54 protein-coding genes (2 of these 54 only partly in view) are annotated in these 57671 nt (G+C 43.2%); 29 read left to right on the plus strand and 25 right to left on the minus strand.

Annotated elements, in window-relative coordinates; genetic code table 11:
* On the plus strand, positions 1-967 hold the 3' portion of the coding sequence (locus tag AQUSIP_RS02930) for a hypothetical protein (RefSeq protein ID WP_114833594.1). Its footprint begins 422 nt before the window's first position; 967 of the gene's 1389 nt are visible here — the last part of the coding sequence; its start codon lies beyond the left edge, outside the window; it ends in the stop codon at positions 965-967.
* A 47-nt stretch (positions 968-1014) separates the two neighbouring features.
* On the opposite strand, the gene AQUSIP_RS02935 is transcribed toward AQUSIP_RS02930, so the two are convergent.
* Complete coding sequence (locus AQUSIP_RS02935; RefSeq protein ID WP_114833593.1) at positions 1015-2157, minus strand: glycosyltransferase family 4 protein; 1143 nt, start codon at positions 2155-2157, stop codon at positions 1015-1017.
* A 3-nt stretch (positions 2158-2160) separates the two neighbouring features.
* Entirely contained in the window at positions 2161-3285 is a 1125-nt protein-coding gene (locus AQUSIP_RS02940; protein ID WP_114833592.1) for a glycosyltransferase, read from the minus strand.
* Between the two features lie 510 nt (positions 3286-3795).
* On the opposite strand from AQUSIP_RS02940, the gene galU reads away from it, so the two are divergent.
* Genes galU through AQUSIP_RS02955 form a run of 3 tightly spaced genes read left to right on the plus strand, consistent with a single transcriptional unit; the run spans position 3796 to position 7580 of the window.
* Positions 3796-4668 (plus strand): UTP--glucose-1-phosphate uridylyltransferase GalU, encoded by an 873-nt coding sequence (galU, locus tag AQUSIP_RS02945; protein ID WP_114833647.1) that lies wholly within the window; start codon positions 3796-3798, stop codon positions 4666-4668.
* Entirely contained in the window at positions 4665-6197 is a 1533-nt protein-coding gene (locus tag AQUSIP_RS02950; RefSeq protein ID WP_114833591.1) for a hypothetical protein, read from the plus strand. The genes galU and AQUSIP_RS02950 overlap by 4 nt, the downstream gene beginning before the upstream one ends.
* Before the next feature lie 12 nt (positions 6198-6209).
* Entirely contained in the window at positions 6210-7580 is a 1371-nt protein-coding gene (locus AQUSIP_RS02955) for a UDP-glucose dehydrogenase family protein (RefSeq protein WP_114833590.1), read from the plus strand.
* A gap of 23 nt (positions 7581-7603) precedes the next feature.
* On the opposite strand, the gene AQUSIP_RS02960 is transcribed toward AQUSIP_RS02955, so the two are convergent.
* The 3 genes from AQUSIP_RS02960 to AQUSIP_RS02970 all read right to left on the minus strand — a co-directional run bounded on the left by AQUSIP_RS02960 (position 7604) and on the right by AQUSIP_RS02970 (position 11967).
* Complete coding sequence (locus AQUSIP_RS02960; RefSeq protein ID WP_114833589.1) at positions 7604-8224, minus strand: U-box domain-containing protein; 621 nt, start codon at positions 8222-8224, stop codon at positions 7604-7606.
* Complete coding sequence (locus AQUSIP_RS02965) at positions 8217-8939, minus strand: thiamine diphosphokinase (protein ID WP_114833588.1); 723 nt, start codon at positions 8937-8939, stop codon at positions 8217-8219. The genes AQUSIP_RS02960 and AQUSIP_RS02965 overlap by 8 nt, the downstream gene beginning before the upstream one ends.
* A gap of 106 nt (positions 8940-9045) precedes the next feature.
* Positions 9046-11967, minus strand: coding sequence for a hypothetical protein (locus AQUSIP_RS02970; RefSeq protein WP_114833587.1), 2922 nt, complete (start codon positions 11965-11967; stop codon positions 9046-9048).
* 302 nt (positions 11968-12269) lie between these two features.
* Between AQUSIP_RS02970 and AQUSIP_RS02975 the strand changes: the two genes are divergently transcribed.
* The 8 genes from AQUSIP_RS02975 (at position 12270) to rlmKL (ending at position 19251) form a co-directional block, all read left to right on the plus strand.
* Complete coding sequence (locus AQUSIP_RS02975; RefSeq protein ID WP_114833586.1) at positions 12270-13010, plus strand: hypothetical protein; 741 nt, start codon at positions 12270-12272, stop codon at positions 13008-13010.
* A complete protein-coding gene (locus AQUSIP_RS02980; protein WP_332066535.1) occupies positions 12941-14161 on the plus strand; it encodes a protein kinase family protein in 1221 nt (406 codons plus the stop codon). The genes AQUSIP_RS02975 and AQUSIP_RS02980 overlap by 70 nt, the downstream gene beginning before the upstream one ends.
* Before the next feature lie 160 nt (positions 14162-14321).
* On the plus strand, positions 14322-15041 hold the full coding sequence (locus tag AQUSIP_RS02985) for a DUF2520 domain-containing protein (protein WP_114833584.1): 720 nt from the start codon (positions 14322-14324) through the stop codon (positions 15039-15041).
* Positions 15038-15829, plus strand: coding sequence for a 3-methyl-2-oxobutanoate hydroxymethyltransferase (gene panB / locus AQUSIP_RS02990; RefSeq protein ID WP_114833583.1), 792 nt, complete (start codon positions 15038-15040; stop codon positions 15827-15829). The genes AQUSIP_RS02985 and panB overlap by 4 nt, the downstream gene beginning before the upstream one ends.
* On the plus strand, positions 15807-16568 hold the full coding sequence (gene panC / locus AQUSIP_RS02995; RefSeq protein WP_114833582.1) for a pantoate--beta-alanine ligase: 762 nt from the start codon (positions 15807-15809) through the stop codon (positions 16566-16568). Before panB ends, panC begins: the two co-directional genes overlap by 23 nt.
* Positions 16569-16583: 15 nt before the next feature.
* Positions 16584-16910, plus strand: a complete 327-nt coding sequence (gene panD / locus AQUSIP_RS03000; protein WP_114833581.1) for an aspartate 1-decarboxylase — start codon at positions 16584-16586, stop codon at positions 16908-16910.
* Between the two features lie 10 nt (positions 16911-16920).
* Positions 16921-17706, plus strand: coding sequence for a type III pantothenate kinase (locus AQUSIP_RS03005; protein WP_114833580.1), 786 nt, complete (start codon positions 16921-16923; stop codon positions 17704-17706).
* Positions 17707-19251 carry a bifunctional 23S rRNA (guanine(2069)-N(7))-methyltransferase RlmK/23S rRNA (guanine(2445)-N(2))-methyltransferase RlmL gene (gene rlmKL / locus AQUSIP_RS03010; protein WP_114833579.1) on the plus strand — a complete coding sequence of 515 codons (1545 nt, stop codon included), beginning with the start codon at positions 17707-17709 and terminating at the stop codon, positions 19249-19251. It abuts the gene before it with no gap.
* Positions 19252-19268: 17 nt separating this feature from the next.
* Here the strand turns inward: rlmKL and AQUSIP_RS03015 are convergent, their stop codons facing one another.
* The 6 genes from AQUSIP_RS03015 to AQUSIP_RS03040 all read right to left on the minus strand — a co-directional run bounded on the left by AQUSIP_RS03015 (position 19269) and on the right by AQUSIP_RS03040 (position 24665).
* Positions 19269-19613 (minus strand): DMT family protein, encoded by a 345-nt coding sequence (locus AQUSIP_RS03015; RefSeq protein WP_114833578.1) that lies wholly within the window; start codon positions 19611-19613, stop codon positions 19269-19271.
* A gap of 183 nt (positions 19614-19796) precedes the next feature.
* Positions 19797-20282: a TIGR03067 domain-containing protein gene (locus AQUSIP_RS03020; protein ID WP_114833577.1), complete on the minus strand. Its 486-nt coding sequence runs from the start codon at positions 20280-20282 to the stop codon at positions 19797-19799.
* Between the two features lie 144 nt (positions 20283-20426).
* Positions 20427-20942, minus strand: a complete 516-nt coding sequence (locus tag AQUSIP_RS03025) for a DUF302 domain-containing protein (RefSeq protein ID WP_114833576.1) — start codon at positions 20940-20942, stop codon at positions 20427-20429.
* Between the two features lie 65 nt (positions 20943-21007).
* Positions 21008-23008: a serine/threonine-protein kinase gene (locus AQUSIP_RS03030; RefSeq protein WP_114833575.1), complete on the minus strand. Its 2001-nt coding sequence runs from the start codon at positions 23006-23008 to the stop codon at positions 21008-21010.
* 72 nt (positions 23009-23080) lie between these two features.
* Positions 23081-23398, minus strand: coding sequence for a hypothetical protein (locus tag AQUSIP_RS03035; RefSeq protein WP_114833574.1), 318 nt, complete (start codon positions 23396-23398; stop codon positions 23081-23083).
* Between the two features lie 61 nt (positions 23399-23459).
* The gene (locus AQUSIP_RS03040) at positions 23460-24665 is read right to left on the minus strand and encodes a serine hydrolase domain-containing protein (RefSeq protein WP_114833573.1); all 1206 of its coding nucleotides are present in this window, start codon (positions 24663-24665) and stop codon (positions 23460-23462) included.
* Positions 24666-24834: 169 nt separating this feature from the next.
* Here AQUSIP_RS03040 and AQUSIP_RS03045 point away from each other — a divergent pair, with 169 nt between their 5' ends.
* Positions 24835-25317: an FKBP-type peptidyl-prolyl cis-trans isomerase gene (locus AQUSIP_RS03045; RefSeq protein WP_267896342.1), complete on the plus strand. Its 483-nt coding sequence runs from the start codon at positions 24835-24837 to the stop codon at positions 25315-25317.
* Positions 25318-25379: 62 nt separating this feature from the next.
* Here AQUSIP_RS03045 and AQUSIP_RS03050 read toward each other — a convergent pair whose 3' ends face one another.
* Positions 25380-25697, minus strand: a complete 318-nt coding sequence (locus AQUSIP_RS03050; protein WP_114833571.1) for a BON domain-containing protein — start codon at positions 25695-25697, stop codon at positions 25380-25382.
* A gap of 26 nt (positions 25698-25723) precedes the next feature.
* Positions 25724-26278, minus strand: coding sequence for a L,D-transpeptidase (locus AQUSIP_RS03055; RefSeq protein WP_114833570.1), 555 nt, complete (start codon positions 26276-26278; stop codon positions 25724-25726).
* Positions 26279-26494: 216 nt separating this feature from the next.
* Between AQUSIP_RS03055 and AQUSIP_RS03060 the strand changes: the two genes are divergently transcribed.
* From AQUSIP_RS03060 to AQUSIP_RS03070, 3 genes are all read left to right on the plus strand, one after another.
* Positions 26495-26815 carry a hypothetical protein gene (locus AQUSIP_RS03060; protein ID WP_114833569.1) on the plus strand — a complete coding sequence of 107 codons (321 nt, stop codon included), beginning with the start codon at positions 26495-26497 and terminating at the stop codon, positions 26813-26815.
* A gap of 115 nt (positions 26816-26930) precedes the next feature.
* Entirely contained in the window at positions 26931-28526 is a 1596-nt protein-coding gene (locus tag AQUSIP_RS03065; protein ID WP_114833568.1) for a hypothetical protein, read from the plus strand.
* A 162-nt stretch (positions 28527-28688) separates the two neighbouring features.
* Positions 28689-29819, plus strand: a complete 1131-nt coding sequence (locus tag AQUSIP_RS03070) for an outer membrane beta-barrel protein (RefSeq protein WP_170131738.1) — start codon at positions 28689-28691, stop codon at positions 29817-29819.
* On the opposite strand, the gene AQUSIP_RS03075 is transcribed toward AQUSIP_RS03070, so the two are convergent.
* Complete coding sequence (locus AQUSIP_RS03075) at positions 29810-32272, minus strand: cation:proton antiporter (protein WP_170131737.1); 2463 nt, start codon at positions 32270-32272, stop codon at positions 29810-29812. The two genes, AQUSIP_RS03070 and AQUSIP_RS03075, sit on opposite strands and share 10 nt — an antisense overlap.
* Before the next feature lie 138 nt (positions 32273-32410).
* On the opposite strand from AQUSIP_RS03075, the gene AQUSIP_RS03080 reads away from it, so the two are divergent.
* The 7 genes from AQUSIP_RS03080 (at position 32411) to AQUSIP_RS03110 (ending at position 38314) form a co-directional block, all read left to right on the plus strand.
* Entirely contained in the window at positions 32411-33370 is a 960-nt protein-coding gene (locus tag AQUSIP_RS03080; protein ID WP_114833565.1) for a hypothetical protein, read from the plus strand.
* Positions 33371-33376: 6 nt separating this feature from the next.
* Entirely contained in the window at positions 33377-33802 is a 426-nt protein-coding gene (arfB, locus tag AQUSIP_RS03085; protein WP_114833564.1) for an alternative ribosome rescue aminoacyl-tRNA hydrolase ArfB, read from the plus strand.
* Between the two features lie 154 nt (positions 33803-33956).
* Entirely contained in the window at positions 33957-34547 is a 591-nt protein-coding gene (locus tag AQUSIP_RS03090; protein WP_114833563.1) for a hypothetical protein, read from the plus strand.
* A gap of 162 nt (positions 34548-34709) precedes the next feature.
* Positions 34710-35273, plus strand: a complete 564-nt coding sequence (locus AQUSIP_RS03095; RefSeq protein ID WP_114833562.1) for a L,D-transpeptidase — start codon at positions 34710-34712, stop codon at positions 35271-35273.
* A gap of 73 nt (positions 35274-35346) precedes the next feature.
* Positions 35347-35931, plus strand: a complete 585-nt coding sequence (locus AQUSIP_RS03100) for a YceI family protein (RefSeq protein WP_114833561.1) — start codon at positions 35347-35349, stop codon at positions 35929-35931.
* Positions 35932-36182: 251 nt separating this feature from the next.
* A complete protein-coding gene (locus AQUSIP_RS03105) occupies positions 36183-36749 on the plus strand; it encodes a L,D-transpeptidase (protein WP_114833560.1) in 567 nt (188 codons plus the stop codon).
* Positions 36750-36955: 206 nt separating this feature from the next.
* Complete coding sequence (locus AQUSIP_RS03110) at positions 36956-38314, plus strand: hypothetical protein (protein ID WP_114833559.1); 1359 nt, start codon at positions 36956-36958, stop codon at positions 38312-38314.
* A 6-nt stretch (positions 38315-38320) separates the two neighbouring features.
* On the opposite strand, the gene AQUSIP_RS03115 is transcribed toward AQUSIP_RS03110, so the two are convergent.
* From AQUSIP_RS03115 to AQUSIP_RS03125, 3 genes are all read right to left on the minus strand, one after another.
* A complete protein-coding gene (locus AQUSIP_RS03115; RefSeq protein WP_114833558.1) occupies positions 38321-38704 on the minus strand; it encodes a DoxX family protein in 384 nt (127 codons plus the stop codon).
* Between the two features lie 202 nt (positions 38705-38906).
* Positions 38907-39251 (minus strand): cupin domain-containing protein, encoded by a 345-nt coding sequence (locus AQUSIP_RS03120; RefSeq protein ID WP_114833557.1) that lies wholly within the window; start codon positions 39249-39251, stop codon positions 38907-38909.
* A gap of 24 nt (positions 39252-39275) precedes the next feature.
* Positions 39276-39965, minus strand: a complete 690-nt coding sequence (locus tag AQUSIP_RS03125; protein ID WP_114833556.1) for an energy transducer TonB — start codon at positions 39963-39965, stop codon at positions 39276-39278.
* A gap of 230 nt (positions 39966-40195) precedes the next feature.
* On the opposite strand from AQUSIP_RS03125, the gene AQUSIP_RS03130 reads away from it, so the two are divergent.
* Together AQUSIP_RS03130 and AQUSIP_RS03135 are read left to right on the plus strand one after the other, a co-directional pair.
* The gene (locus AQUSIP_RS03130; RefSeq protein WP_114833555.1) at positions 40196-40483 is read left to right on the plus strand and encodes a hypothetical protein; all 288 of its coding nucleotides are present in this window, start codon (positions 40196-40198) and stop codon (positions 40481-40483) included.
* Positions 40484-40692: 209 nt separating this feature from the next.
* Positions 40693-42942 (plus strand): ankyrin repeat domain-containing protein, encoded by a 2250-nt coding sequence (locus tag AQUSIP_RS03135; RefSeq protein WP_114833554.1) that lies wholly within the window; start codon positions 40693-40695, stop codon positions 42940-42942.
* On the opposite strand, the gene AQUSIP_RS03140 is transcribed toward AQUSIP_RS03135, so the two are convergent.
* A complete protein-coding gene (locus AQUSIP_RS03140; protein ID WP_114833553.1) occupies positions 42935-43735 on the minus strand; it encodes a hypothetical protein in 801 nt (266 codons plus the stop codon). The two genes, AQUSIP_RS03135 and AQUSIP_RS03140, sit on opposite strands and share 8 nt — an antisense overlap.
* A gap of 87 nt (positions 43736-43822) precedes the next feature.
* Positions 43823-45946 carry an alpha/beta hydrolase gene (locus AQUSIP_RS03145; RefSeq protein ID WP_114833552.1) on the minus strand — a complete coding sequence of 708 codons (2124 nt, stop codon included), beginning with the start codon at positions 45944-45946 and terminating at the stop codon, positions 43823-43825.
* A 199-nt stretch (positions 45947-46145) separates the two neighbouring features.
* Here AQUSIP_RS03145 and AQUSIP_RS03150 point away from each other — a divergent pair, with 199 nt between their 5' ends.
* Positions 46146-46706, plus strand: a complete 561-nt coding sequence (locus tag AQUSIP_RS03150; RefSeq protein ID WP_114833551.1) for a DUF2845 domain-containing protein — start codon at positions 46146-46148, stop codon at positions 46704-46706.
* Between the two features lie 4 nt (positions 46707-46710).
* Here AQUSIP_RS03150 and AQUSIP_RS03155 read toward each other — a convergent pair whose 3' ends face one another.
* Entirely contained in the window at positions 46711-48924 is a 2214-nt protein-coding gene (locus AQUSIP_RS03155) for a cation:proton antiporter (RefSeq protein ID WP_114833550.1), read from the minus strand.
* Between the two features lie 720 nt (positions 48925-49644).
* Here AQUSIP_RS03155 and AQUSIP_RS03160 point away from each other — a divergent pair.
* A complete protein-coding gene (locus AQUSIP_RS03160) occupies positions 49645-51033 on the plus strand; it encodes a hypothetical protein (RefSeq protein ID WP_114833549.1) in 1389 nt (462 codons plus the stop codon).
* Here the strand turns inward: AQUSIP_RS03160 and AQUSIP_RS03165 are convergent.
* From AQUSIP_RS03165 to AQUSIP_RS03175, 3 genes are read right to left on the minus strand one after another with little or no spacing between them, the layout of a single operon-like run.
* A complete protein-coding gene (locus AQUSIP_RS03165; protein ID WP_114833548.1) occupies positions 50935-52221 on the minus strand; it encodes an MFS transporter in 1287 nt (428 codons plus the stop codon). The two genes, AQUSIP_RS03160 and AQUSIP_RS03165, sit on opposite strands and share 99 nt — an antisense overlap.
* A gap of 18 nt (positions 52222-52239) precedes the next feature.
* Positions 52240-53013, minus strand: a complete 774-nt coding sequence (locus tag AQUSIP_RS03170; RefSeq protein ID WP_114833547.1) for an SAM-dependent methyltransferase — start codon at positions 53011-53013, stop codon at positions 52240-52242.
* 3 nt (positions 53014-53016) lie between these two features.
* Positions 53017-53220, minus strand: coding sequence for a hypothetical protein (locus AQUSIP_RS03175; RefSeq protein WP_114833546.1), 204 nt, complete (start codon positions 53218-53220; stop codon positions 53017-53019).
* 353 nt (positions 53221-53573) lie between these two features.
* Here AQUSIP_RS03175 and AQUSIP_RS03180 point away from each other — a divergent pair, with 353 nt between their 5' ends.
* Together AQUSIP_RS03180 and recQ are read left to right on the plus strand one after the other, a co-directional pair.
* Entirely contained in the window at positions 53574-54008 is a 435-nt protein-coding gene (locus tag AQUSIP_RS03180) for a hypothetical protein (protein WP_147277457.1), read from the plus strand.
* Positions 54009-54168: 160 nt separating this feature from the next.
* Positions 54169-56028, plus strand: coding sequence for a DNA helicase RecQ (recQ, locus tag AQUSIP_RS03185; RefSeq protein WP_114833544.1), 1860 nt, complete (start codon positions 54169-54171; stop codon positions 56026-56028).
* Here recQ and AQUSIP_RS03190 read toward each other — a convergent pair.
* Together AQUSIP_RS03190 and AQUSIP_RS03195 are read right to left on the minus strand one after the other, a co-directional pair.
* Positions 56025-56510: an F-box protein gene (locus tag AQUSIP_RS03190; RefSeq protein WP_114833543.1), complete on the minus strand. Its 486-nt coding sequence runs from the start codon at positions 56508-56510 to the stop codon at positions 56025-56027. The two genes, recQ and AQUSIP_RS03190, sit on opposite strands and share 4 nt — an antisense overlap.
* A gap of 107 nt (positions 56511-56617) precedes the next feature.
* A protein-coding gene (locus AQUSIP_RS03195; RefSeq protein ID WP_114833542.1) for a hypothetical protein crosses the window boundary here: on the minus strand, positions 56618-57671 show its 3' end. 1103 nt of this gene lie beyond the right edge of the window; the window shows 1054 of its 2157 coding nt (coding positions 1104-2157); its start codon lies off the right edge, out of view — the gene reads right to left on this strand; the stop codon is at positions 56618-56620.

Raw genomic sequence — 57671 nt, forward strand, 5'->3', positions numbered from 1 at the left:
AGGTAATAAACCTGGCGCAACATTTGATGAGGTTTCAAAAACATATCTGGGCCATACATTGTTGGATCCTGATAAGTCCAGAGAAACATTAACACAATCTTTAAAAATTACCGATTCATCACCCAGCGATTATACCGATGAGGAAAAGGGACTGCTGATTTATACACAAATGCACCATGCCAAAAAAAAATACGGAAAAAATAGGGAAGTAGAGTTCGACTTTGCAGATGACAGGGCGGATATTCTTGAGAAACTTGCCCAAATGTATGGTAAAGGAAACGAGCATCTTGTTCCCGTAAGATTAATGCTGTCTCAGTTTATACCTCCCGATAGAGAAAAACTGAGTGGCGAAAAAGAATTTAGTAGCCAGCCGATTGATCCACAAAATAAAGAACATAATGTTGATCCGGCACCCTTTCTGACTTATCTCGGCCTGCTGGCTAACTGTAGAGAGAAAGTGCGTACGGGTGCTCATATGATGCTCGATTTATATGACGAAGATAATTATGTCAAGGGCGATATAACATTCGGGAATTTAGGGAAAACAGTTGAGGAACATAGATTCAAGCATAATCAACAGTATAATCAGCAAAATTTCATCCGCGAGGTGATCAATCTGTTAAATCAAGTAGAAAAAAAATCAAAAGGCATTGTGGAAATGAAAGAACTGCTTGCGGGTGTGAAAGAGGAATATAAGTACAAGACGCCGGCAGATAAAATTAAGGGCTTACAGGCTATTGCCACAAAGAGGCTGAGCAAGCTTCATATGGGCAGTCAATCAGAGAAAGATAAAGGGAAGTTTAAGCTTTTTAATTTTAAGAAATCGAGGGATGAATTTAATGAAAAGTTGTATGACATACTGAAAAATATGGATGTTAACAATCCGGATGTAACACTAATATTGAAATTACAAGATGAATTACAAAAGCGATTGGAAGGAAGTCCTCGGCCAGATAAAAGGCAATAACTTGGCGCTAAGAAAGTTTGTGCAATCACTCCGTCAACAATGTGTGGTTACATGGCTTCCTGAATCAGTTTTTTCACTTCATTTGCAGCCGTTTTCCAGTTTAATCGTGTCACATATTCGTTATACGCAGACAGGGAAAGCGCTTCATATCGCATACGATCACGCATCAAGTCTACAATGTAATCACAGTAAGTTGAAACAGGCGCGTCCAGCCCAAAAGTCATGCCATTAATATTGTCTTTTACAATGGTGCCAATGCCGCCCACATAAGTGGTAAGACAAGGAACACCAAACGCATTGGCTTCGCAGAATACAATTCCGTAGGCTTCTGCACGTGAAGGCACAAAAAGAAAATGTGTTTCGGACAGCAGTGTTTGAATTTTTTGTTTTCCTTCTGGTGTGTGCTTGGAAATAAATCCCAGACATTTTACATAGGAAGGAACGGGGTTCAGGTTGGGAGGCTGATAACCTACAATGGTCAGCTCAACGGCATGCCCTGCTTCATGCAAAGCCTTTGCGACAGCGAGCACCACGTCGCCGCCTTTGCGCTCCCAGCTTTTAGCAAGAAACAGCAATTTGATTTTATCTGCAGCCCGCTTTTTTATACTTTCGCGTATTTCATCAAGATCAGGACAAGTATCTATATTCGCGCCAAAGGGAACAACTTTCACTTTTTCACGACTGATGCCATAGAGTTCTACGGCACTGCGTGCAGCCCAGTCAGATGAAAAAAGCGCGAGGCGGGCACGTGACAGGCATGCTTGTGTGATTGCGTTGCCTTGCATAATGGTATTTGCAGAATGATAGGAAAACGGCGGATAAAATCCGAGTAGTGCTGCATACACGGCATCAGTCCAGAGAATGATAGGCTGTTTGCAATCGAGATATGCAATGGGGTTAATGAGCGGCGAGACAACGGCGTCAACGCTCAGCTTTTCCAGTTGCCTTGCCACTTGTTCAGAATAATGTTTCGCTGCCACGGTATTAAAACGCGGGCTTTCCCGCTGGTCACAGACAAATTTGTTCCATGCTTGTTTGAGCTTAAACAAGGGCGGCAACTTGCGTGAGAGCGATCCAATAAAATCCACTTCGATATCGGCATTGGACAGTGCTTTTGACATGAAGCTCGGTGTGCCAGACCAGTTATGGACATCACGGGCATCAAACGTAGTGGCATAGGCAATACGCATGCTTTACTCCTTAACAGGCTGCACCAAAGGCAATTGCCAGAATTGTTTATAAAACGCAGGAATGGAAAAATTGTCGCTGACATGCTGATAGGCTTTTTCACCCAGCATGTTACGCTCCTCTTCGGAAGCGATGTAAATCTGTTTCATGGCTTCAGCAAAGGCAACAGGATCTCGGGGTTTGATTAGCGTGCCGGCATGACCAACCACTTCAGGAATGCCATGAACGCGGGTGGCAATGATCGGTAATCGTGCGACCATCGCTTCGATTAAGACACGGCCAAATGCTTCCTGCACGGAAGACAGCGCAAAACAGTCAAAGGCTTTCATGTAACGGAAGCCACCGGAGAGAAACCCTGTGAAAATGATGTCATTCTGAAGGCCATAGCTTTTGGCCTGATCTTTAAGGCGGGATTCCAATTCACCGTCCCCGATAATCACCAGCTTTGCTTTTGGCGTATAGGGTTTGATTAACGAGAAAGCGTGGATAAGGCTTTCCTGATCCTTGTTGGGTGCCAGCCGCGCGATGTTGCCGAACACAAATGCCTCATCCGGTAGTTGGAGCGCCTTTCGGGCTTCTTCACGTGACAGCAGGTTGGGTTCCGTCAACTCCATATCAATGACATTGTATAATGTCTGAATACGTTCTTTGGGCACGCTCCATAAATTTTTGCGCATATCGTCGCGCACAGCATTGGATACGCCTGCAAACAGCATGTTTTGACGTGAAAGCGAAGCAACGAGCAGTTGCCGACCCAAGGATGACATTGTTCTTAATTCATGCATGACAAAAATCATCGCAGGGATTTTGCAAAACTGTGCGACCCACATCATGACATACGTGGGCTTGTAGCGATGGCAGATGACGATTTCAAATTTTCTTTCACGACAAAAGGCGAGTAATTTTTTAATGGCGCTGATTTTTAAGGTGCGAATTTCCTTTTTGGAGAGATTGAAAAAGACAACTTCTTCTGCAATGGTCCTGTTCTTCACTTCTTCATCTGGCTTGCCAGTCAAATAAGCGACAGTGACTTGATATTTGCTTTTATCAAAGAGCCGCGTGTACTGGTTATAAATATCAATAAACTGCGTGGCATAGTTATGGCCAAGAATAAGGATGTTTTTGCGCATCAGGCGTTTTTCTCTCCGTTGGGTGTGACATTTATAGCAAGTTACGCAAAAGAGGACAAGCCGCTTGCGATTCTTGCGCCTGACTCGCCTGTGCCATTTTTATTTGTTAGGTGAATCCCTCACCCGCAGCCTCTCATCGGCATTGCGTTTGCCTCCTTGCGAGCATAGCGAAGCAATCCAGGTTTTTCGGTGCTAGTTGGACTTTGGCCATTTTACAAAATGCTCGATAATGCTGTCATCCTGAGCGAAGCGAAGGATCTCCCGATGTACAAAAGGAGATCCTTCGCTTCGCTCAGGATGACAGCTTTGTGAACGCTTTTTCTTATTTTTTTGCGGTTTATATCGAAGGAGGTCTGGATTGCTTCGCTATGCTCGCAATGACAGGTGCAGTTTCATCAGCGAATTACCTAACCTTTACAGCAACGAGGGCGAGGATAGCCATGTTTTCTAGCCTTTTATTATGATAAGATGCTGCCCACTATTTGTTTACCCAATACACCGATAATCTCTATGATGAAGATTAGTAAAGCAATTTTTCCTGTTGCGGGGCTAGGCACCCGGTTCTTGCCCGCGACTAAGGCAAACCCAAAAGAAATGCTGCCGATTGTGGATAAACCGCTTATCCAATATGCGGTGGAAGAAGCGGTAGCTGCCGGTATCACCGAGCTGATTTTTGTGACAAACAGCAGCAAGCGGGCGATCGAAGACCACTTTGATTCCAACTTCGAACTGGAAGCGACGCTGCAAGAGCGCGGCAAGCAAGAATTACTCGATATTGTGCGGGGAATTTTGCCGGAGGGAGTATCCTGCGCTTATATTCGCCAGAAATCGCCGCAAGGGCTTGGGCATGCGGTTTTATGTGCCAAGCAATTGGTGATGAACGAACCTTTTGCTGTGCTGCTGGCCGATGACTTGATCGATGGCGGATCGGTCCCTTGTCTTAAACAGATGGTAGAGCTATTCGCCGAAAAGCAGGCCAGCGTTATTGCGGTTCAAAAAATTGAACCGGAAGAAACGCGCAAGTACGGTATTGTGGACGTCGCTGCTTCAGAAGGCATGCTGATTGCCATTCAGGGCATTGTAGAAAAACCCCATCCGCAGCAAGCTCCTTCCGATCTGGGTGTAGTGGGTCGATATATTTTGACTCCCCGGATCTTTACGCTGCTTGAGAATACCAGCAAAGGCTCAGGTGGAGAAATTCAACTGACCGATGCTATTGCTGAGCTGCTTAACAATGAATCGGTTTATGCCTATCGTTTCCAGGGCAAGCGATATGATTGTGGCAGCAAGTTGGGCTATCTGGAGGCGACAGTCGCTTATGCATTAAAACATCCTGAGCTCGCGCTTGATTTCAAGCGTTCACTGGAGGCGATTATTGCATGAAACAGCTCCCGGCATTTGAGCGGCACGATGCGTTACTGTATGTTTTTGCAATTGCTGCGAGCATTTTATTGTCCAGCTGGATAGGCCATCGTGAAACCGTTATTAACACCGATGCAATCTGCTACTTACTCAGCGCCCAAATAATGGCTGAATCCGGCATCAAAGGCGCCATGCAGCTTTGCGGGCAGGCGCATTGGCCTTTTTATTCCGCATTAATTTATGGGTTTGTGCGACTCAGTCACTTGACGTATACCAGTGCGGCGCTAGTGTTAAATGGTTTCTTTTCACTGATCTCTGTCACTGCGTTTATTTTTATTGTGAAGGCATTAGGTGGATCCCGGCGAGTCATGTGGTTTGCCGCGTTTGTGATTTTATTGGCGCATGAATTCAACAGCGTGCGCGAATACATTGTACGCGACCATGGATTTTGGGCCTTTTATCTTGCTTCGATATGGCTTCTGATACATTGCTTTCGTCAGCCGCAATGGAAACGTGCGCTGACTTTTAGCATGAGCCTGTTGGTTGCGACACTGTTTCGCATTGAAGGCGCAGTTTTTCTTGTGTTGCTGCCCTTTTTAGCTTTCTTTTGTGTGCATCTTTCTTTGCGAGCGCGAGTGAGATTATTTTTCATGCTCAATGTACCGCTGCTTGCTATTTGCTTTTTATTATCCGCCTGGCTGCTATTGCACCCGCAGCAGAGCCTGGATCAGCTGGGCCGGGTCGCAGAAGTGCCTGCTCAGTTCAGACATGGGCTTACCATGATTATCGAGAAATTCGACACATCGAGAATATCACTGGCGCAATATGTGCTTCCTGGTGACGCGCTCAAAGACGCAGGCCTTATTTTATGTTTAGCGCTCGGTGCCTGGTATGTCATTAGTGTGGTGGGAAACCTTTCATGGGGATATGCATTGCTGGTGGCTTATGCCTGGCTGCGCAAAAGTACCCGTTTTGATCGCTCAGCTCTGATCGTGCTGGCGGGTTATGTTGGTATCAACATCATGGTCACGCTGGGCTTTTTGCTGGAACATTTTTTCCTGACCAAGCGCTATCTGATGGCATTTTCTCTGGTGTTGATGCTATGGGTGCCTTTTGCACTGGATGACTTGTTCCAGAAATGGCCGCATTTGCGTTCCCGTTTCGTGCTGCTGCTTGCAGGCGTCCTGATGCTGGTTTCCTCCATCGGCGGCATTATCGATTTTGGTTATTCTAAAAATTATATTCATGAGGCGGGAAGCTGGCTGGCAAAAAATGTGCCTCAAGAGGCCAGGCTTTATGCCAATGATAATCTACTCATGTATTACTCACAGCATTTTGGCTATTCCATTTTTAAAAATATGCGCCAATATTCAGATTTGAATATGATTGCGGATGATAAATGGAAGCAATACGATTATGTTGCCCTGCGGCTGGCTAAAAAGCAGGAAAAGCAAGTTGCACCTTTCGTGCAAGCCATCCATTTGAAACCTGTGCAGGTCTTTAGCAATGAACGTGGAGACCGTGTTGTTATTTATAAAATCAATTCATAGGAGCAAACGAAATTGAATATCACCGTCATTGGAGCAGGATATGTTGGTCTAGTGACAGGAGCCTGTTTTGCGGAATTAGGTAATCATGTCACATGCGTAGACGTCAACGAACAAAAAATTGCGAACCTGAAGAAAGGTATTCTGCCTATTTATGAGCCTGGCCTTGAACAGATGGTCATGTCCAATATGCAGGAAGACCGGTTGCGTTTTGCTACTTCGCTGTCATCAATTGGCATGGACCCTCACGTGATTTTCATTGCGGTTGGCACACCCAGCGATAAAGACGGGTCGGCGGACATAAAATATGTGTTGGAGGCGGCGCGCGATATTGGTAACCATATCAAACAGTATTGCGTTATCGTGGATAAATCGACCGTGCCAGTGGGTATGGCCGATCAGGTTAAACAGATTATTCAACAGGCTCTGAAACAGCGCCACCTCGACATTGATTTTGATGTGGTCAGCAATCCCGAGTTTTTGCGTGAAGGTGCTGCGATCGAGGATTTTATGCGGCCAGACCGGGTGATTGTTGGGCTTGAGTCCAATAATGCCAAAAATGTAATGCTGGATTTATACCTGCCAATTTTACGCAATCCTGAGCGCATCTATTTTATGAATGTCAAAGATGCGGAAATGACCAAGTATGCAGCAAACGCCATGCTCGCTACGCGCATATCCTTTATGAATGAAATGGCGCTACTCTGCGAACGCATGGGGGTGGATATAGAAAATGTGCGCATCGGTATTGGCTCTGATTCGCGTATTGGCAATGCTTTTCTCAATTCCGGCTGTGGTTATGGCGGCTCCTGCTTCCCCAAAGATGTGCGCGCATTGATGAAGATGGCGGAAGGACATGGCGTTCATCCGCTCATTCTGCAAGCTGTTGAAAACCGGAACTTTGCGCAGAAGCGCCTTCTTCCGGAAAAAATCATTCGTCTGTTTGGCGAAGACCTTTCCGGCGTGACAATTGGCGTGTGGGGACTTGCGTTCAAGCCTGGCACCGATGATATGCGTGAAGCTTCCTCTCTTGTCTTGATTGAAGAATGCATCAGGCGCGGAGCGCAAGTGCGGGCATACGATCCCGCTGCCATGCCTCAAGCGCGGCAAACCATGCCGGAAGAATGGTTTGCATCAGGCAAGCTTGTGCTCACTGAGCATCAGTACGATGCGTTGAATGAAGCGGATGCGCTCGCACTTGTCACCGAATGGAAACCATTCTGCTACCCGGATCTCGCCATGATGAAAAACCGCATGCGCCGCCGTATTATTCTGGATGGCCGTAATCAGTATGATCCCAAGCAAATGCACGAGAGCGGTTTTGATTACTATGGAATAGGGCGAGGCAGCCGGGAAAGGTCGGTCGACGAACGCGCGGTAGCATAGTAACCAGCACCGCAGGAAGCCTGTTAGATGATATGGTGCAGCCTTTCCTCCTCCTCATCTAGCAGCCTGAGAAAATTCGGTCTCAATGCGTGCTCTGCGTAAGAGAGAGCTTTGAATAAACCGCCAAATAATCCAAAACGATGGCCGCTGGCCGATCGAATAAGATAATCGATAGCAGCGCTTGCGAATGCAAACTGAAATGATAAGGTAGTATTCCAGGCGTTTTCGTTGCGATCATCAGCCTGATGACTGTTGGATTCAAGAATGAGTAGCAGGGTCGCGCATCCGACTACGCCACCAGTTAGAATGGATTTACCGACGGAAGATTTCCATTTTAAAGACGGGTTAAAATAAGCTGAGAGTGTTTTGAGGACAGCTTGTTTATCATACTCGTCATACCGCGATGAATCATTCTTGAAATTATGGTCAAGCGTGTTTTTCAGATGCAGATCCATACAAAAACCAGTTAGTGGTTCTTTAGTCATGGGACTAATAGGACCCAATCTTGTTATGCTTTCCAGTAGCACAGCAAGTTCATAATGATAACCATCTGATGCCAGCACGGGATAGCGCATGATATTAAGGGAGAGCGGGCAATATATAAGATCTTTATCTACGGTTAAGAGGTTGTTGTTTTCAGTCATTTATTATTCTCAAGTTAGTTTCGCACATTTTCACATCTCTTAATTGCATTTCCAAGCGTTCAATCTGGCTTTTTTGCATGAAGCTGCGCTGAGATGCCAGCATAGGCGGCATGATCAGTAAAGCTTCACCTCGAATGTCCAAAAAAGCCCGGTCACTCATCAGGGAATTGCAGATGCTTTCCGAGTAGCCAAAATGTAACGGATAATCGGTAACATCATAACTAAGGCCTTGCGAAGAAAAAATACCACGAGGGAATGCCATGATGCCGCATTTATCGCCTGGCATGCCGTACAGGGTGATGCATTCATCACGGGCATAGCGTAGAGTTTGTTGCTCAGTATGCAAAAGCAGGGGCCGCTTGTTTTTGTATTCAGTGCGTAATGAGCGAATGGCACCTTCATGATGATCGAGACGTCCGCCTGTGGCACACACCAATGTAATGCTCGCTGCTTGCTGATCGTCGCAATAGCGAATTGCTTTGACGAGATCGGTCAGGCTTTGATCGTTTGCAAGTACGACAGAATGCTGGCGACTCGCCAGCGATTGAGAATCGATAGAATCAAAGTCGCCCAATATGAGATCAGGTTGAATTCCCAAGCGGATCAGCCTGTCTGCCGCTCCATCCAGCGCTACAATAACACTGTTCATGGCAGCTTCAGTGATAATTTCCCTCACTAAAAAATTGCCGTTTGCGACAAGCAGGTAGTTTTTCATTTTAAATGACGATGTGTGTGTTAATAATTTAAAGGCAATTTTACATGAAGGAAGGGTGGGTAGGTAAATAAATTTTTATTATATTTTTCATCGGGTTATGATGATCCTAGGTGTGAGGGCGAAATGAATTTTTCACGTCGGCTTCTGCTTTATGGGTATTTTCAATGTTTTCAATCGCCTCATTAATGGCGGTTTCAATTTTTCGAGAATATTTGCCAGGAGTGTCCTGCGGGGACGTTGTTTGGTTTCCAGGGAGGCCGGAAGCTATGGCGGTATTTAAATTCTTGAGCGCATAAAGCCATTCTAAAATACTGGCTATGGATGTCGGTGAAGTCTTATTCATTTCATATTTAATATTTGCCAGACACGCTTGAATCGCATTCAATTGGTTTAAATAGACAGGATGTTTTTGCTCCAGTTTTCTGAAATCATTTTGACATTCAATAAGCGGCATTAAAAGCGAATTTCCTTTAATTCCTTCTTTATCTAACGGTATACGTTTGAATGCGTTCAACTTATTGATTTGATCCATATCGAGTTGTTTTTTATGGTTCCTTAAATCACTTTCTACAGCATCCATAGGTAAAAATTCAGTATAATCATTTAGGCTGCTGATTTTTTTAATCATGGTTGCCATGCTTTGTAATTTTTCTGCTTGTTCTTTATCTTCATTGGTCGTGGCGGCTAATTTATCCTGAACGGTTTTAGTAAGATCGTGATATAAATTCATTAACTTCATATATTCATTATTGGAAGTGCTACCAGAACGATCAGTTGTCATGGCAGGTTGCGATTTTAATTCACGCAACAAAGCTTCCCGCTCTTTTTCAATTTCGTTATAAAAAAGCTGTAATTTAGCGACTTCATTATCTATGTCGACATGGCTTTTTTGGGTTTTATCATTTGATATGGTATCAACAAGCGACCGTATTTCATTTTCATCTAGTCGAATATTTAATTCACTAAACTTTTCTGCCAATTTTAAACCCAGTTCGTCCTTGGATTTGGCATTTTCTATGGCATCATTGACGCTTTTGATCCAGGCAGTATTATCTGTCAAAATGGATATGTCATCCAACTGATCAATGTGCCGCATTAAACAGTTGCGTATTTCTGCATTTAAGAAACTTGTATTTATAGCCAGCTGGCATAAAAATGTATCACCGATAATCTTGGCAAAATTGGCGTTCATGTGTTGCGAAGAAATAAGCTCTCTTGTTCTTATTTTTGTACCGCCGTATTGCTTGTCCAGATTTAATCCAAGTTGATGTTCTGAAATAATTTCCTCGGCTTCGTCGGTAAATTTCTTTCTTAATTGCTGAGCTTGATCAACAATATCTTTGTCTCCTGCGCTTTCTCTTTTTTCGTTGGCAAGGCGTATACCTTCTCGCAAGGCAATCTTTAACATTTCTGTTCGGAACATAAACTGTTTTTCTTCCTCACCAGGCGCCACTTTTTGTTGGCTTTTTAGAAAATCTTGTATTTCCCTCGTGGACATGGGTGTCGCTTCAGCCGTTTTACGCCTTGCGGGTATAGGTGAAGTTGATCCAAGGCTTCTTCTGAGCCAATTTTCACTTCGCTGCGACATTTTTTGCTGTTCATCGAGCGTTCTTCTCACTTTTGGACTTTTGGTAAGCTGATTGACATTAATGTCCCTTGTGGGAGGAGGGGTGAGAGGTGAATGAGCGTCTTTTGATTCCGGATTGTTATCAGGGCTGAGAGTTTGAGATGCATTTAAAGTAGATTCTTTTCGCCTTTGCACTTTTGCAGCCTCATCTTCTTTGCCTTCTTTTGTTTGGAAGTCTTGCCAAACCTGTTGTACACTTTTAAAAAGATTGTCCTGTTCAAGAATATGTGCTTCCAATTCATGTTGGTCTAATACACTGACTTTTTTCCCTCTGATTACATTTAGCCCTTTGCTTACCTGGTGTCCCGGGTTTTTATTGATAAAACTTCTCAGCACTGTTGAGAATGAATATTCTCGTATGAGCGGCCCACCTTTTTTACTTAGGTCATCACCTTTATCAAGCGGTTGATTGCTGCTCTTCATTTTTTTAATTGCATTCTGGAATTGATTAGGATAGGAATCAGTTATAACAAGCGATTCTGCTATCCCATTACTGATATAGATAAGTGAAGGAGGCACTTTAGAAAAAATGTAGCAATTATTGTATTTGGCTTCTTTCAATTCATCCTCTGTGAGTGGATTCTCAAGCAGATAGATATCATTGTCTTTTGCGATTTCTTCAACCAACAAATGCTTGGTTAAATAAAGCCCTTTAAATCCTTCGTCTTCTTTGATTTTTGCCTCTATCCTGGGCCATTCATCGGTATAAAATGCACTCTCTCTGACGACTTGCCCGAAGGCGTGCAGTTCCACATCTTGGTCTGCGGTGTTTGCTATTTCAATAGACATTTTCATCCAAAATTGTTTCAGGAGATTTTCCGGATTGGTGCTCCATCCTATTCCCCATGAAATGCCATCAAATAAACTGCCAGCCAAGGAGCCTTCCAGTGTCGTTTTATTATCTGCTTGTGCGAGTAGGCCCGCATAGCGTTGGTTGATTTTAGACCACAACACAACGCCGCCTTTTATTTCGTTGCCAAGTTCATTTTTTCTGAAGGCATCAAATTTGACAAGACATGCCATGACATTATTTAAGGCACGTTGAAAACTATTAAGCGCATCCACTGAACCTTGTGTATCAGATACTTCTTTTAACGCATTGGAAAATATCTCGACCTCTTTTGTAATTTCAGCTGCAAATAGTTGGATGCTTTTCAGGTGATTTTCTTTGGATGCTAATTGTGATTCAAGCTCATGAATATTGTTTAGCAAAGCACTTCTTTCAACTTCATTTAAATTTTTCGGATCTGTTTCTTTCATTTTTCTCAATTGTGATTCTAGTTTTTTTACCTCTATGTCATTATCAATGACCAGGTTTTCCAGTCTTGATAGAAAAGTTTTTTTAGAATTGGTCCAGCCTTCTTCATTAAAAGAACCAAATTTAGATGGGGTTGGCACCATGCTCCTCTCCGCCTAATTTTTGGATTTTTATTATTTTGTTAAATAACTGTTTTAAGTATAGTTGACGGTTTTTAGTTCTATATTGTTGCGCTTTTTTCTTTATTTTTGATTGGATTAGACGGCAAGGCCGGGGTCTTGATTGGTGTGAATAGGAGAGTTTTTAATAACCTTTTGAATATTAATGCATTTTAAAGCGCCTGCTACTTGCGTGTACAAGCTTGTTTTATTAAGCATTAATATTGCATTAACAATCCTCTGGTATATTTTTGCAGATCAATTTTAATAACTTACTGATAAAAATCATGCAATCACACAAAACCAACCTAAAACTGACAGCTAGCGAATCCAGGCTGGACTTGACTTCAAGAAGTAAAAAAGGCCGTTCCATTATTGTTTCAGATCACGATCCTGACCTTCAGGCTGAACTGGTGCATCGGGTTTCCGAAAGTGAAAAACGCGAAATAATGAAAGCGTGCCCGGGCTTCAGTGAAAAGAATTTTATTCGTGACGATAAAGTGGAGTCAGCACCTTTTAAGGTCGTATTGGGTGAGGGTACCTACGCTAAAGTTGTGTTAGGAAGGTTGTTGGCAAGTGAAGAAACACCGCAGTTAAATAATAATAAAGATTACAAACGTTTTATTGCCGTGCGGAAGGTTAAGTCAAGTTCTGCTTTGTTAGAAACGACCGAACAGGATCGTAAAAATGTTTTAGAAATGGCTGAGAAGGAATTGGAATTGCATGAAAAACTTAAATCTTCCAAGGCACTGGCGGCAGATTTGCCTATCGTGCTTTTTGCCAGCCACAAGAAAAACAAACGTGAAGAAGACCAGATTTATCAGGCGCTGCCATTAGCTGATTTTGGTAATGGAATAAAATTGATAAAGTCCATCCGCAAATCATCGCTAACAAATGATGAAAAGAACACGGATTTTATATTAAATCGCTTGTTAGAGAGGTTTGTGCATTACATGCAATCAGTTGTTTTATTGTCGACCTTAAACCGGAAAATTTGTTGCTCAAGAGTAGCGGAGAATTACAGTTAACAGACTTGGGAGCCGCTACTTATTATCACAATGGTCCTGAACAAGCTCCCCTGTCACCATCAAATTTCTCAGACAAAGGTTATCTGCATCCCATCTCCTTATATGAAATCGCGAAGCAAAAGAGAGTCCCGGATTTGAGCCGGTTAGTACGCGACAGATTAAACGACCACTTTGCGTTAGCCCTTACCATCTTGCAACTCTGCCATCCTGACTTGCAGGAATTTGTAGTTCGTCGAATGATAAGGAACACAAGGAATTTTGAGAGACGATATGAGGATGCGGATGCACATTATCAGGATGTGGTGTCTGACTATACTAATATTATTGATGAGCTGAAAAAACTGGATAGTTTTAACAAACTTCACCCAGATTTGGCCGGGTTTCTACTTCAATTGCTTAATCTCGATTATCACAGTATTCAACCATTAAATGACATGGCCAATGGTTGTCAGAATTATTTCGCTGTCGGTAGTGAAGATGAAGAAGAGGCAAGACAATTATTTAGCAGAATGCTTTCTTCTCAGGCCAACACTAAGCAACCCGTACAAGATAAAAAATTATCATTGAGTTCACCCGTTTTGCTCGGCGGTTATGTCGGTACAGTGGCTGAAGAAACTAAAGTCACGTCTACCGCATTACCCATCATTCAGCTAGGCCATAAAAAAGAAAAGCTGCTGCAATCTGAGGAAGATATATCAGAAATTAAGGCTGATCCGCATTCAGATCTGAGCCAATCTCGTTTTACTTCCACCGCGCTGATCGATAAGTTGAGCAGGATTATTCATGCTGATAACTATTGGCAGGCCAAATCGTCCGCTTCTAAAAATAAAAAATTCATGCCTGCGCTGAATGAAATGAAGCAGATTCTTCAAGCATTAGATGATTTTCAAAGCGAAAACGAAATCCTGGCCGCTTTGGCGAAAGTCGTTTCTACGAATAAGAATCATGGCGTCAGTGCTTTCAATTTATTTCCTTCCTGCGCGCCGCTCTCTCCCCAAAAAATCCTTTTCCAGGCCATAAAAAAACTGGCTACTGATGTTCATCATCAAAAGTCATTAATAGACCTGGAAATGCTTCATGAGGCGGCAACAGGGATGGAGAAGAATGAAAATCTTTCGGGCAGACGGAAGGTGCCTAACCTGCAAAATTAACAATCGCATAAACCCTGTCACTAGCCACAGGGTTTTTATCCCTACTTGCATTAATCGGCGGCATCCTATACATTAACTCCCGATCTGACCCTCGGCAGGGCAGAGACATGACGTAATATTGTTAAAGAGTTGCCGCCCTGTGTGGCTTTAGGACTTGATCATGAGACAAGTACCGCATTATCTCCTTATCGGCAATGGCCGTGTAGCACGTCATCTGCGTCATTATTTTTCCCAGCTTAATATCAGCTTTGATCACTGGCATCGCCATGAGCCGATCGCAAGGCTCGAGCAACTGCGTGATCGTGCTTCGCACATTCTGTTATTAATCAAGGACAGTGCGATTGACGCATTTATTCTTCAACACTTGGCAGATACCTCCGCTTTAAAAATCCATTTCTCCGGGTGTCTTGTGAGCCCGCTTGCCTGCGGCGCTCATCCCTTAATGACTTTCAATACAAGTCTCTATAGTTTGGAACAATATCATCAGATTCCGTTTGTCATTGACCATGATGCACCTGATTTTACAGAGTTGTTGCCGGGCATTCCAAATCAACATGTGAGGCTCCATACTTCCCTGAAATCCAAGTATCATGCGTTTTGTGTATTGAGCGGTAACTTTAGTTCACTGTTGTGGCAAAAGTTGTTTCAAGCTTTTGAGAAAGAATTAAATCTGCCTGCTTTGATTGCGCACCCTTATCTTTTTCAGCAAATGCACAACTTGGTCAGTGACCCTGCCAGTGCGCTTTCCGGTCCGTTAACACGCAATGATATTGATACCATCGAAAAAAACCTCGCTGCATTGGCGTCAGATCCTTTTCAGGAGGTATATAAAAGTTTTGTCCATTGTTTCCAGCAATTGAAAGAGCGAGGGTCGATATGAACGTTTTGGATTTTTATACCAAGAAACAAAAGGGCGATAAAATCAGCATGATTACTTGTTATGATTATACCAGCGCCCGTCTTTTGGCGGAGACGCCGGTGGATTGTTTACTGGTAGGCGATAGTGTTGCCATGACGATGCACGGTTACAAAGATACACTCTCAGCAACGCTTGAGATGATGTGCTTTCATACCTCGGCAGTGAGTCGCGGCGCGGGGAATAAATTTATTGTCGGCGATATGCCGTTTTTAAGCTATCGAAAATCACTCAGCAAAAATGTAACGGCTGCGCAGGTATTGATGCAGGCAGGAGCGCATGCTGTCAAACTGGAATGTGCTGCAGGCAATGCAAAACTGGTCCGTCATTTGACGGAATCGGGCATCCCTGTGATGGGTCATTTGGGGCTTACCCCGCAATCGGTTTATGCGCTTGGCGGCTACAAGGTGCAAGGCAAAACACAGGAAAGCGCAGCACGGTTAAAAGAAGACGCACTGATTTTGCAGGAAGCGGGCTGTTTTGCCATTGTGCTTGAATGTGTCCCTGCACCACTTGCAAAAACTGTCACGCAGCAGCTTTCTGTTCCCACCATAGGCATTGGTGCAGGCCCAGATACCGATGGTCAAGTACTCGTCTTTCAGGACCTGCTCGGTTTGAATCAGGATTTTAAGCCCAAATTTGTTAAAGCGTTTGTCAATGGTTACGAGCAATTAAAGCAAGGTATTGAAACCTATATCAGTGCAGTGAAATCAGGGGAGTTTCCGCAGCATGAACATTGTTTCGAAAATTGATGCCTGGCAAGCAATACGTAAAGCTTGCGCGGGCAAAACAATTGGTTTTGTTCCCACGATGGGGCATTTGCACGCAGGCCATTTGAGCCTGTGTGAGCGTTCCCGCAGAGAGAATGAAATTACGGTGGTCAGTATTTTTGTTAATCCAACGCAATTTAATCAAGCGAGTGATTTCGATCTTTATCCTCGCACCCTGGAACAGGACACTGCCATTCTCGCTTCACAGCAGGTGGATTATCTGCTGCTGCCGGATGCAGAATCATTATATCCAGACCATTACCAGATCCAGCTCACTGAAACTGAAATGAGCAGGGAACTGGAAGGTGAATACCGCCCTGGACATTTTAACGGTATGTTGACTGTCGTGTTGAAACTCCTGAATCTGGTGCAACCGGCGCGTGCGTATTTTGGCGAAAAGGATTACCAGCAATTGCTGCTCGTTAAAAAAATGGCGGCCGCGCTTTTTTTACCTGTCGACATTGTTCCGTGTGAGACCATCCGGGCTGAAGACGGGCTCGCTTTAAGTTCACGTAATTCCAGGCTCAACACAGAGCAGCGGCAAAAGGCGGCGCATTTTCCACAATTATTGCAAAGCCACCAGCCGGTCGAGCATATAGCAGAGCAGCTCAAGGCCTTGGGTTTTAAGGTCGATTATATTGTGGAGAAATGGCAGCGACGTTTAGGCGCTGTCTGGCTGGATGATGTGCGTCTCATTGATAACATTTCTATTCATAAATAAGGAGCGCTTTCTTTTATGCTGATCACCGTACTGAAATCGAAAATTGCTTATGCTACTATCACGCAGAAAGAATTATTTTATGTGGGCTCCATTACCATTGACGAAGACATCATGAAGCGGGCCAACATTCGTGAAAATGAAAAAGTCCAGGTAGTGAACTTAAATAACGGCGAGCGCCTGGAAACGTATGCGATTAAAGGGAAAGCAGGTAGCCGCATTTTTAGTTTAAATGGCGCTGCCGCCAGAAAAGCGGAAATTGGCGATAAAATTTTTATCATTTCCTACGCGCACATTGACGCATCTGAATCGCTCGAACCCGTCATTGTAGATCTGGAACATTAAGGAGAAGAAGATGCTGTTGTGCCTGGATGTTGGCAATACTCATATTTTGGGCGGTATATTTGACGAAGATAAACTGATCGCGCGCTTTCGTTACGCGACACATTTGATTGGAACCGCAGACCAGTTCGGTATTTTTTTGCTGAATATCCTCCAGGCTAAAAAAATAGCGCCGGAAAATATCCATGCCACAGCGATTAGTTCGGTTGTGCCCAGTTGCGACTACACGCTACGCCATACGTTTTCACTTTATTTCGACACGTCGATTTTTATGTTGCAAGCAGGCGTGAAAACAGGATTGAACATTAAATATAAAAACCCAAATGAAGTGGGCGCTGATCGTATCGCAAATGCCATTGGTGCTGTTAATGCTTTTCCAAATAAAAACCTGATCATCATCGATATGGGCACAGCGACGACGCTTTGCGCCGTCACTAAAAAACGGGATTACCTGGGTGGCACCATCCTGCCGGGCATGCGGCTTGGCATGGAGTCATTAAAACTGAATACAGCGAAATTAATGGAAGTGGATATAGAAGCAGCAACGGCTTATTTGGGGCGATCCACGCGTGAAAGCATTCAGGCGGGATTGTATTATGGTCAGTTGGGCGCGCTTAAGGAAATCATTGCCGGCTACAAACGCGAAGTTTTTGCTGATGAGCCGGTAATGGTCATCGGAACAGGCGGGTTCGCGCAGTTATATAAAGACAAATCATTATTTGATGTGATTCTGCCTGATCTGGTCCTGCAGGGACTGGGTAAGGCATATGAGCTGTCTTTGCAAAATGGAGAAAAGTAATTGAGCAATCAAGCACAACTTCTTTTTGCTACCGCACCCAAAGGTCTTGAACTGCTTCTCGTAGACGAACTACGTGCATTAGGTGCCAAAGACGTAAAGGAAAAACGGGCGGGAGTTGCTTTCACAGGCGACTTGTCATTGGCTTATAAGGCTTGTTTATGGTCACGACTCGCAAACCGCATTTTGCTGCCGCTTGCCACTTTCCCTGCTGCCACACCCGAGGCTTTATACGCTGGCGTGCAAACGATTAACTGGGAAGAGCATATCGATCCCGAAGGAACACTGGCGGTGCATTTTGTCAGCGCGCAATCTGCTATTACCCATTCGTTGTTCGGTGCGCAAAAAGTCAAAGATGCCATTGTGGATCAGTTTCGCGAAAAATTTGGTGTTCGTCCCAGTGTAGCACGCGAAGCGCCGCAGGTCAGTGTGTATGTGTATTTACATCGAGACCAGGCGGCTATCAGTCTGGACTTATCCGGCGAGAGTTTGCATAAGCGGGACTATCGCGTGAGTGGAGGGGAAGCCCCGCTGAAAGAAAACCTGGCAGCTGCCATTCTGCTGCGATCCGGCTGGGAAACAATAGTAAAAGAAAAGGGAACATTGCTGGATCCCATGTGCGGCTCGGGAACCCTGTTAATTGAAGCCGCACTGATTGCAGGTAATATTGCGCCTGGCTTGCTGCGGCATTATTTTGGGTTTCTGGGCTGGAAAAAGCATGTGCCTGCGCGCTGGGAAACATTGGTCGCGGAAGCTGAAAAAGCACGCCAAGAGGGTATGGCAAACTTGCCAGTGATAGTGGGTTACGACCATGATCCTCAGGCCATCAAATCAGCGTTTGAAAATATTGAACGCGCCGGTTTGCGTGGAAAAGTGCATGTGGAAAAGCGTGAGTTGGCTGCTTTTGTGCCCAAACCCAATGCAAAACCGGGGCTGGTGGTGGTGAATCCACCCTATGGCGAACGGCTGGGTGAAGTTGAGGAATTAAAAACATTGTATGCCCTGCTGGGCGAACGATTGAAGCAGCATTTTGAAGGTTGGCACGCTGCGCTTTTTACTGGAAATCCTGAGTTGGGTAAGCAGATGGGTTTGCGATCCCGACGTTCCTATGCTTTTTTTAATGGTGCTTTGCCCTGCCGATTATTTCTCTTCGATATAGAACCTGAGTGGTTTGTGGATAACAGTCCTGAAGCAGAAAATGTACGCCGCATCCGTCAGGCAAAGCGCGCAATCACGGAAAAAGATCAGCAGGCAGTGTCCATGTTCGCTAATCGTCTGCGTAAAAACCTTAAGCATTTAAAGCGTCAGGCGAAGCGACAAGGGCTAACATCGTACCGTGTTTATGATGCAGATATCCCTGAATATGCGTTTGTGATTGACTTGAATGTCGACTCGGCTGAGGTGCGGGAATATGAAGCACCACGATTTATTGATGCAGAAAAAACTATACAAAAGCGTCAGGCGGTGCTGGCGCTTTTGCCGGAACTCTTGGAATTGCCGCCTGCGCGCATTTTCTTTCATGAACAATTATTGCGAAAGAAAAAATAGCAGTCGTTTTTTTTGCCTTAACGGAAAATGAAAAAAACCGCACCTGCGAGACAGCAACCTGCCCACAGAAAATTCCAGTTGAGCGGTTGGCGCATGTATAAAATCGCGAAGGGTACAAAAACAGCCAGCGTGATGACTTCCTGCAGAATTTTAAGCTGAGCCAGGCTCAAGTGCGCGGCGTTAAAGCCAATGCGATTGGCAGGCACCTGAAATACGTATTCAAAAAGCGCTATGCTCCAGCTCGCCAGAATAGCGATCCAAAGGGCTTTATGGCTTGCCTCTTTGAGATGCGCATACCATGCAAAAGTCATGAATGTATTGGATAGGCCCAGCAAAAACAGGGTTTTTAAAAAAGGATGCACAATTTAAACTCGTCCGCGATCAATGAATGCCAGATTGGCTAATTAGTATACCGAGCGAGTTTGTTCTGTTCAATAAATAGTAGTTATGTGGTTAATAAATGTGTCCCTAAACCCTTCAAGGGTTTGTTGGGTCCTGCGAACAAGTCGCGTGACGGGAGAGGGCAAAGGCAGTAACCTATTCGGCTAGGACCCAATGCGCTGCCAGACTTCATAAACCTCGCCTTGTTGTGCGGTGAAACTGGTTGGTCGGGGCTTGTCTGGGAAAGCAAAATTCAATTTCAGAATGTCGTGATCCAGCTCGTAAATACCTTTGAATGCTTTGCCTTTATAAGGGCCTTCGTCCGGAATCAGATCAATCGTATGTGGGGTTGCGGTGGCATCGACCACAATTTTTCCCGTTTTGCTTTTTGGAAAACCACCCATGAAATTGGGGAAAGTCAGGTCGGCATTTTCTATATAAAAACGGTTGTCAGCTGTAATGTTGTAGCGGAATTCGCGAAAGATGGAGTCTGCTAGCCACTTCGTATTGAGCTGGCAGGCAATTACTTTCCAATTGCCTTTGAGGCCTGTATCAATCTGTTGTTCTGACCAGGCAACACTCGAAGCTGTCAGGATAAATAGGGTCAAAACAAGTTGGCCGAAGAAACTTTTTATGTGCATACGCATCATTTTTTTCTCCTCAATCAATCTTCATGAGCATTTAGAAATAGTATAAAACATTCTGGTTTTTTAAGATAATATTATTATAAATCAATAACATAAAGTCACCCAAACATTAAGCGAGCCGATGCACAGTTAAATAAACACCCTCTATTATTCTGATGTCTTCGCTGGCTTGCCTGTTACATCAGTTAGGATGGTTGAAAAAAGTTTGTCCATTTGCATAAAAACAGCTTTATTTTTTTTAATGCCATAGCGTTTTGCGATGGCGCTTGGGGCGAGATAGGCCAGGTGAGTCATACCATCCGATGTGCGCCAGGCGAGTATTTTAAGCGGTAAATCGAGGCCAATCAGCGGGTTTTCCTGTAGCAGCAGCGTGCCTGCTTTAGGGTTGCCAAAAATAAGCATTTCCTCATCAGGCAGCATCAGGCCGGCTTTGTTTGCATCCTTACTGAAATTAATTCTGGCAAAAATGATCACGCCTTTTTTAGACAATCGTTCGCTGATGCGGTCAAGGGTTTCAGTGACCGAATAAGGACTTTGATAACGGATAACTGAATCTGAATGCGCAAGATCGCGTTCAGAATTAACAGCAAAAGAAGCAAGCGGCAGCAAACATAAAGCGGATGCAGTTATTAGCATGATAGAAATGAGCCATCTTTTTTTCATAAATCCTCCTCAGGGCGAACGGTTAGAAGTTTTGTCGTGTACAGAGTAAATCCTCCTAAAAAATCCTATAATTTGTTCGAATGTTGATGGGATTGCTCCATCGCATGGATGGCTTGCTTAATATTTTTACGCAAGCGGCTCGTGCCAAACAAGCCCGTTTTCATCGTTTTTAAACTACTTCGAAGCGACTGGGTCAGCATGGCTACATCAGATATCTCATCAGTATAATTAAGTATTTTTTGGATGCAGTCGAGCCTATCATCTGAGCCGGCTCGATCGGGTTTTGCAATCGTTTCAGGAAGCAATGTAGATTGAATATAAGATTTAATGGCCTGTCGTATGTTGTTTCTTAAGCAGCTCAACTTGTCGAGCTGATCAGTCATTTTTAAACGGTGCATAATGCGATTATAAGACTGCATATGTACGGGATAAGGTCCTGTTTCAATTGCATGGGTGAGGTTAGCTAGGCGTAATTGGAATGCCGGTATTTCTGATTTAAAACGTGCATTTAGCGTGACAAGATTATCAAGTGTTATTTCACGGCGGTTCTGTTTATTTAAAATAACGTCAATATCTCTGAACAATTCGTAAAGCTCACGGATCATTGTGCGATGATTAGATTTTTCTGAAGTTGGATCAAAGTTAAGGAACCAGCTGTTTTTTTCGACGACGTCCAGCATATCAAGCATGGTGTTGAGATGGCCGACGAACTCAGTCAGTATGGACTGTGTTCGTTGTTTAACGGCTTCCTTATCCTGGTTTTTAAGATCATTGAATGCCTGAATCCCGATTGTTTCGATCAATTCATTCAAGGCATAGAGTGAAGAAGGGATATGATCCATCGTATTATCTATCACTTCCTGAATGCAATCTAGAATGTTTTTTTCTTGCACCCGAATTTTTTTTAAAGCCTCGCGAGCAGCCATGGCTTGCATATGCGCTGACTGAACGTCGGTGGTTTCATTAGGCGGTAGGGTTCGCAATTTTCTTTCCAGATATATTGCATCAAATAAATCGATCGCCCATTGTGATGAACCACGTGAGCTTTTTTTATAAGCTGTCAGGCATCTTAAAATCATTTTAATTTTGGTTTGCTCATTTATTTGCAAGTCATTGATATTGTGAAACAGGTTTTCAAATTCTGGTTGATAGTTTTTTTCAGTCGATTTTTCTATTTCATCCGGTTTTCTAATCTCTGATCGCCAAACAAGTCCCAGCACTAGCCCGAGGGAAAAGCGATCTGATGCTTCGTCCATCTTGCCCGTCATGCCAATCGCCTCAGGGGGTGCATATTTGCGCGAACCGCAATAGTGATGGTCATCCTTGTTTGCTTTTCGCCCTAGGCCGTAATCAATGATGTAGACTTCGCACGTCTCTGGGTCAACGAGAATATTTTCCGGTTTGATATCCCGATGAATCAGTCCAAAATCATGGACCTGTTCCTGCAAGGCGCGCAATAAGTTAATGGAAAGCAGCAGACGTTTTTCGGTCGAAAGCGGATTGATCTCCGCTTGATCACTGGCTAAAAGCCTAATCAATGTTTCGCCTTCAAATCTACGCATGACCAGGTAGGAAGTAGCCGACTGATTTTCTTTTTCGATAACGGTAATGTATTTGGCATGTAAATGAGCAGCCATCCTGGACAATTCGGCTTCTTTTAAAGCCTCCTCAAGAGACTCTTTATCGGGGTGCTGCTGGATTTTGGTCACGCGCTGTTTGTTCGTTTTATAGTGAAAGCCCTGGTCTTTTAGCGGCGCTAATGTTCCCAAAACTTCATACACACCACCGTAATTACCTGAACCCAGACAACGATCACCGAGAACACTATAGCGTGCCTCCGTGCGATGGGTTGAAGAATTAATCTTTTGCCGGTAGATGAGCGTATGGGTTAAGCGGATGCGGTATTCAATTTTTTTATTGTCAAGCGTGTCCAGTATGAGCGGGTATTCTGTACCCGTATTCATTTCCAATATATGATTTTTTTTTAAATGCTCAGCCAGGTGCTCGAGCACTAAGGCCGATTCATGATTCAGATGAGTAGGGTCAATAAGGATTTCACGCATCATGCTTGTGCTGCCTTATGTTTTTAGGATCTAATACAGAACCTTGGCAAAAAATTATAACATAGGCAGTTTGTTCTAGCGTAAATATTGGAGAAGCGGAATAAGCGACACAACAAGAATAAGTGCGATCAGGGGCGCAATGGGTATTAAAAGAAAAATAGCTGCCATCGGCAGTTTTTCGAAAACCCGCTTGGCGCACACAACAATGACGAATAAATATAATAAGGCCAGAATAATGCCGGCAAGCAGCCAGTTTTCACCGCGATGTATATAAAACATGGCGACACAGAATGTGGCGATATAAAAAGAAATTAGCGACTCAAGCGTGATTTTAACAAAAGGTTTCCAGGAAACGGTACTGGTCTGTTCATGCTGGTTTATTCGGCTCATCATCTTATCTTAGTGCCATTGTTTGAATAGTTATTCATTATATATCATGCCATGTATGGAGTCATTAAACGGGTTTGCACTTTAGTTTAGGATAGTTTTCCTGAACGAGGTTGAATACCTGCTTCATCAGTTCGCCTATATGGTCATTCTTGGCGTCGACAGCGCTATTAAAAACAGCAGAAATAATCACGCCATTGCAAGGCGTGTAGAGATAGATTGCCCTATAACCCAGGGTTTCTCCTTCGTAATACCAATATCTTCCCATATGCTTATCGAAGCCCTGCGCAACACCCAGACCGAATGCGCGTGGATCCGTCGATGTTGTTTCCTTGACTGGTTTGCCTGTTTGCTCGGAGACTATTTGTTTCAGCTTAGTTTGCTGTGCTTCGTCCAGGATGACGTGTTCAGTAAACAGGGCTTTTACCCATTTGATAATATCTTCAGTATTGGAAACAGCACCGCCTGCAGCCGCAGCCCAGGACAGATTATTATTTTGTAAATTTTGGCCAACGAAATTGGGGCTGTCATACTGATTATAGTTATAGCCGTGAGCAAGTCTGGACTGAATGGCTATTTCGGTAGCCGGTACAGGATAGAAAGTATTCTCCAAGCCAGCTTTGTTGATTGTTCTCTCATTTAATTCCTGGGTGAAGCTGTGTTCAGTTATTTTTTCTACAATCATGGAGGCCAGTATATAACCTGTATTCGTATAAAAATAACCCTGTCTCAAAGGAGGGGAAAGCTCACCTTTTGGGTAGACATAGCTGACTAATTCCTCACTTTTCCATCTCCTCAAGGGTTGATGGAATTCATCAACATTCCATAAGGGCGTATCGGAATAGTTAGGCAGGCAACTGGTCATGTTGAGGAGGGACTTAATAGAGATCTGGGGCCATTTGCTATACTGAGGCAACCATTTTTCCAGCGTATCATCGATGCTTAATTTTTTTTCTTTTTCGAGCTGCAGAATAATGGCCGCCGTAAATGATTTGGTAATGCTGCCAATCTGAAAAAGTGTATTGGCAGTGATGTCACGGCCCGTTTGGTCATCATGCGCCGTCCGTCCAACATAATAATTTTTGATGTCTTCACCGGGGATATAAATGGAGAGCGCACCGCCCGAAAAATATTCCTTATCTTTATATCGATTATAATGTTCTACCAAACTTTTCTGTGCTTTTTCATTAAAACTGACATCCGTGTTTTGAGCATGGCTGGCAAGTGAAAAGCAAAACAAGGCTCCCATGACGATGCTGCGTATATAAAACATAATCCGCCTCCCTGTGGTCTTGGCATTAGCATATCATAAGAAGGTAGTTTTTGCGCGCAGGAAAATATTGCCATACTGTGTTTTTAGGCTTAAGCTGAGTGACTTTAAATGGATCAAATAACAGGATGCGAGCATGAAGCAATTAACGATTATTATGCTGGGGATTGGCATGTTGTGCACCAATGCTTATGCGCAAAGTAATACCAGCACAACACTACCGGCAACCAGCCAGCAAACAGAGGTACAGTCACCTGCGATGAAAAATAAAACTGAAGGCGAAACTTTTTTAGCTGCAAATAAAACCAAACCAGGCGTTGTTACCTTGCCTGATGGGTTGCAATATAAAATCATTACCGAAGGGACGGGGCCTAAACCCACAGCCAATGATGTTGTAACAGTGCATTATGCGGGCAGGCTTATTAATGGGAAGGAATTCGACAGTTCTTATAAACGAGGCGAGCCAGCCAGTTTTCCTGTATCCGCCGTGATTCCGGGCTGGGTCGAAGCACTTCAACTGATGAAAGTAGGCTCCAAGTGGGAATTATATATTCCAGCCCATCTGGCTTATGGCGAACGCGGCGCTCCACCTGATATTGGACCGAACCAGACGTTAATATTTGAAGTGCAATTGATTGATATTAAAAAGCAGTAGCTAAAGTACGTTTGAGTAAATAATCCCGTCATGCCAGCCAACATCGGGCATGACGGTTCACTTCAAAAACCATACGGCCTAATTTCGAGCGTTGAGTGTACTTCTCTTACATTCGGTACCGATCGCGCGAGTGAAACAGCCGTTCTTGCCTGATTAGGATTAGACACATAGCCGTCAAGCGTAACAACGCGTTCAGAAGTTGAAACATAAATAGGTTGATAGGCGAGGCAGCGGTCATTATTTAATTTGTATACGACGGCTGAAGTGATATCATCGTCCGTACAACTGCTGCAAATGGGGTGCCGAGTGGACGCGCACGATACACAAAATGCGAATAACACAATGAGTATCACGTGCTTTAAGTATTTTGTTTTCTCCATACAAGCCTCTCCTCTATCTATTTTTTTTAATAAGGCCGGATAATCACTTTGGTCCCTAGATAACGATTCGAAGCCTTGGGCTTTTCTACGAAATGATAGCGTAGCCACTTTGCATCATCGAGGTGAACACGCACGCAGCCATGACTGACATTATCAAAGCTAACATCTGTTGAGCCATGCAATGCCTGGTTACCGCTAAAAAACATGCAATAAGGCATTGGTGCACCGCCTCCGGGTAAGGGATATTTGCTTGAAACGCAACTGCCGTCGCCCAAGGAGTAAATTCTGAAATGACCCACTTTAGTGCGGCAATCACGATCGATATCACGGCACCAGTCATCCCCTGCGGTCGCTATTCCCCAGCGTATTAATTTACCTTTTGGATTATATGCACCCCACACATGACGTTGGGGATCAACAACAATCGCTTTTTCTCCTACAGGTCGAATAAACTCGGGAAGTGGTGCATCCTGGGTGGCATAAGGCGATCCACTTATTTCAAGAATCTGGGCATAGGAATAGAGCGGCGATAAAAAAACAAGGCGGATGCGATCGCCATCCATTTTGCTGGCATATGACATCACTCCTTCTCTTATTTACTATTATTTTAGCCTAAATCGTTGTTGCCATGGGATTTTCATGGGTATCATGATGAAATAAATAAAAATTGTGTAACAACGCCTCTGTTGCATTAGGCATTGCAAAAAACAAGTAAGCATCAAATAGTGTATTTCAGTAGAAATTGACGTCAGATGCTAATTTTGTTAGGGTGAAGCAGTTTTTTGCTCAGGTGAAGTATGGCGTATTTTAGAAAACAAAAATTAATCAATCTATTCGTTATGTTTTTGTTGTTTTGGATGACGACAGCACAGTTCAGTTTGAGCGTCAGGCCTGAGGCGGCAAAACAAACGGCGCAAACGATGGTTTCAACTTGTCATACAAACTCGAGTATTAAAATTTTGACACAGCCATCATGCCAGAATATTAGTCAGTTCCTCGCCATTCTTTCTGCTGATTTGAATACTATCCAATTTCTGGTGGGCATAAAACCCTTTTTTATTCCTGTGATTTTATTACCGCTTTCGCGTATTGTCCCCGTCTTTAAACCTCCAAAATAATTTTGAACAACTACATAACAAAAATATTTAACCTGAGTGTACTTGTTTAAGAACGCTTTATTTTGTCATTGCCCAGCGCACTGGCACAGGCGTGTAATGATTTTGGAGCTATTTTATGTATAAAAAAATTTGCATTGTTTTTTCTTGTTTCTTTTTGTTTTTACATCTGGCTTATGCGCATGGTAATTCGCAGATTGGAAAAATTAAGTTCCCGACATCCGGCAGCAAAGTGGCACAGCCTTATTTTGAAAAAGGCGTGGCATGGCTTCACAGCTTTGAATACCGTGAGGCGCGGGCCTATTTTAAACAGGCAAGAAATATTGACAGAGATTTTGCATTAGCTTATTGGGGAGAGGCGATGACGTATAATCATCCGCTATGGGGTGAACAGGAGTTAGGTGCAGCCAATAAAATACTCAAGGCACTTGCGCCTACTGCTGCCGATCGTGTCCGCAAGGCAAAAACACCTAAGGAAAAAGGATTGATTCATGCTATTAACCTGCTTTACGGCAAAGGCGAAAAAAAGACACGGGATGAAAATTATGCGGAAGCGATGTGCCAGCTTTATCGCCGGTATCCTGCAGATGACGAGATTGCAAGTTTTTATGCGCTGGCTTTGTTAGGTGTGACAGAAGGGAAACGGGATTTCCGAACCTATATGCAGGCGGCAGGTATTGCCGAGGAAATCTATGGCCGCAACCCGCTACATCCAGGAGCGATGCATTACGTGATTCACTCTTATGACGATCCCATTCACGCACCGCTAGGCCTGCGCGCAGCACGCAGCTACGCCAAAATAGCGCCGGATGCCTCGCACGCATTGCATATGCCTTCGCATATTTTTCTGGCACTGGGATTATGGGATGACGTTATTGTTTCAAATAAGGCTGCTTGGGAAGCGGGTGTAAAACAAAATAAGTTTTCCAATCCCAATGATTACACCATTGACGATTTGCATGCGCTGGAATGGTTAAGCTATGGTTATCTGCAGAAGGAACAATATCCCATGGCGTATCAAGCTACCAAAACCATGGAAAAGATCGCGGAAGGCAGTGGAACGCCCATGGCGAAATGGTATTATGCTCTAATGCGCGCGGCTTATATTATTGAAAGCGGTGATTATAAAGCTGATCTAATGTCATTAGACATGACAAACATAGAGCTTTCCGCAACCGCAGCAGATTTATACACAAATGCGCTGATCGCACTCGCTAGCAAAAAAGGCAAAGCAGGAATAGAGGCGGCTAATGCGGAGCTAGAAAAGCTTATGCAAAGCATTCCTGAACACAATCCTAGGCAGGATACGTATGAGAATTATTTTACTTCCATTACGCAGAGTGGATTGATTGCAGCGAAGATTATGGTGCTTGAGTTACAGTCAATCATCAAAATGCGCGAAGACAAAATAACGGAAGCAAAAAAATTACTGAGACGCGCAGCAGCGCTTGAAAACGGCGTGAGTTTTGGCTACGGACCGCCCATACCGGTAAAACCGTCCTATGAATTACTAGCAGCACTTTATCTCAAAACTGGTGAATATAACGCTGCTTATCGTGAAGCAATGGTTGGCTTAAAGCGTATGCCCAATCGCATCCAGGCTAAAGAATTGGTCAATATGGCGGCAGATAAACTCAAGGCAGCTAAATTACCCATCCCTGAAAAAATCAGGCCCTATTTTAATAAGTTGCTTGTGCCTGATTTTTATCAATGATTGAAATGCGAATGGCGATGATCGGTTCCCTGTGCAGTCACAGCATGGGGAGCCATGCAAATGATTTACTGTTAACTTAAGTCGTTATACGCTGTTGCAGCTTTATTTAAACTCGTATAATAGCAACAGGATCTCCATCGCTTAATTTGACAGGGAAGTATCGTGCGTCTACGGCTTTTGTTTTTATGCGCTGGCCTGATTTACCTAACCGCCGGGTTTGCCGCTACGGATAAACCAGGGCAAAATCACCCAGAAACGGGAGAAGTGAGTTATTCAGGTTATGTTGATGTTTCCTATAATTATCTCTTGCGCAGCAATCAATTTGTTAGCGGTGAATTCAACCGTGTCAATGATCTTGCAACCAATGGTTTCACACTTCAACAGGCCGCCCTTACTTTATCAAAAAGGCCAACGCAGGGCTTGGGTGGATTAATCAACTTCATACTTGGCCGTGATGCTAACGGTATTGCGCCTGCAGGGATGAACCCGGACGTGTTTGGTGCACGGGATATTGGTTTTGCTGTTCCACAAGCTTATCTGCAATATCGTTATTCAACTTTTGTTATCAAAGCAGGTGAAATGCTATCACTTGCGGGCCTTGAACAATTTGATTACACACAAGACAGTAATTTCTCCCGCTCTATCTTGGATGGCTACGCACAAGCCGGAACGCATATGGGTATACGGGTGATGGATGTGGTGACGGATCAATTGCGCCTCATTGTGGGTGTCAATAACGGCTGGGATACGGTGCGGCGGGCCGCAGATCTTGATACTGTTGAGATGGCTGTGGGTTATGCGGTCCACCCTCAATTTTCTGTTATGGTGGACGGTTATGCAGGTGAGCAACATCTCACAGATAACGCAGAAAGCGGCCCGACTGGAAAGCGTTATCTGCTTGATTGGTATGGTACTTGGTATATCACGGAAAGGATGAGTCTTGCTGCGAATTATGACTACGGCATCCAAACACGCGCCGCGCTGCCTAATGGGTCCGTCGCAAGAGCCAACTGGAAAGGCATTGCGGTTTATCTGAATTATCTATGGAATGACAAATGGCGTACTTCATTGCGCGGAGAAGTGTTCGCGGATTCAGATGGTTACCGTACTGGCGTACGGCAAAATTGGCGTGAAATGACACTGACACTGGCTTATGTCCCGTTAAAAAATTGGCTGTTAAGAGCGGAAACACGTCATGATTTTTCAAATGTAAGCGCGTTTAAGGATAAGAGCGACAATGGCGCTCGTAATAATCAGCAGTCATATGCCATCGAAGCGCTATTTCAATTTTGAGTACGCTTAGCCGCAGTTTCTGCAATGGCTTTATCAATAGCAGGAAATTTTTTTCGCATTTGTTCGAATGCAGAGCGATTAAGCGTATAGAGCAGACAGGGTGTCACGGCCTTGCAAGTCGCAGTGCGTTTCGTTTTATAAATGAGCGCCATCTCGCCAAAAAAATCACCCGCCATAAGGGTTGCCACATTGATTTCTTGGCCATCTTTTTCTTTGATAATGCGTACGACGCCGCGCATAATAAGATAAAATGTATCGCCTTGCTCATGTTCTCTTATAAGGATTTCACCTGCTGAAGCATAATATTCTTTTAAAAGCGACAGAATTTGATCGGCCTCGTTTTCAGGTACATCTTTAAAAAAAGGGACTTTGCGAAGTAGCTCGTGTGGATTCAGCCTTAATTTTTCAGGATGAGATTTGCGTAATTCACGCAGCTCATCCACATATTTCTTAATAATGACATCCGCCACGCCGGCAGGCAGTAAACCCTGCTGCGCCTGTCTTGCGACCGATTCGTATTTGGCTTGCAGCAGAAGGCGTTTGGCAAGACGCTGCTGCATATCATGGACGAATTCAGGAAACTGTTCGGTCATGTTATCAAGATATTTTGTCGTAGTTGTTAACCAATGTCGAAATTGTTCACGCACTTCTTGCGTGGCGTCGCTTTTAATATATTCGAGTTTAGCAATTTCATCCAAGTGATTAAGCACAGCCACACTGCCTTGATGCAAACCCCATATCTCTTCATAGTCATTAACCATTTGTGAAATTCGCATCCATTTGCCTAGTTTGTTTAATAAAGGCAGATAGTCAAATGCATTGATTAGCCATTTACTGATTTTTTTCATGATTCCAATTGGCACTTTTTCTGCTACCGCACCCGTGTACCGCATTAGATCGATTTCAAGTTCAATATCATGGTTTAAAATACGATAAGCCCGTTCACTCAGATGTCCTTTGTTAAACATTTCATAATAGAGATGCTTTTCGGCGGCAAAACAAATTAGAAAGAGTAATCGTTTTTCCTGTTTTTTATCGAGTTCCTTTTCTCGCAATACCTGGAGTGCTTGCCGGCTCGTTTCAATGGCTTCCTCACAGTTTGTCTGCAAGTCCTGGGCGATTTTATAGGAAAATAAACCACTGCTTTGCAATTCGGGAATACGATCCAGTGTCATTTTATCGGCAACCAGCTCTGTTTCTATCTGGATGAAGCGATCAAATATTTTTAATTGATCCAGTCTTAACCAGTGAATGATTCGGTTAATCGACAATCCTTGTACAAGGATGGTGAAGAGTACGGCGCCCATCACGAGGGTTATCAATAGTTCCTGATCAGGCAGATCATTCAGCCCCAATACAATGGCAAGCGCAATGGCGCCACGTAAACCGCCCCACCACATGATGGTTTGATAACGTTTGTTGATAGGCTGTGCATTCGGCAGTTTGCCTATCAAAGGTATAAGCCCGTAGATGACCAGTGCGCGTGAAACCAGCATGGCGAAAATAACCATGCTCAGGATAAAAATGGAATTAGACAGCGTAGAAAGATTGATACTCAAGCCTACCAGCAGAAAAATGAGCGCATTGGCAATATAGGCAAGGAATTCTAGCAAATGCCGCAAATGCTGGTCTGTAGCGGCTGAGATTTTGGTGCGACCCCAGCCTGCCATGACGATGCCAGCCGTAATAGTGGCCATGACGCCGCTGACGTGAAATAACTCATCAGCAACGATAAAAGAGAGGTAAGCCAGAATGATTGTGAGCGAGAGTTCTGCGACAGGTTCTTCAATCCAGGCAATCGCATAACCCGTGATGAATGCCATGGCCATCCCCACCAAGATACCGCCAAAAAATTCTATGCAGAATTGATAAACGCCAAGATAAAACGTATTCAGGGTAATTGCACCGGCGAGAATGACCATCAAAATTGTTTTTGCTGTCACAATGGCGGTGGAATCGTTAAACAGACTTTCGCCTTCGACGAGAATGGTAAGGCGCTTTGGTACGCCTAACTGTTTAAAGAGCGAAATGACCGCCACTGGATCGGTTGCACTAAGTATGGCACCGAGCAGCAGAGCGACCAGGACACTAAGCGGCGTGAACAGCCAGACAAGTGTGCCAATGACAGTGGTTGAGAGAAAAAGCCCCGGAATGGCCAGCGTTAATACCGGTGTCAGGTTACGACGCAGCAATCGCGTATCCATGGTGAAAGCAGATTCAAAAATTAAGGTAGGTAAGCAAGCGTAAAGAATAATATCCGGGTGAATTTTATAATGCGCAAGCGGTTGCAAGAAATCGGGTCCAAAAGTAGCAAGATGTGAAACAAGATAGCCGATGATAACCAGCAGAATGGTAAAAGGCAGCCGGCTATATTTGCTGATGAATAAAGTAAAGGCAGCAATGAGAAGCAATATACTGACAGAGGTGATGATGAAAACGGTAAGATTATGCATTGTTTTTCCCTGGTTGACGCACCAATTATCTCCTGGCATCTCAGCGTATTGACTTATTCTGCCATAAATAAGGCAGCCAGGGCGAGAGAAGGAAAAATGCGATACACTATTTTTATCAGCTTATAGGAATTTTGCGGCATGCCACGTACGATACTGATTTCTATTCTTTTCATTGTCTCTGTTCTGTTCGCCGTCGGTGCGGCTTTGATGTCTCTGGCATTAGGGAAGGAGGGATATGATTTTCAAAGCATTCCCACTCTCTTAATTTTTTCGCTCATTCTTCTATTAATCATGATCTTTTGGTTTTATATCAGCAGAAAAACAGCTGACCAAAGTGTGCGTATGATGGCATGGAGTGCACTGTTGCTCGTTTGCATCCCTTTCATTTTAATTATATTCATTATTGGCACCTTTTTTTATGGAGATTGGCTGGGCAGGTATCAATCAACTCAAACGTCGATTTCACATTATCAGGAATCTTTCATTCGATGGGCTGGTTTTTCCTATCCTACCGGTTTGCGAGTAGAAATCAGTTTGTCTACACCATTTGCAGATGATACGCGGCAAACTACTGGTTTTTCCCCTCCGATGATTTGGATGGGCCCCCCTGTTCCGTCCACGGCGCCTGCCAAATTGTATTTTTCCTTACAGCGCGGTTCCCTCCAGATGGCAGCGTCCCAACCGTCTCTCGCTGTATTAAAAGCCGTTAGTTTCAGCAAGGAAAATCAGCCCAAACCCCAGTTATCAGCAGGAAACGCACAGGTCGTATTTTATCTCTATCCAGGTGTCATTGAATATCTGGAGAATGAAAATGCTTTTTGCACTTATAGTGCCGGCAAAGGAGATATTTATTCTTCTGGTAAACTGCCCGATCATGATGCGTTAGGCTCGCAGTTGAATTCAATCTGGTTTTATGCAGGTCGCACCGAAGTCGATTTGAGTGCGCAGATGACGCATGTTTTGCAGCAATCCAGTCAACTGGAAAATAACCCAGCGCTTTGGATTAATATGCATCGCCAATTCAGTGATGAACAATTATTGCAAAAGGGCTATCATTCTTGCGTATTGAGCCAGCGTACACATTGTTTTTGCAGGTAACATTGAATGATTAAGATTGCACCCAATATTTATCTAGATGAATCCGAACTTCGTTTTAGCTTTATTCGTGCTGCTGGACCCGGCGGGCAGAATGTCAATAAAGTCGCAACAGCGGTGCAGTTGCGCTTCGATGTCATGCATTCCTCGCTGCCGGAAACCGTACAGCGTCGTTTGTCCTTGCTCGCTGGAAATAAAATATCGCACCAGGGTGTGCTGATTATAAAAGCAGGACGATATCGTACGCAGGAGCGAAACAGGCAGGATGCACTTGAGCGGTTGCTGGCGTTATTAAAGCAGGCTGCTATCATGCCCAAAAAACGCAGGCCTACTCGCCTTTCGCGTGCGTCGAAAGAGCGTCGGATGACTGAAAAGAAACGGCATTCCCAAACCAAATTGCTACGGCGAAGTAAACCAGATAAAGAAGAGGCTTAACCCATCACGGAATACTCATGCCATCTAATCTTGCCACTTTCGCCCGAATGATGATTTTTTAAGTCAGCATTTAGTTCTTGATAAACAAAATTAGTTGGATTATATCGTTATCTCAGTATTGATAATCCCATGTCATTTTTTAAAGGAGCAGCTAATGGAAACACGTGCAAAGGAAAAATCGGAACTGAATCTTTTAAAAGAAAAATTTGCTGAGCGCAGGCAGGCATATATTGAATTACCTATCGCAGGTTTTAAAACTGTCAAGCTGGATACATCGCCAGATGCATTGGCTCCATTCGGAGCTGCGTTTTTGGAGCGGCGGAAATTACACGTGACGAGCACAAATAAAAAATGCTATGCAACTATTGTTGGCGTCGCTGTTGCCAAAGATGATAAGCAATTATGGTTCATCATAGATGACGAAACAACAGCCATGTATTGCAGTTCCATTCGTTGTAAAAAAACATTTGATGATCGTGCAACCAAGTTGAACCTCTCTGATTTACATGCTGATTTTGCACATCCCGCATTAAAAGACTATCTCACTAAAGCATCCAAAAAAGAGAAGACAGAAAAAAATAAATCGGATAGTCGGACCCAGAAAATCATTAATTCTATTAAATTTCTCAAGCCGGTTTCTCATCACTATGCCCAGATGAGTGATGATGATTTTGGTGCTAATCTGGTATCAATTAATCAGACATCAAAAGATAATTTGCCAACAAAACAAAAGAAGAACCCATAAGTTAGTTGCATGAAGCGGGTTTTTGCTTTCTAACAAAGTGTATTTCCTCGACAAAAATTTTATTTGTTATAATTATCAGCAAGTAGGCAGGGCCGTTAAGCTACAGGCAGCTTTTACAGGATACAATAACATTATAAAAATAATAGAGAGGGAGTGTTTAGGATGCGAAACCCGCTTTCACAAGCCGGTATTTCTCTGATTTTTTTCGCTCTGACAGCCTGTTCTTCGTTTTCTGATTTTACCTTTTATCCAGAGGCGTCACACAAACCTATTTATGATTTTCCACCCGCGGATGACGCTCGATATGCCAAACGATTACCGCAATATATTGATACAGGTGGTGAGAAAACCATTTTGGTTGATCCTAACCGGCACGTTTGGGGTGCCTATGGCGCGGATGGCAATCTTATCCGGGCCGGGTTGGCATCCGGTGGCGCAGACTGGTGTCATGATATTCATCGGCCATGCCATACGCGGCCAGGCACATTCCGCATTAATTTTCTAGGTGATGAAACCTGCATATCCAGTTTATATCCCATCCCGGACGGTGGCGCGCCTATGCCATTTTGCATGTTCTTTAACGGCAACCAGGCACTGCATGGGTCGCCTCATGTCGTAGAAGGCAACATCAGTCATGGCTGTGTACGTGTTAGGACCAGTGATGCTGCCTGGTTGCGCTATCATTTCGTTGAAATGGGGACCAAGATTATCATTAAACCTTATTAATCCATCCTCCCTACTTGACCGCGTTATGACAGACTGGGTAAATTAAAATTTAACGCATTACGCAGGAGCGACCATGAAAACGCTTATTACACGATCCCTTGTCGTCTTTATATTATCTTGGTGCTTTATGCTATCTGCGCACGCGGCGGCGGAAACTTATATCATTGATCCGAAGCACTCCTATGTACTTTGGCGAATCAGCCATTTTGGTTTTTCAGAACAGACAGGCAAGTGGATGGCGGAAGGAACGTTGAGCCTGGATGAGGCCAAGCCGCAAAATAGTAAAGTGAATGTGACGATCAATGTGAATGACGTCATCACAGGTATTCCCAAATTAGATGAACATTTAAAAAAAGAAGATTTTTTCGATACAGCTAAATATCCCACGGCTACCTTCGTTAGCAATAAGATCAGGCTGACAGGTAAAGACAAGGCGAAAATCGAGGGGACATTGACGTTGCATGGTGTTTCGCGACCTGTTGTTCTTGATGTTAACCTGAGAAAAGTAGACGTGAGTCCCGTTACCAATAAAAAAACAGCAGGCTTTTCAGCCAATGCAAAACTGAAACGTTCGGATTTTGGTATTAATGCATATCTGCCAGGACTGGGCGATGAAGTGAAAATAGATATCGAAGTGGAAGCTTATCAGGCTAAATAAATCCTACCAGCGACAAACTCTGTCATTCCCGCTCAAGGCGCATTGCTGTCCAGTACATTTTCCTCTTGCCGTTGTCCCGCTGCTTGTCGACGGGAGCCAGACGCCGTGAAGCGCGAGAGGAAATACGATAATTTTTGATTATTTATAGTACTAATAATAATTACTTGACTAATTTAAAATTAATTCTTAAAGAAAAAATGTGATTTTTAGGCTAAAATGAAGGTAAATAAAAAACAAAAGGAGTGGTTGCCATGCGAGGGATATCTCTATCTGCTATGTTAGTTGTCATGTCTGCGTTCATGTTAAGTTCCTGTTCTTACTATTCTGCCAATCAAGCTTCTACATCGCGTTACGCAGCTTCACCGCCTAAAGCGTCTCAACCTAAACCCAATTACGCTGCGCGTATGCCGCAGAAAATTACACCGCGGGGTGAGAAGGTGGTCGTGGTCGATCCCAGCGTACATGCCTGGGGTGCATACGGGCCGGACGGTACATTAATCCGCGGCGGATTAGCGACGGCAGGCTCCAGCTGGTGCCCCGACATCAAACGTCCTTGCCGCACTAAAGTTGGCACATTTCGTATTAATTCATTAGGTAGTGCAAAGTGTAAATCCAGCAAATACCCTTTACCCAGGGGCGGCGCACCGATGCCGTATTGCATGTTCTTTAATGGCCATCAGGGGTTACATGGATCGTATAACGTAGTAGATGGCAATGAAAGCCATGGTTGTGTACGCATGCATGTTGAAGATGCGGAATGGCTGCGCTTTAATTTCGCGAGAGTAGGCACAAAAGTCATTGTGTGGCCGTATAATTGATTAATTAAATCGGTGAGCGGGCCCCAAAACCCGCTCATTTTTATTTCAGAAAAACGCATCTGCATCACGGATTTCATGTGTAATCACGCGATAAAAGCAGTATGTATATCTCAGCTATGGCAGTAATGATTTATCAATAAGTTAGAAACATCAAAAACGAATCCCAGGTATTTTGCTATAATTTTAAGTACAAAAGAGGGGTTATTATGGAGGAAATGTATACTTTCATCTCGAAATCTGCCCAGCTAAAAGATGCCTGGAAATCGGATGCATGGCCAAGATCTTGCCTTGCGAGCGTAAATGAAGCAGCTTTCCAAATGGAGGTTGGACAAATCAAAACCGCAAGAGAGCTTTGCGGTTTTCTGGCGCTAAAAAGAAAAGAAATTGCTAAAGCGTCAAATTCCGAGGAATTCTATTTATTTGGTGCGCCAAGAGAAGATGTTGAATCGGGTGCATGGACCCGCATTGTTTCACCTAAATATGGCGATTTTATTACGCCGTTAAAGAAAAAATACGATGAACTTACTAAAAAGCTTAAACAGAATGAAAACACAACAGCAGCTAAATATCTTAATCTCACCAGAGAACAAAAAGAGGCGTATGCGAGCGGTAATGTTGAGCTTTATCAAGCTTTGCAGATACAAAAAGCCGAGTTAGAAAAAACAAGCAGTATGCTGCCAGTGCCAGACGAAAGTTTTGACATAGCAGTCAGTATATTTCATAACGGCGATCCGTATACCGTAATTGGAGAAATTGAAGGCGGATTTCTCTTGTTGCATTCGCCAACGGAGAGTATTGAAAAGGCATTTAGTAAGATCGAACCTGTATTTAAAAAAATAATGGATGCCAATGATTATTTTACCAATGAAGAAAAATTCAAAGAATTGATTCAGGATATCGGCTTAGTCGCCTGGCATATTTATCATGCAATGCCTTATCATCGCGGCAGTGCGGCTATTGTCGAGATGATGATTTGCAGTTTACTGAAGTATAAGCAGATACAGTTGCCGCGTTATAATGAGGATGTGATTTGCGATTTGAAAGCAATGTATGAGCCTGATCCTGAAAAATTTTCAACCGAGTTTTATAGCTATTTTATCTGGCCCGATTTTAAAAACCGATTTGATAGCGATCCGTGGTTTTTGATGAAGGAAAATAGCAAACAGAATCTAAAAATACTCGAAAAATACTTTGAGCATTATTCTTTAGAAAAATGTTATGAAGTATTTAATGTCGCAAGAGAAAAATATGTCGACAAGATTAATGCACACCAACATCCTTTTGTTGATAAATTTATCTTTCTCAAAAACACACATAGCTGGCAGGACGCTTGGAAAAAGCTGGCAGATATAACTGAAAAAAAACTATTTGAAAGGGTGGCGCAATGCCAAATTCCGGTTGAAAAATTGAAACTGCTTAACGATGCAAAAAAAGCGGTTTTATTTAAAGAGCACCCGGAAAACTATTTTTTTTCCCGGGCAAGCGGCGATACCAAGTATATAAATGCAATCAATGAGCAGATCACTAATATTGAGACCAGGCTACGTTCTATCCCTAGCCGCTAGGGTTGGTTATGAGTAATAATACCCTCCTGCAACGGCTAATAAGCCAAAAGAAAGAGCTAGATGGGTCATGAATCCCACCATTTGCTGATTGCGCTCTTCGCTGGAAGAAGCGGCCCAAAAATTATTGAAAACACAGGTTGCCAGAAAAATATAAACTGCCAAAAGTATAGCTGCCCAAAAGGGGTAGATATTAAAAACCAGTCCAATGCTGGTAATGGTTTTCCAGGCAACCGCGCCTAAATAAAAGAGCCAGGGAAGGGGGACTTTTTTCTGAGCCATCATCTCAAATACCATAGGACGCATCAGAAAATCGAGCAGCACAGCAATTAAAAAGATGATTCCGATACCGATGCGGCTGACATCAAACAGAATAAGTTGAACCATATCCATGGCAGTATTCTCGCTGTAATTTTCCAAGGAGTTAGTATAACTGGACTTTGGCTATTTTGGACAAAGGATGCTGATTCTACAGAAATAGCTGTCGTCCTGAGAGCGTTTTTAGCTCAAATGACTTTTAAATGCACAATAGAAGATCTTTCGCTGTGCTCAGGATGACAGAGTATAAAACAAACTCAGTTCATTCAGGATAGCCTTATTCTGTAGTCACAATGACAGACCTGCATTGGGTGAGTACTTTGCTGATATGGCCTTGTCCAGTCAGGTCTGTAGCGAATAATACGTCCCCCGCGTGAAAGACGCGCGTTTCGCCGCCGCTTGCTTGGACCTCGACTTGCCCTTCCAGATAAATGATATATTGCGGCTGGGGTGCGTTGTGCCAGTTCATGGCTAAATCGGGTTCTGAATCCCTAAACTGGATACCGGAAGCCGGAAATTTCTTAGAATAAACACCTAAAGCCTGCTGTTTTTCCTGCCCGCAATCCATTTCCATAAAATGCGATTTGCCATCTTCGCCTGTATATAATTTAATGATTTTCATTCGGTCCTCCTTATCGTAACGCGCTTAACTAAATACGAATCCAATTACAAAGCGTTTAGGCGCCGAGAGAAATCTGTCTGCACCTTTAACTCGCGGTGCCTGATTGACGGCGTATAATGCAGCTGCATCAAGGTCCTGATGCTGACTGGACCGCAGAATTTGCACATCGGAAAAATAGCCTTCAGGATGCAGTGTCATGCCAATCACGACCCTGCCTTTGATGCCAAATTCGCCTGCCATTTTAGGATATTTGAAATTGGCAGAAAGGGCTTTGCCAAGTAATTTAACCAAAGGATCGGCGACTTGGTTGTAGTCGCCTACCAGATAAATGGGTTCTATATCTTTAAGCGTTTGCAAGGACGACGTAATGGATTCCTGTTGCATCTGCTGCAGCGCAGAAAAGCTTGCTGCCAGCATGGACTTAGGACGTACACCCATCTCTGTTTCAGACCGTGTAGTGTCAGTTTTTTTCGTTAAACGTTGCGTACCCGCATCTTCCGATTGCGTTTTAATTGAGGATGCGGATGCTGTTTGCTGCTGATGTGGAGTTTTTCCTGTATATACATAGGAGGGAACATAGAGATGCGGTGATTTTTGGTTCTTAGGAACAGGCGAGACAAGGACCAATGAAAAATACAGCAACAAGAGCGAGTGCATGAGCAGTGATAGCCAGAAGCTGGGCGCCGGCAGGTGGTTTTTAATACTTTTCTGCATGAAGGTTTCCTGTCCTTGTTCCGCTATTTTACTTGATTCCGTTCGTTTTCAAAACGCTTAAGCGTGTGTTTTCAATATAAATTCCATTTATATGCTAGCGTCAACCGCATTGCAGGGCGAATTTTTCTTGTAAGATGAGGCGCTTAGAAAATAGAGTGCCCCTGTTCATCTATCCGACGCACCAAGTGCTAAAATATAATTAAAATAAAATAAAAAACGAGGAGTGTTTTATGGATAAAAACGTTTTAAGCAAATATGCTTGTTTACTAAAATTTAGCGTTCTTGCCTTATTCATCACGATCAGCACCAACGCGCATGCTGAGTATTATATGGTTTATCCTGCAGCGCCTGTCTATGCCGTACCTGTTTATCCCGTGCCAATGCCTTGCACTTATGGTTGTGCTTTTATGGCACCTTGCTACTATCAGGTCGAGATTCGATCTTCAGCGCCATATAGACATAGCGATAAACGCGGCGTTGGCCAAGTCAATATCTATGAGTGGGATGAGGACCCATAAGGCACCGTGACAAACCCAATGACTCTGTTGTAGGCATAGAATTGCTTGAAAAACGCGACGAAATGGGTTTTTTTTAACATTTTATTCATAAAACATTAAACTTTATCCTTTATACTACCACTTGCTATGGTTGTTATAGCGGTTTAATGATTATTAACGAAAGCTTAATTGTGCCCAAAACGATAAAAGGCTAAAACGAGAAGTGGAGCATGAACTGGCAACGAATCGCAAATTTGCTGTGTCGGTATTTTGATTATCTGGGTCTCGGGCATCAATTTGAAAAAGACGGTTTATTCGCTGATATCCATATTGAAAAATGGTTGCAGTCAGAAGGCGCATATCAATATCAACAGGATACAGATTTTCAGGAATTCATTCATTACATCGCGGAATGGGACGGTGAATTTGATTCGCTGTATCAAGTACGCATCCTGCTTGATCAGTTAGCAGAAAAAATAATTCAAACCAACCTTTCACAAAATCATATTAATCGGCAGTGGTCGATTTTCTGTGACCAACAAGGTTGGGAAAAGTTGCCCGGTTTTCAGGGTGGTTTGTGCGCTGGATATTGTTTGACTTCCGGATTGGGCTTGTTTCTGCGCAGACAAGTGAATAAAAAACTATCCGAATCTGTTCCCGTTGAAAAATTAATTGGTTTCGAAAAATTGCTGTTACGCATTGCCAAATGGAATCAGAAGAACGCTTCGCCAGAAATTGAAAATGATTTTGCTGTTTTGCAAAAATATGTTGCCACACTACAGAAAAACCAAGCAATTCCGCATAAAGCCATCAATGAAATTATCGGCTGCGATCTGATCGCTGAACCTGAAATTTGCGTGGCCTGGGTTCATAACGAAGCAACATTAAAAAAACTCTTTGAATTACTGCTAAGACCCGGGAAATTTTTAAGCTTTGGCGCTGGTCGGCACGCTGCTTATGTCTATATGGCAGATGAACATGAGTTGATTTATTTTAATGCTAACGGCCGCTATGGCTATCATCATTTTAATGTTGCCAACCTGAATCATTTCTTGGCGCTGTTGCCTGATGGATTTAAAAATTGCTATACCGACAAATTTGCGCTGTCAGTCCAGGTGTATGATTTGGAAGAAGCGCCTTCCCATCAACTGACTATAGAAAATGTAATAAAAGAACTCATTGCCATTGATGAGCGTAATTCTAAAATGAACCTTCGTACGCTTATTGATAAACAGGCAAGAGATGGGATGAATGCACTGATGATGGCTTGCTGGGACGGCGATCATCATGAAGTCGAATTATTGATAAAGATGGGTGCGGATCCAAACATTAAAAATAATGATCATGATACGGCCTTATATTTCGCCGTTGTCAGCGGCGACACGCGTAAAGTCGCCGCACTGTTAACATCACCGACGTTAGAAACGAATGCCTTGATAGCGAATGATTATAGTGCATTGTATGTTGCTGTTTTAAGGGGCCATGAGCCGATAGTCAGGTTGTTATTGAATGACAAGCGTATCCGTGTTAATCAACCTGTGGGAGGTAAAAATAAAAAATCAGGCTACACTGCTTTACACCTTGCAGCCCATTCAGGCGATGTGGATATTTTGACTGCCCTCATGGAACATCCTGATATTCGTATTAATTACCAGCAAGAAAAAACCGGATTGACTCAATTGCATATGGCGGTTATAAGCGAAAACATTGATGCCGTGCGATTGTTTCTTAAAAATAAATATATAAAACTGGACATTCCTTCAAAGGAAGACGCGGATATTTATCCGGCTGGCAAGACTGCGCTTTGTTACGCGATGGAGTTAGATGAGCTTGAAATTGCAACAGAGCTTTTTGCTTATGGCGCTGATTTAAGTTATCTGCCACTTTCTTCACGCTGGTTGTTGTTGGATGGTTTTATCTGTAATCATTATCAACTTTATATGAATGGCAGCGCCGCGTCCTTAGATTCCATGCTAAAAATCGGTATGCTTTGTATTGATCTAGAAGACAAAAATTTTCTTGAATTTTTATCCAATAGAATTATTGAAGATAATGTGGAAGTGTTAAATACGCTTTTTAAATTCAGCCCTCCCTTGATCAATATTATGTTCAACGCCGACCCGGAAAATGAAAAAAATTCCTTTAAGGCGAACATATTACAATATGCCATGATAAATGGCGCATCTAAAGTCGTGGCATTGTTATTGGAAATGGATAATAAGCTGCCGTTGAAAGAGGATTCAGCTGGCCACAATGCAATCGCCTGGCTAGCGTCGATCGATAAAAAGAAGAAGCATGAAATCATGGCGCTATTTAAAGAATATGGCTATATGAATATTAAATCACCGGCTGCGCCAATGCTTGCCAAGCACGCAGAAAAAGTTTCGGGCTTGTCTTTGTTTGCTCAAAAGGTAACAGAAATTAAGGCTGGACCGGATGAAGATGCTTATTCTCTATCAAACAGTTGCATTATCATTTAGCGATAAAGCGCCTGTTTGTAATGGCAGTCCGCAAGGGATCTGGAAGTGGTGACAGATCCGTCCCGGATGACTTTGGCGTTGAAAAAAAATTCAAACAGAGGTTGAAAAGCGAGGGGATTTTCGCAAGCAGCACTTTTTTTAATTCTTCCAGACTGACTGCTACCGCGGCATCGAGATTTTCATTTTTGTCTGTTTGATACTGCTGGATGGTTGCCATTAACCTGTCTGTCTCTCCTGCACCTAACAGCTGGCATTGCTGTTTTCTTTGCAGGACATTTTGCAGCAGATCAAGCAGCCTGAAATGGGTTGTTTCGATAGCTATTTTCACTATTTCCTCTGGCGGGTGATTATAAATTTTATATAAATCAGCCAGGAAATAGGCTGGAAGATAACGTTCTACTATTCTGAGCGTATCTTCGTCCGGCAATATTTTTTTAAACAAGGTCTCATTCGAAGTGAAAACTTCTGCGATCCAGTGCTGCTGTTTGGGCAATTGAAATAGCGCGAGTAATCGGATGAAAGCATCTGTATCGGATATCAGCTCGGAAGCGGTCGGGAAGATCAATACACGTGAGAGGATTTCATCTTGTCTGTACTTGAATGTGCTGACGAATACCCCAAGCTGATCTATATTTGTAATGTAGTGTAAAAATAAATCATCATTTTCCAGGATCAAATCTAAAATACCATCGGCGGTGTCCGGGTCATTCTCAACTAAATAATAAAGTGAATGACTTGTAGGGACCGCATCGATAAATTTGCTATATTTTTTATTCTGAATCTTGGTCGTCATGACAATCTCCTCCATCTAGATATATCACATAAAAATCACCCGGCTGCAAGCCGGGTGATAAATGCTCTGGGAGGAAACAGTCTGAAACTATTTAAGCGTGTTTTTGAGTGCGCCAAATTGCCAGATCTTTCCATTTTCCACGCTGACATCACTGCCCGGAGAAAGCGTGTTGTACTCTTTTTCAGAGAGGGTGAATGTCAGTTCTTTCAACGTGTCAGGATCTGAATAGCGGCTCAATGTAAATGCCTTATCGCCAATTTTAAGCACAGGCAGACGATTCATGGCGGGGAAAGGCACTTCACTCGCTACCTGGATCTCAACTGCCGGCCGCCCTGCTGCAAAACGACTTCGCTGCACAAACCGAATACTGCGTATCGTATTAAGACGGGCAGGGACATAAACAGGCGATAGCGAATTCTGCTGATGAGTGCTAGCTGTAGATGATGCCAAGGCGGGTATTAAATACGCTTGGGTTGATGCTCTCGTTTGTTCTTCACCGAACCCTGTCTGTCGCTGCAAGCGGATATTGGCGAGATACAAAGCCCCTGTTTTGGTTGTGTCAAAGGTAAAGCGGACACCGCGAATTTTGGCGAGATTAACATTCTGGAATGCCTTGAGCGGCAGGCGTACGGTTTTCAGAACGGGGTTGGAAGTGCCAGGCCCATTAATGTTCGCATATTCGCTGACGCGAATGGCGGACGAAAGCTGGCCGGCTGCATCCTCAAGCTGAATGCTGAAATCCGTTGTTGGAGCCTTATTCAATGCATCGGCACGGCGCGCAATCCTGAAATCGAGCGTTGCGAAATCACGGATATCATATCCTTGAGATGGACCTGCCCAAATGGATTCGAAGTAAGTATTTTTTCCTGCTGCTTTCCAGGCAAGTGAAGCCGCTCTTTGCGGACGGTACGAACTGATATTGACATGCTCGATGGTGATTTGGCTGGCGACATTGGGGTTGCCTGAACTATTTGTGCCCGTGTCGCGATCAAAATCTTCAAAGATGCGGGTTTCTGTCGCGCCCGGAGAAGGCGTGAAATCCCGATCGATCTGCGTGATTTGTGTGACCGCCTCGGGCAAGGAATCAAGGGGATTAAAGTTTTGATTAAAACCTGGATTTGCTTCTGTACCCAGCCGGCTTCTAAAAAAGGCAGGCACGCTTGCCAATGCCACTTTTTGCTGTTCAGCGGAACTGGACTTGTCAGGATCGAAGATAGGCGTGCCCTTCTTGCAGCCGTACGCATCGCTTTCCTGCCATTCAGTATTGAAAAAGTTATGATTGGCTCCCCATACCTCATAAAGCGATTTTTGCGCATTAGGATCCTCGGACTTATTAAGCAACATGCGCTCAAAGGGATACCTGCCCTGCAGATCGGAAACATCGCCATCACACATGGGCAGCAATTGGTTCCAAACTGTGCCATCGGCATCCAGCACACGCGATGTCTGGCCGTCCACAGCGCCAACTTCAAAAATCGCTTTGACGTGCAAGCCTGGTATTTGAGCAGGCCAGGGGCTGTCTTTGTCCAAATAAAGATTATATGCAGCGCGCACGCCTTCACCGCCCCGTGAATGGCCGAACAAACCGACTGAGCCAAAATCAATTTTGCCAATGAGTCCGTCTGCACCGAGGCCGAGCGAGGCAGGTGCGCCGCCTGATGTAGACCATGTGTAAAGCAGGCTTAAGTGTTTGAGCACTAATTTTCCGCGCGCGAGGTTTAAACCGCTGTCACCACTTACGCCGCCGCCACAGGTGATGCCGCGGTTGGCATTAATAGAAACGACCCAGTAGCCCCAGGAAGCCAGATTTTCCGCCAGATAATTGTAACCTTCATGATTGGGCGTAGGAACATAACCGCTAGGACAAGTGCCAGACATGGTGTAGCTGCAACTGCTATCGTTACGCGGATTTGAACCAATGCCACACGTGCCGTGGTTGCCATGCAGCATGACGATGAGTGGCGCTTTGCCGGAAAGATTTTTGACATCTTTGGGATAAAATACTCTTGCCCAGATTTCTGTCATTCTATCCGGAAGAATGGCTTTATCGGTTGTTGCAGGAAAACGGTATTCAGCCGATGCTGTAGCATGTGGGCCCCTCGGTGTGGAATCGGGTGCCGAGCGTGATACCAGCGAACTATGCGCTGCAGGGCTAAGTGTCAGCGTGGGGACAGCTAAAACAAAAGTAAAGAGGAGGCGAAAGCGTTTCAAATTTAATGTCCTTATTAAACAATAATGGAATGCTGAATCTTAGCAGCAAAAAAACCGATTGTGGAGAGTGCTCATGTAAGGCAGAAGCAGGGATGAATACCCATTGTCACGGATTTTATTGGCTTTTTTGCGCGCCCCGTCCGGCTATGCCAAAGGGAATATAATATAAAAAGAAGCCTGAGGCGTAGGAAAAAATTGTATGAAATATTTTCTTCTGTTGTCATTGCTGCTGATTTCCGCAAGCCTCCATGCACTGCCGTGTCCAAACGGCCGCGGCATTCTTTACAAGGGTGATACAGTTTCTGAAGTCTTAAAACAATGCGGAGAGCCTCTGGAGAAAAGAACAACGACTCGGACGATTTATACGGCTGAGCAGTGGGTTTATTACAGAGGACACGTGTTCGATCGCGGTTTTTCACAATTGATTGTGTCATTTAAGAACGACCGGGTGGTTAGTATTTATATCAATGACCGTTATTGGCTGCCGGTATGTAGGCAAGCCTACATTCAATTAGGTAACAGGCTGTCCACGTTGCAAACCAGTTGCGGTAATTGGGCGTATTATACGGTGAACACTAATTTGTGCGGCGGCATTTTCGGCATCGGTGATAGTACGCAAAGAGTGGCAGCCGTGTGTGGCCTGCCAGCAGAACGGTCTCCCTTGGAAACTTATACGGTTGAAGTGACGGAATTCACTTATAGCGGGCATGATCCGCAAGTCATCGTTTTTCAGGACGGCCGTTTGATTGAGTGGCGATGATTTTTTACGACAAGGTATTGAGGCAGAATTGCCGCATACTTTCATCTTCACCCACAATCAGTAACAAATCATCTGGGGCTAAAACGGTTTCCGGATCAGGATTGAGTATTCGGTTGTTGCCGCGCTCAATTCCGACCACCAGGCCTTTCAGGTTTTCGCGTATCCTGGAATCACGTATGCTTTTGCCTACCAGCGGATGATCCTTCGCCAGTAAAAGGGGCTTTAAGGCGAAATTTTCCAGCTGATCAATCTGCTCATGTTCTGATGAGGAAAGCGTCACTTGAGTTTTAAATAAATCAATCTGCTCGTCGTTGCCTAGGACGATCAGTTTATCGTTATCCAGGATGCGTTCTTCGCCGCGCGGTGCAAGAATCGTGTGATGGCCGCGGTGAATGGCGACGATATTGACGCCGTAACGTTGGCGGATCAGGCATTCGCCTAGCATCTTGCCTATGAAAGGTGATTTGTCACCCACTTCCATTTCCACAAAATGGGTGTCCCAGGGCGCGAGTTCTTTGTAACGCGACTGCTTCGCCGGCTGTTTTTTGATGTTGCCTATCAGCTGTCCTTCAAACCATTGATAGGATTTTTCCAGATGACGGTAAGCGACCGCAAAGTAGACAGCGACCAGTGTGATGAAAGCGGCTGTCGTGATCCACGTATGAAAGAACACAACACTAAGAAAGACGATTTCAATGAGCGTGATGAGCCAGACCAGAAAGATGACGGGGTTAAGCGTTGTTTTCGTATATTCGGGAAGCACGGCCCGTTTGTAAGAAAACAGCATGCCCCAGATAAAAGGTGAAGAAAGCAGAATGGCAATCAGTTCGCTTAGCATTTTAGCGTTCTGTTTGCGTATGGCCACTTTGAAAATTTCCGGATAAACAAATTTGTTTATCAGCGTGAAGACAATGGCGACGATAATGCCGTTTAGAATGAGCCGCACCGTCACGGAGCGTAGCAACGAATTTTCGCTTGAGCGTGTTTGCGTGCGATAGACCCAGGCTGAATAACTATCGAGAAAGTATTTAACACGCTCAGGCAGTTTTTTCTCAAGGGTCAAACCGATGTGGCCTGACAGTCGGATCATATAGGGCGTGGTGAAGGTCGTGATACTCGAAACAGCCACAATGATGGGATACAGTTTTTCATCAATTACATTTAATGCGGTGCCGAGTGTTGCGATGATAAACGAAAACTCACCGATCTGTGCCATACCAAAGCCTGAGCGCACGGCGGATTTGATACTTTGCCCCGTGAGGAAAGTCCCAATGGAAATGACAGTGACTTTGCCCGCCATCAACACGAGCGTGATCAGCAGCACGGCTTTCCACTGTTCGGCAATCATGAAGGGATTAATGAGCATGCCGACGGAAATAAAGAAGATGGCGCCGAAAATGTCGCGGATGGGAGTGATTAATGTTTCAATACGGTGGACCAGCACGGTCTCGGCAAGAATGGAGCCCATGATGAATGCGCCCAGCGCGGTCGAATAATGGAAGTAAGCCGCGATGGAAACAAGAAAGAGACACAGGGCAACGGAGACGATGGTGAGTGTTTCCTGGCTGATGTAGCTTGATAAACGTCTAAAAAGAGAAGGGACCAGAAAGTAGCCAGCCAAGAACCAAGCGCCAACAACAAGAATTAATTTGATGGTTGCGAATAACATCTCTGGCGAAAAAACATTTTTAGTCACGACGACGGTAGAAAGCGCGACTAACAGCAGGATGGCAAGTAAATCTTCTACAATGAGCACGCCGAAAATGACTTCAGCAAAACGTTTGGTTTTAAGGCCCAATTCGCCCACGGCTTTAAAGATAATGGTGGTCGAAGAAATGGCAAGCATTGCACCCAAAAACAGGCAGTTATTGTGGTCCCATCCCATCAGCCGCCCGGCGCCGTAGCCCAGGAGTATCATCATGGTCACATCAAAGAGGCCCGTGATAAGCGCAGAAAAGCCGACCTTCGTCAGTTTATGAAAGCTGAATTCGAGTCCCAATGAAAACATCAGGAAAATGACGCCAAGCTCTGAAAGGATTTTGATATTGGCAATGTCAGTTACAAGGCCATGCGGCGTAATATAAGGGCCAATAATCATGCCGGCGACCAGGTAGCCAAGTACCACAGGCTGACGAATGCGCTGAAACAGGAGCGTGACAATGCCGGCGACACCCAGCATAACAGTCAGGTCAGAAATGAGAGGTGCTAATTCATGCATAATTTACCACTCGCAGATGATGGTTCTTTTAAGCCGCCTAACGTTATGATCTGTTAGGGCAATGTTTTTATAATTTTTTTAATAAGTTTCAGAATTTTCTGTTGTAGTTCTCTGGAACTAACAGATCGAATGAGGCGAAATTTTAACCATAATTGGTCTCGTTTGTCAATATATATTTGATAAATAGCGGGTTTTAATAATTTTCACCTGTTGGCCTGGGCTTCTGTTTTATACTGAAATCAATGTCCTATCGAAGGTGGGCCGATATTGCGGCAATCTTTGGTGAAGTTTGGTTTTCAGCGGATGTATGGAGGAAGACATGATAAAAATGCATCTCAAATCAGGCGCTTTTTTCCTTGCCCTGGTGTTATTACACGGCTGTGCCAACAATACTGCTCCACCTGCGCCAATTTTCTCGGATGCGATTTATTCACCTGCGGTGACTAATGAGCCTTTTATGTTTCGGGGGCCGCCGGAGGGGGTGAGGTAGAGTAAAGGCAAAAAATAGAATCTTTATCATAATCTAAATTAATTATTCGGAATTTTTTTATTTTTTATATTGCCTATTCGATTGACTAGCCTGGTCTAATCATTAAAATTGCATTTAATTTTGGCTTATTAAGTTTTCAATACTTACAGCAAAAAAATGCCCGGCAGAATATTCTCTCGAGTAAAAATCAGCCTTTAAAAAAATCATAGAATTTATGGATAAGCTTCTTTATGGCAACTATAACAGATGACAATAATGGAATTATTAAGGTTTATTGGGCTGATATTCGTGAACGGGTAGCTCAAGCAGAGCCAGTTTTTGCTGATATAGTGGATCAATTAAATCCAGATAAAACTTTCCCACTTTATCTTGTGTATCTTCCCTATGGTGCTCTTAAGGGCGATACAACAAGTTCCTATTTTCCAGATGGTAAAGGCGGCTATTATCGGTTGTCAGATCCAGAAGCGCCTAAGGGGATTACTAAAGATCTCGGTTATGGTAGTGACGGTTCACCAATGGGCATGGTTCTTGAGAAACAATTGGAATATTTTATAGATTTAAAGCATAAAGGTATAACCATTCCATGGTTGATTTATTCTCCCGGACAATTTTTTCCATTTTCAACAATATTGGGGTGTAAAAGTCGACATGTCTATGCACCAAATGGGCTACTGACAGTTACATCTGGCGTACGTTCAACTTTTATGTTGCCCAATATTGGATGTAATTCAAACTATGTGAATTTGAGGCGTGACTTTAATGTCCAAAGGCAGGCTCCTAAATCTTTATATGAACATTGGTACGTTTTTAAAGAGATTATTCAAAGCAATGTCTTAAATTGCCATTGGCGATCATGTTTAATGTATTTCAGCGAAAAATGGGTTAATAAGCTTCATAGCGACAAAGCATGGATAAGTTTAAAGCTTTATTTGCATGAAGTTGCATGGCGAAAATTTGAGTATGAAAGAAATCGTGTTTATTATGATATAGCTTTTTCTATTATACAGGAAAAAAGAAATCTTAAACCGAACCCTTATTTGACAGATACAGCGCGACATTTATTTACAACTGCATTAGGCGGTGCTCCTGGTTATGTTCCGTCATGTAATAACGATGCTTTACCAGCAAATCTGCTTCAAAGAGTATTTTTGGATTGCTATGGATTAAAAAAATATATTCCAACCCTAATGCAACCTGCCCACTTTGATTTTGAAAAAAGTAAATATCCTGTTTATTATTCATTACAAAATCCTTCAACATATGTTTTTTCCCCAAAATCAAGAGAAGGCTCAAGTACCATTGTTGAAATACTCGAATTAGAACATATTATGAATATTTTTTGTGAAGAGTTAGCAAATGATTCAAATATATGTTCTGATACTATCATTGGAAAAATCGCAAAAAATGTGAATTTTAACTATTTTCACAATAAAGCTGATCGTCAGGCTGTTATTCGGCCTTCCTCAGACATCCCATTCGCTGATAAAAGATTTGAAGCGGGTTCGTTAAATGGTGAGGGCTCAATTGGAAAGTTCGCTGCTGATGCGCCATTTGTCAGAGGTTGCATCAGTATCGACTCTAAAGATAACAAATCTTTTAAATGCAATGGCACTAAATAAGCTAAAAATACCAATAACGCTACAACTAAACCACAATATACTGTTTCCCAAATATTCATACACATACGCACCCAAAGCTGGGCCAATAGCTCTACTTGAAGCATATACCATTCTGTATGTGCCAAGAACAAATCCCTTTTTATTAAGGGGAGCGTTCTCATAACAGATTAGTTGCGCCACTGAGAAGAAAAGGATTTCGCCAAGTGTGTACAAAATACAACCCATAATTGCAAGGTAAAATGAAAAAGAAAAAGCAAGCATATACATGCCGAACCCTAAAAGAAATACACCACTTCCAATAATAATAATATGATTATATTTGCTAAAATAATTGGCTAATGGTGTTTGTAATAAAAAAATTAAAAAAGTATTAAGCGCAAATATGACACTAAAATTCCCATAGCCATAATCTGAAAACAAAGTTTGAAGATGAATTGAATAAGTGCTGCTAAGTTGAGAGATAATTATTCCAGCAAAAAATAAATTAATAATAACGAAAACAATTAATTGGTTTAGCGTATTTAATTTTTTTATTTTGCTTATATCGCTGACTGGGATATTGCTTACTATTTTTTCATTAAAATTAAGCCTACGTTGATAAGTTAAAATTAGGTACAATGATAGCAAAAGCAAAATAATGCTTGCGCCAAGCAGTAAATATCGAAAACTGAAATTTGCAATAATTCCGATAATTATTGCAGCGAGGCCTAGGCCAAGGTTTGAAGCTGTTTCAATTAAATTAATCGATTTTATTTTTTCTTTTTTGTTATTACAGTAAGAAAGTGTCCAGAGAAAATTGGAAGTTATAAACCCATAGGTTGAGATGCCAAGGAAAAAAATGAGAATTATCAATATTGCTACTGATTTAGCCATGAATAAGGCCAGATAGATTGCCCCTTGGATAAGGAGGCTTCCTATTGATATAAATTTTGGCGATAATTGGTCAGACAATTTGCCTCCAATTATTCCACCAAAAATGGTTCCTAGGCTGTAAAATGATATAATAAAGCCAGAAACTACAATACTAAATCTTAGTTCATTTAAAAAATATAATGGCAAAAAGTAAAAAATCCCAATAAGTGTAGAGTTTATAAAATTTAAAATAATAGTTTTCCAACACTCTTTTTGCAGTCCTCTGTAGTTATTTAAATAATTTTTAATTAAGTTAATAAGGGATTTAGCGATCATTATTTAGAGCTCAAATGGTTATATTAGTTCCAACTTATTTAGCATATTTATATTACATGATGGCTGTCGAATTGGGGGAATATATAATGTGGTTAGCCTTGAAATAACAGTATTAGGAAGATCTTTTAATGGAATTTTAGTAATTTTTGATGATATATGAGGGTACTGGCTTCCTTCATATAAAATAACTTCATGCTGGAGATCATAACACTTGCTTAGATAATCAACTAATGCTTGAATACCCCGATTATTATCATGTTTGTATTTGTTCTCAAGTAAACCTATTACGCTAATTTGCCATAAAATAAGATGACTGCAGCCATCAAATGATCTCCGATAAATTAGAAAATCTGTGGCTTCATAAGATTGACAACCTGTTGAGCCTGGATCGATATGTATATCTGCGAAGAGATAATCTTCAGCCGAAATGCCCGGTAAGATAATTGCCTTATATCCCTTTTTTTTGGCTTCGACCACAGCATCTAAAGCTGGTTTAGCAAAAACTGTAGGATGTCCTTCAAGAACAACGCAAACGTGTTGTCCTTTTTGTAGTTCATGTAAAATTGTATTTGTCATTTCATTATATGAGTCGATCCTAAAGGTATGGCTATTGTAAGCATTCTCTAATGATTGAGAGGATGGATTACATTTAATGAGCCATTCTTTCATGGCGGGCTCATTAACTAGAAATAATATTTTTTCTGATTTTTCAATGCAGTTCTTAGCTTCGATAGTCAGATGTGACATAAACTTAATGCCGCTACCAACAACTGTCAGAGATCCTTTTTTCATAAACTAATATCGTATTTGAGCAACCGTTCGTTCATTTCTAAAGCAATCGTCATTATTTTTTACAAGCGCTTTTTTCAAAAGAGAAGAATTGCTATATAAAAAAGCATCCTGAATTTCGATGGGTTGCATATTAATTAAATAGGTTAATTCCTGATGTTGCTGAGGAGTTGTATGAGCTAGTTCAATTAAAAAAGTCAAAATATCCATACTAATCTTCCTGGAAGTAATTGGTTAAATGCTATCAAGTATTTCAGGATTGGTCGATAAAAAATTTATTGAATCAAATAGGCACGGCTAACCTATATAGCATGTTGAATCAGAATTGAAAACGAGATTGGATCCCGCTTCATCGAGAGAGGGCGGCTTGCGCAATGTTCAAAAAATATACACATTAATTCTTATCTTAAATTCTTAAGAAAAAAAATTGTAAGAATTATCCGCTACAATTTTTTTAAATTCAATGTTCTTATAATAATAGTCCAGTTGGAATTGAAAGAAGTTCGTAAAATTGGATTGTTATTTATCTGAGCTTATTAAAAATTAGACAAAGAGAGGATGCTATGTCTGCAATACAACCATGGTGTTATTTGATAGGAATTCACCCTAAAAAGCTCACAAAGGAAGAGAGTCTTTTATTCGAAGCTGAAATATTTGCTCGGATCTGTGAAGAGATAAAAGAGGTTTTTAGGTGCGAATATAAGGAGTTTTTTCGTTTAATGAATTTTACCATCGAAATGGAGGAAGCAATGCTGGAAGCTGGTTTTTTACGTTTAATTATTAATGATATTTTGGTTACCGGGGAATATGATTTAAAGGGAATTGCTTACTATGCAAATACGCACGAGGATGTGGTTCAGGAAGTCATCGCTGGGGTTAATACAAATCCATCAGCTGCTTTTCTTCAAAAAATTATAGAGCTGCATCGATCCGTCAGGCGGGATTTATATCATGTTCTGATGCAGAAAATTGTTAAAGAGTACCATGTCGCCGCTTAAAATCTATACGAAGGTAGCGGATGCATATCGAATTGGTTAAGTTTGCATGTAATTTCCGCTATGATAGGACTGCGCTGAGGTTAAAAACTTAACGCTGATACAAGTGCCTTTATATGCACCCAATTTTTAGATTTTAACAAAAACAAGCATGGATTCGCCGATGCAGCAAGCAGATATACAAGACATTCTTCGCGATACTTTCGGCTATGACCGTTTCCGCCCCCTTCAGGAAAAGATTATCCGCAGCGTGATAGCTGGCGATGATAACTTTGTGTTGATGCCTACGGGTGGAGGTAAATCCCTCTGTTACCAAGTGCCTGCATTGGTTCGCCCAGGAGTGGCGATTGTGGTGTCGCCGCTGATTTCGCTCATGCAGGACCAGGTCGAGTCCCTGAAGGCAAACGGCCTGGCGGCGGCTTATTATAATTCGTCCTTGGCAGAAGCCGAGGCCAGGCAAGTTCTGGCGAAGCTGCATAATGAAGAACTGGATTTTCTTTACATCGCGCCAGAACGGCTCATGTCACCCGCTTTTTTAACACGTCTTAAAGATCTGGATCTGGCCTTATTTGCGATTGACGAAGCGCATTGTGTCTCGCAGTGGGGCCATGATTTTAGGCCCGAGTATTTGCAACTGGGGCAATTGCGACAGCATTTCCCCGCTGTGCCTATTATTGCCTTGACCGCAACAGCGGATAAACAAACGCGAACTGACATCACGCAGCGTTTGCAACTTACTAGTGCGAATGTACATATTGCAAGCTTTAACAGGCCAAACATTCGTTACACCATTTTGGAAAAGCAAAAGCCTTTTAACCAGTTGACCGAATTTCTGCAGGACAAAAAGAACGAATCGGGTATTGTTTATTGTCTCAGCCGCAAGCGCGTGGAAGAAGTCGCGGAAAAATTACAAGACAACGGTTATTCTGCGCTGCCCTATCATGCCGGATTATCATCCAGCCAGCGACATATGGCACAATCTGCTTTTCAGCGGGACAATGTGAATATTATTGTTGCTACCATCGCGTTTGGTATGGGAATAGATAAACCCAATGTGCGGTTTGTAGTACATTATGATTTGCCCAAACACATTGAAGGCTATTACCAAGAAACAGGCCGGGCGGGGCGGGATGGATTAGCTTCAGAAGCTTTACTGCTTTATGGCTTGAATGATATCGCCCTAATCAAATCCTTGATTGAAAAAAACAGCCATGCTGAACAGCAGCGTATCGAATTGCATAAATTAAATTGCATGACCGCGTTTGCTGAATCGCAAACCTGCCGCCGCCGTGTTTTACTGAATTATTTTAATGAGCAACTCGCCGTCGACTGCGATAATTGCGATATCTGTCTCAATCCACCTGAAACGTATGATGGCACGGTGGATGCGCAAAAGGCATTATCCTGTGTTTATCGGGTTCGCGAGCGCTATGGAGCCAACTATATTATTGATATCCTGCGCGGCAGTGATGACCAGCGAATCAAACGACTGGGCCACGAGCGCCTCTCAACTTATGGAATAGGCAAGGACTTGAGCCTGGAAGCATGGCATAGCGTATTGAGACAATTAATTCACCTAGGCTATCTTGAGCAGGACATTGCGAATTATTCTGTCTTGCGTTTGACATCACACGCGCGGCCGCTTTTGCGCGGCGAGCAAAAACTCATTCTTGCCAAGCCTCGCACAAAATTGAATGCACCAAAAGAAAAGAAACAGACGCATTCAAAACGCGAAAAAACAGACAGAAAAGCAGCGCCAGGGCTTGAATATGATAGAGGATTATTTGAGAAACTCCGCGCATTGCGCAAGCGACTGGCGGAAAAAATGGGTGTGGCTCCCTTTATTATATTTAGTGATGTTTCCCTCATTGAAATGTCTGCTTATTTCCCCGCCAGTGAAGCGGAGTTTTTAACTATCAATGGCGTAGGACAAAAGAAGCTGGAAAATTATGGCCAGCTCTTTCTGAAGGCCATTCAGGAACATAAAAAAAACGTGCAAGAACCATCTCATGCGCTGGTTTAAAGTGAGGGAGGCTTGATCGCGTTCTCACATTTGAAATCTTTTTCCTGGCAGGCGACAATATTGCTTTCCAAGCGCCGCAGTTGTTCCTCTAACAGCGTGGCTGAAGCGCGAAAAAGTGGATCTTGCCATGCTCGGAATAGTCTAATGATGTCTTCAATGTTGCCCTTTGCAACGAGGGGAAGCAGGGACTGGGCATGTGAAGAGGTTATCCAAAAATTTTTCTTTATCTGGCCTTTTTCAATAAGGAAGATCATATATTCATACGGTGCTGTTTTGCCGATTTTGGCTAATTTCACCAGGCAGTCGCCCAGTAAAAATCCTACGTTAAGGAATTTGTATTTGTATAAATCCAGTAATGGATCATTTGCCAGTGTATTAAATTGCTTGTTCAGCTGTGCTGCACGGGCCTGATCTTGGCGTGTGGTTTTTAGTAAAATGTATTTGATGCAATCTGCTGGCATGTTATCAAAAAATCCAAACATAACGTCCTCGATTTGTATTTAATTATTAACTTGATAAGTGCGTTTTGAAGCCTATTAGTCAGCGTAATGATGACTGATAGACTTTTCTTCTATTTGCCTTTCCGCTGTTATTGCCTGCCGTAGCCTTTGCGTTCTTCGTTTCTGATGGCTATGTCAGCAGGTTCAAAGAAAGATTCATGGGACAAGCTGCGTACAAGTGGGCCAATCCGCTGACCTTCTTGATTGAAAAAACTGTATTTAATGTGTGCCCGTGTGACTTGTCTCGTCAGTTGAAAATCTGTGCTGACAGGCAGGCTATTTTCTGGATGTGGCGGCAAACTTGCTGGCACATTTGAGGGATTCAGTAGCGGTGGCCGCAGGCATCCGATCAGCTGATGGACTTCAAAATCAAGATACTGCAATTGGCCGAGTTGAGATTGAGAAGATAAACGTATTTTTGCTTTGGAAGATAAGGTGTCCCAGTCAAAAGTCGTGTGTTTAAACCAGGCTGCTTTTCCGTACTTTTTAATAATATAAGCTTTCACTTCATCGTGTATTCTGTTCAGGCGTTCACATTTTCTGATTTGCTGCTGGATAGTTTTGGTAAGTAACGCTTCTGTATTTTCCAGAACAAGTTTGGTCGCTTTTTCAAATGGAGCAAGTGAATTTTGATCAAACTGTAGATTTTGTCTGGCTTGCTGGAGAAGCTGGGTTGCCTCCAATAAATAATTTTTGGCTGCCTCCAGATTGCTAATGGCGGATTCTAATTGGCGCGAATGATGTTTCAAGTCATTTTCTGCTCTGGCGCGGTAATACTCTGCAGCATCGGTATAAGCTTGGATTTGACCGAAGATATCACCCGCTTCATTGGCCATTTTCAGTTGGTGCAGATAGGTTTCCTCGCTTTTAAAGTAAATGCAAGGAGGCGGTGGTGGTGGCGGTTGTGTTTTGAAATTGACGTAAACCAGTGAGGCAAGCGGTCCTTCGTCCTGAATATACAGCATGGCTTCGTCGTCCTCTTCTGGGATTTTATCTTCGGAAGAAGGTATCGTTGCGGTGGAATCGTGATGGTTAACTTTTTTGGGTTTGATCTGCTCTGGAAAGGATTGCAGTAACTCTTCAAATTTTAAATCGTACTCTTCTTGCAGCTGATGCTTTGCTCTTTGTTCTTTTTCTTTTTCC

This window comes from Aquicella lusitana, assembly GCF_902459475.1.
GTDB lineage: Bacteria > Pseudomonadota > Gammaproteobacteria > DSM-16500 > DSM-16500 > Aquicella > Aquicella lusitana.

Excerpts from the sequence above, each read along its gene's own strand:
- AQUSIP_RS02935 (WP_114833593.1), bottom strand. The coding sequence starts at position 2,157 with ATGCGTATTGCCTATGCCACTACGTTTGATGCCCGTGATGTCCATAAC.
- AQUSIP_RS02940 (WP_114833592.1), bottom strand. The coding sequence starts at position 3,285 with ATGCGCAAAAACATCCTTATTCTTGGCCATAACTATGCCACGCAGTTT.
- galU (WP_114833647.1), top strand. The coding sequence starts at position 3,796 with ATGATGAAGATTAGTAAAGCAATTTTTCCTGTTGCGGGGCTAGGCACC.
- AQUSIP_RS02950 (WP_114833591.1), top strand. The coding sequence starts at position 4,665 with ATGAAACAGCTCCCGGCATTTGAGCGGCACGATGCGTTACTGTATGTT.
- AQUSIP_RS02960 (WP_114833589.1), bottom strand. The coding sequence starts at position 8,224 with ATGACTGAAAACAACAACCTCTTAACCGTAGATAAAGATCTTATATAT.
- AQUSIP_RS02965 (WP_114833588.1), bottom strand. The coding sequence starts at position 8,939 with ATGAAAAACTACCTGCTTGTCGCAAACGGCAATTTTTTAGTGAGGGAA.
- AQUSIP_RS02970 (WP_114833587.1), bottom strand. The coding sequence starts at position 11,967 with ATGGTGCCAACCCCATCTAAATTTGGTTCTTTTAATGAAGAAGGCTGG.
- AQUSIP_RS02975 (WP_114833586.1), top strand. The coding sequence starts at position 12,270 with ATGCAATCACACAAAACCAACCTAAAACTGACAGCTAGCGAATCCAGG.
- AQUSIP_RS02985 (WP_114833584.1), top strand. The coding sequence starts at position 14,322 with ATGAGACAAGTACCGCATTATCTCCTTATCGGCAATGGCCGTGTAGCA.
- panB (WP_114833583.1), top strand. The coding sequence starts at position 15,038 with ATGAACGTTTTGGATTTTTATACCAAGAAACAAAAGGGCGATAAAATC.
- panC (WP_114833582.1), top strand. The coding sequence starts at position 15,807 with ATGAACATTGTTTCGAAAATTGATGCCTGGCAAGCAATACGTAAAGCT.
- panD (WP_114833581.1), top strand. The coding sequence starts at position 16,584 with ATGCTGATCACCGTACTGAAATCGAAAATTGCTTATGCTACTATCACG.
- AQUSIP_RS03005 (WP_114833580.1), top strand. The coding sequence starts at position 16,921 with ATGCTGTTGTGCCTGGATGTTGGCAATACTCATATTTTGGGCGGTATA.
- AQUSIP_RS03020 (WP_114833577.1), bottom strand. The coding sequence starts at position 20,282 with ATGATGCGTATGCACATAAAAAGTTTCTTCGGCCAACTTGTTTTGACC.
- AQUSIP_RS03025 (WP_114833576.1), bottom strand. The coding sequence starts at position 20,942 with ATGAAAAAAAGATGGCTCATTTCTATCATGCTAATAACTGCATCCGCT.
- AQUSIP_RS03030 (WP_114833575.1), bottom strand. The coding sequence starts at position 23,008 with ATGATGCGTGAAATCCTTATTGACCCTACTCATCTGAATCATGAATCG.
- AQUSIP_RS03035 (WP_114833574.1), bottom strand. The coding sequence starts at position 23,398 with ATGATGAGCCGAATAAACCAGCATGAACAGACCAGTACCGTTTCCTGG.
- AQUSIP_RS03040 (WP_114833573.1), bottom strand. The coding sequence starts at position 24,665 with ATGTTTTATATACGCAGCATCGTCATGGGAGCCTTGTTTTGCTTTTCA.
- AQUSIP_RS03045 (WP_267896342.1), top strand. The coding sequence starts at position 24,835 with ATGTTGTGCACCAATGCTTATGCGCAAAGTAATACCAGCACAACACTA.
- AQUSIP_RS03050 (WP_114833571.1), bottom strand. The coding sequence starts at position 25,697 with ATGGAGAAAACAAAATACTTAAAGCACGTGATACTCATTGTGTTATTC.
- AQUSIP_RS03055 (WP_114833570.1), bottom strand. The coding sequence starts at position 26,278 with ATGTCATATGCCAGCAAAATGGATGGCGATCGCATCCGCCTTGTTTTT.
- AQUSIP_RS03060 (WP_114833569.1), top strand. The coding sequence starts at position 26,495 with ATGGCGTATTTTAGAAAACAAAAATTAATCAATCTATTCGTTATGTTT.
- AQUSIP_RS03065 (WP_114833568.1), top strand. The coding sequence starts at position 26,931 with ATGTATAAAAAAATTTGCATTGTTTTTTCTTGTTTCTTTTTGTTTTTA.
- AQUSIP_RS03075 (WP_170131737.1), bottom strand. The coding sequence starts at position 32,272 with ATGCATAATCTTACCGTTTTCATCATCACCTCTGTCAGTATATTGCTT.
- AQUSIP_RS03080 (WP_114833565.1), top strand. The coding sequence starts at position 32,411 with ATGCCACGTACGATACTGATTTCTATTCTTTTCATTGTCTCTGTTCTG.
- arfB (WP_114833564.1), top strand. The coding sequence starts at position 33,377 with ATGATTAAGATTGCACCCAATATTTATCTAGATGAATCCGAACTTCGT.
- AQUSIP_RS03090 (WP_114833563.1), top strand. The coding sequence starts at position 33,957 with ATGGAAACACGTGCAAAGGAAAAATCGGAACTGAATCTTTTAAAAGAA.
- AQUSIP_RS03095 (WP_114833562.1), top strand. The coding sequence starts at position 34,710 with ATGCGAAACCCGCTTTCACAAGCCGGTATTTCTCTGATTTTTTTCGCT.
- AQUSIP_RS03100 (WP_114833561.1), top strand. The coding sequence starts at position 35,347 with ATGAAAACGCTTATTACACGATCCCTTGTCGTCTTTATATTATCTTGG.
- AQUSIP_RS03105 (WP_114833560.1), top strand. The coding sequence starts at position 36,183 with ATGCGAGGGATATCTCTATCTGCTATGTTAGTTGTCATGTCTGCGTTC.
- AQUSIP_RS03110 (WP_114833559.1), top strand. The coding sequence starts at position 36,956 with ATGGAGGAAATGTATACTTTCATCTCGAAATCTGCCCAGCTAAAAGAT.
- AQUSIP_RS03115 (WP_114833558.1), bottom strand. The coding sequence starts at position 38,704 with ATGGATATGGTTCAACTTATTCTGTTTGATGTCAGCCGCATCGGTATC.
- AQUSIP_RS03120 (WP_114833557.1), bottom strand. The coding sequence starts at position 39,251 with ATGAAAATCATTAAATTATATACAGGCGAAGATGGCAAATCGCATTTT.
- AQUSIP_RS03125 (WP_114833556.1), bottom strand. The coding sequence starts at position 39,965 with ATGCAGAAAAGTATTAAAAACCACCTGCCGGCGCCCAGCTTCTGGCTA.
- AQUSIP_RS03130 (WP_114833555.1), top strand. The coding sequence starts at position 40,196 with ATGGATAAAAACGTTTTAAGCAAATATGCTTGTTTACTAAAATTTAGC.
- AQUSIP_RS03135 (WP_114833554.1), top strand. The coding sequence starts at position 40,693 with ATGAACTGGCAACGAATCGCAAATTTGCTGTGTCGGTATTTTGATTAT.
- AQUSIP_RS03140 (WP_114833553.1), bottom strand. The coding sequence starts at position 43,735 with ATGACGACCAAGATTCAGAATAAAAAATATAGCAAATTTATCGATGCG.
- AQUSIP_RS03150 (WP_114833551.1), top strand. The coding sequence starts at position 46,146 with ATGAAATATTTTCTTCTGTTGTCATTGCTGCTGATTTCCGCAAGCCTC.
- AQUSIP_RS03155 (WP_114833550.1), bottom strand. The coding sequence starts at position 48,924 with ATGCATGAATTAGCACCTCTCATTTCTGACCTGACTGTTATGCTGGGT.
- AQUSIP_RS03160 (WP_114833549.1), top strand. The coding sequence starts at position 49,645 with ATGGCAACTATAACAGATGACAATAATGGAATTATTAAGGTTTATTGG.
- AQUSIP_RS03165 (WP_114833548.1), bottom strand. The coding sequence starts at position 52,221 with ATGATCGCTAAATCCCTTATTAACTTAATTAAAAATTATTTAAATAAC.
- AQUSIP_RS03170 (WP_114833547.1), bottom strand. The coding sequence starts at position 53,013 with ATGAAAAAAGGATCTCTGACAGTTGTTGGTAGCGGCATTAAGTTTATG.
- AQUSIP_RS03175 (WP_114833546.1), bottom strand. The coding sequence starts at position 53,220 with ATGGATATTTTGACTTTTTTAATTGAACTAGCTCATACAACTCCTCAG.
- AQUSIP_RS03180 (WP_147277457.1), top strand. The coding sequence starts at position 53,574 with ATGTCTGCAATACAACCATGGTGTTATTTGATAGGAATTCACCCTAAA.
- recQ (WP_114833544.1), top strand. The coding sequence starts at position 54,169 with ATGCAGCAAGCAGATATACAAGACATTCTTCGCGATACTTTCGGCTAT.
- AQUSIP_RS03190 (WP_114833543.1), bottom strand. The coding sequence starts at position 56,510 with ATGTTTGGATTTTTTGATAACATGCCAGCAGATTGCATCAAATACATT.